At 66.8% G+C, this 55659-nt stretch carries 58 protein-coding genes and 1 tRNA gene (1 of these 59 only partly in view); 29 read left to right on the top strand and 30 right to left on the bottom strand.

Translation table 11 applies throughout. The features are described from left to right. A protein-coding gene (locus NA12_RS21210) for a CoA transferase subunit A (RefSeq protein ID WP_067454051.1) crosses the window boundary here: on the bottom strand, positions 1 to 640 show its 5' portion. 251 nt of this gene lie to the left of the window's left edge; only the first 640 of its 891 coding nucleotides appear in the window; it begins with the start codon at positions 638 to 640; the stop codon falls past the left edge of the window. Beyond that, the gene (locus NA12_RS21205) at positions 637 to 1401 is read right to left on the bottom strand and encodes an enoyl-CoA hydratase family protein (protein ID WP_067454048.1); all 765 of its coding nucleotides are present in this window, start codon (positions 1399 to 1401) and stop codon (positions 637 to 639) included. The genes NA12_RS21210 and NA12_RS21205 overlap by 4 nt, the downstream gene beginning before the upstream one ends. A gap of 70 nt (positions 1402 to 1471) precedes the next feature. Here NA12_RS21205 and NA12_RS21200 point away from each other — a divergent pair, with 70 nt between their 5' ends. The 5 genes from NA12_RS21200 to NA12_RS21180 all read left to right on the top strand — a co-directional run bounded on the left by NA12_RS21200 (position 1472) and on the right by NA12_RS21180 (position 6404). After that, positions 1472 to 2248 carry an SDR family oxidoreductase gene (locus NA12_RS21200; protein WP_067454046.1) on the top strand — a complete coding sequence of 259 codons (777 nt, stop codon included), beginning with the start codon at positions 1472 to 1474 and terminating at the stop codon, positions 2246 to 2248. A gap of 331 nt (positions 2249 to 2579) precedes the next feature. Continuing rightward, positions 2580 to 3491 (top strand): SDR family oxidoreductase, encoded by a 912-nt coding sequence (locus tag NA12_RS21195; RefSeq protein ID WP_067454043.1) that lies wholly within the window; start codon positions 2580 to 2582, stop codon positions 3489 to 3491. Between the two features lie 215 nt (positions 3492 to 3706). Continuing rightward, the gene (locus NA12_RS21190) at positions 3707 to 4846 is read left to right on the top strand and encodes a hypothetical protein (RefSeq protein WP_132369756.1); all 1140 of its coding nucleotides are present in this window, start codon (positions 3707 to 3709) and stop codon (positions 4844 to 4846) included. Positions 4847 to 4857: 11 nt separating this feature from the next. Further along, positions 4858 to 5373, top strand: a complete 516-nt coding sequence (locus tag NA12_RS21185) for an ImmA/IrrE family metallo-endopeptidase (RefSeq protein ID WP_067454037.1) — start codon at positions 4858 to 4860, stop codon at positions 5371 to 5373. Next, positions 5370 to 6404: a hypothetical protein gene (locus NA12_RS21180; RefSeq protein ID WP_067454035.1), complete on the top strand. Its 1035-nt coding sequence runs from the start codon at positions 5370 to 5372 to the stop codon at positions 6402 to 6404. The genes NA12_RS21185 and NA12_RS21180 overlap by 4 nt, the downstream gene beginning before the upstream one ends. Positions 6405 to 6534: 130 nt before the next feature. On the opposite strand, the gene NA12_RS21175 is transcribed toward NA12_RS21180, so the two are convergent. Both NA12_RS21175 and NA12_RS21170 read right to left on the bottom strand, forming a co-directional pair. Continuing rightward, positions 6535 to 6951 carry a helix-turn-helix domain-containing protein gene (locus tag NA12_RS21175; RefSeq protein ID WP_019044759.1) on the bottom strand — a complete coding sequence of 139 codons (417 nt, stop codon included), beginning with the start codon at positions 6949 to 6951 and terminating at the stop codon, positions 6535 to 6537. A gap of 365 nt (positions 6952 to 7316) precedes the next feature. After that, on the bottom strand, positions 7317 to 8480 hold the full coding sequence (locus NA12_RS21170; protein WP_067454032.1) for a steroid 3-ketoacyl-CoA thiolase: 1164 nt from the start codon (positions 8478 to 8480) through the stop codon (positions 7317 to 7319). Between the two features lie 132 nt (positions 8481 to 8612). On the opposite strand from NA12_RS21170, the gene NA12_RS21165 reads away from it, so the two are divergent. Continuing rightward, complete coding sequence (locus NA12_RS21165; protein WP_243654809.1) at positions 8613 to 9902, top strand: cytochrome P450; 1290 nt, start codon at positions 8613 to 8615, stop codon at positions 9900 to 9902. Positions 9903 to 10150: 248 nt separating this feature from the next. On the opposite strand, the gene NA12_RS21160 is transcribed toward NA12_RS21165, so the two are convergent. Genes NA12_RS21160 through NA12_RS21140 form a run of 5 tightly spaced genes read right to left on the bottom strand, consistent with a single transcriptional unit; the run spans position 10151 to position 14621 of the window. Further along, complete coding sequence (locus NA12_RS21160) at positions 10151 to 10564, bottom strand: nuclear transport factor 2 family protein (RefSeq protein WP_067454029.1); 414 nt, start codon at positions 10562 to 10564, stop codon at positions 10151 to 10153. Then, positions 10561 to 11451: a TIGR03619 family F420-dependent LLM class oxidoreductase gene (locus NA12_RS21155; protein WP_067454026.1), complete on the bottom strand. Its 891-nt coding sequence runs from the start codon at positions 11449 to 11451 to the stop codon at positions 10561 to 10563. Before NA12_RS21155 ends, NA12_RS21160 begins: the two co-directional genes overlap by 4 nt. Continuing rightward, positions 11448 to 12617 carry a thiolase family protein gene (locus NA12_RS21150; protein WP_067454023.1) on the bottom strand — a complete coding sequence of 390 codons (1170 nt, stop codon included), beginning with the start codon at positions 12615 to 12617 and terminating at the stop codon, positions 11448 to 11450. The genes NA12_RS21155 and NA12_RS21150 overlap by 4 nt, the downstream gene beginning before the upstream one ends. Then, entirely contained in the window at positions 12614 to 13609 is a 996-nt protein-coding gene (locus NA12_RS21145) for a thiolase family protein (RefSeq protein ID WP_067454624.1), read from the bottom strand. Before NA12_RS21145 ends, NA12_RS21150 begins: the two co-directional genes overlap by 4 nt. A 46-nt stretch (positions 13610 to 13655) precedes the next feature. Next, positions 13656 to 14621, bottom strand: coding sequence for a Zn-ribbon domain-containing OB-fold protein (locus tag NA12_RS21140; protein WP_067454020.1), 966 nt, complete (start codon positions 14619 to 14621; stop codon positions 13656 to 13658). Positions 14622 to 14681: 60 nt separating this feature from the next. On the opposite strand from NA12_RS21140, the gene NA12_RS21135 reads away from it, so the two are divergent. Both NA12_RS21135 and NA12_RS21130 read left to right on the top strand, forming a co-directional pair. Beyond that, entirely contained in the window at positions 14682 to 15719 is a 1038-nt protein-coding gene (locus NA12_RS21135; protein WP_067454017.1) for an LLM class F420-dependent oxidoreductase, read from the top strand. Between the two features lie 21 nt (positions 15720 to 15740). Then, a complete protein-coding gene (locus NA12_RS21130) occupies positions 15741 to 17276 on the top strand; it encodes an acyl-CoA synthetase (protein ID WP_067454013.1) in 1536 nt (511 codons plus the stop codon). Positions 17277 to 17289: 13 nt separating this feature from the next. Here NA12_RS21130 and NA12_RS21125 read toward each other — a convergent pair whose 3' ends face one another. After that, a complete protein-coding gene (locus tag NA12_RS21125) occupies positions 17290 to 18288 on the bottom strand; it encodes a sigma-70 family RNA polymerase sigma factor (RefSeq protein WP_067454010.1) in 999 nt (332 codons plus the stop codon). Between the two features lie 138 nt (positions 18289 to 18426). On the opposite strand from NA12_RS21125, the gene NA12_RS21120 reads away from it, so the two are divergent. Continuing rightward, positions 18427 to 18843 carry a VOC family protein gene (locus NA12_RS21120; protein WP_067454007.1) on the top strand — a complete coding sequence of 139 codons (417 nt, stop codon included), beginning with the start codon at positions 18427 to 18429 and terminating at the stop codon, positions 18841 to 18843. Between the two features lie 250 nt (positions 18844 to 19093). Here the strand turns inward: NA12_RS21120 and NA12_RS21115 are convergent, their stop codons facing one another. Then, a complete protein-coding gene (locus NA12_RS21115) occupies positions 19094 to 19876 on the bottom strand; it encodes a crotonase/enoyl-CoA hydratase family protein (protein WP_067454003.1) in 783 nt (260 codons plus the stop codon). Between the two features lie 61 nt (positions 19877 to 19937). On the opposite strand from NA12_RS21115, the gene NA12_RS21110 reads away from it, so the two are divergent. Continuing rightward, positions 19938 to 21581: an acyl-CoA synthetase gene (locus tag NA12_RS21110; RefSeq protein WP_067454000.1), complete on the top strand. Its 1644-nt coding sequence runs from the start codon at positions 19938 to 19940 to the stop codon at positions 21579 to 21581. A 124-nt stretch (positions 21582 to 21705) separates the two neighbouring features. Here NA12_RS21110 and NA12_RS21105 read toward each other — a convergent pair whose 3' ends face one another. The 3 genes from NA12_RS21105 to NA12_RS21100 all read right to left on the bottom strand — a co-directional run bounded on the left by NA12_RS21105 (position 21706) and on the right by NA12_RS21100 (position 23615). Then, positions 21706 to 22095: a type II toxin-antitoxin system death-on-curing family toxin gene (locus tag NA12_RS21105; RefSeq protein ID WP_207905571.1), complete on the bottom strand. Its 390-nt coding sequence runs from the start codon at positions 22093 to 22095 to the stop codon at positions 21706 to 21708. After that, positions 22092 to 22331: a type II toxin-antitoxin system Phd/YefM family antitoxin gene (locus tag NA12_RS33200; RefSeq protein ID WP_084472972.1), complete on the bottom strand. Its 240-nt coding sequence runs from the start codon at positions 22329 to 22331 to the stop codon at positions 22092 to 22094. The genes NA12_RS21105 and NA12_RS33200 overlap by 4 nt, the downstream gene beginning before the upstream one ends. A 105-nt stretch (positions 22332 to 22436) precedes the next feature. Next, positions 22437 to 23615 carry an FAD-dependent oxidoreductase gene (locus NA12_RS21100; RefSeq protein WP_067453997.1) on the bottom strand — a complete coding sequence of 393 codons (1179 nt, stop codon included), beginning with the start codon at positions 23613 to 23615 and terminating at the stop codon, positions 22437 to 22439. A gap of 99 nt (positions 23616 to 23714) precedes the next feature. Between NA12_RS21100 and NA12_RS21095 the strand changes: the two genes are divergently transcribed. Continuing rightward, complete coding sequence (locus NA12_RS21095) at positions 23715 to 24296, top strand: TetR/AcrR family transcriptional regulator (protein WP_067453994.1); 582 nt, start codon at positions 23715 to 23717, stop codon at positions 24294 to 24296. A gap of 81 nt (positions 24297 to 24377) precedes the next feature. On the opposite strand, the gene NA12_RS21090 is transcribed toward NA12_RS21095, so the two are convergent. Further along, positions 24378 to 25475, bottom strand: a complete 1098-nt coding sequence (locus NA12_RS21090; RefSeq protein ID WP_067453991.1) for an acyl-CoA dehydrogenase family protein — start codon at positions 25473 to 25475, stop codon at positions 24378 to 24380. Between the two features lie 22 nt (positions 25476 to 25497). Further along, the gene (locus NA12_RS21085; protein ID WP_067453990.1) at positions 25498 to 26691 is read right to left on the bottom strand and encodes an acyl-CoA dehydrogenase family protein; all 1194 of its coding nucleotides are present in this window, start codon (positions 26689 to 26691) and stop codon (positions 25498 to 25500) included. A 186-nt stretch (positions 26692 to 26877) separates the two neighbouring features. Between NA12_RS21085 and NA12_RS21080 the strand changes: the two genes are divergently transcribed. The 12 genes from NA12_RS21080 (at position 26878) to NA12_RS21025 (ending at position 38326) form a co-directional block, all read left to right on the top strand. Then, entirely contained in the window at positions 26878 to 27066 is a 189-nt protein-coding gene (locus NA12_RS21080) for a ferredoxin (RefSeq protein ID WP_067454618.1), read from the top strand. A 43-nt stretch (positions 27067 to 27109) separates the two neighbouring features. Next, positions 27110 to 28012 carry a 3-oxoacyl-ACP reductase gene (locus NA12_RS21075; RefSeq protein ID WP_067453987.1) on the top strand — a complete coding sequence of 301 codons (903 nt, stop codon included), beginning with the start codon at positions 27110 to 27112 and terminating at the stop codon, positions 28010 to 28012. Between the two features lie 323 nt (positions 28013 to 28335). Further along, a complete protein-coding gene (locus NA12_RS21070) occupies positions 28336 to 29100 on the top strand; it encodes an MlaE family ABC transporter permease (RefSeq protein WP_067453984.1) in 765 nt (254 codons plus the stop codon). A gap of 5 nt (positions 29101 to 29105) precedes the next feature. Then, positions 29106 to 29957: an MlaE family ABC transporter permease gene (locus NA12_RS21065; RefSeq protein ID WP_067454615.1), complete on the top strand. Its 852-nt coding sequence runs from the start codon at positions 29106 to 29108 to the stop codon at positions 29955 to 29957. A gap of 4 nt (positions 29958 to 29961) precedes the next feature. Beyond that, complete coding sequence (locus tag NA12_RS21060) at positions 29962 to 31164, top strand: MCE family protein (protein ID WP_067454613.1); 1203 nt, start codon at positions 29962 to 29964, stop codon at positions 31162 to 31164. Continuing rightward, a complete protein-coding gene (locus NA12_RS21055) occupies positions 31161 to 32189 on the top strand; it encodes an MCE family protein (RefSeq protein ID WP_084472971.1) in 1029 nt (342 codons plus the stop codon). Before NA12_RS21060 ends, NA12_RS21055 begins: the two co-directional genes overlap by 4 nt. Next, positions 32182 to 33249 carry an MCE family protein gene (locus NA12_RS21050; protein ID WP_067453981.1) on the top strand — a complete coding sequence of 356 codons (1068 nt, stop codon included), beginning with the start codon at positions 32182 to 32184 and terminating at the stop codon, positions 33247 to 33249. The genes NA12_RS21055 and NA12_RS21050 overlap by 8 nt, the downstream gene beginning before the upstream one ends. Next, a complete protein-coding gene (locus NA12_RS21045) occupies positions 33246 to 34508 on the top strand; it encodes an MCE family protein (RefSeq protein ID WP_067453979.1) in 1263 nt (420 codons plus the stop codon). Before NA12_RS21050 ends, NA12_RS21045 begins: the two co-directional genes overlap by 4 nt. Continuing rightward, positions 34505 to 35725: an MCE family protein gene (locus NA12_RS21040; protein WP_067453976.1), complete on the top strand. Its 1221-nt coding sequence runs from the start codon at positions 34505 to 34507 to the stop codon at positions 35723 to 35725. Before NA12_RS21045 ends, NA12_RS21040 begins: the two co-directional genes overlap by 4 nt. After that, positions 35722 to 37125 (top strand): MCE family protein, encoded by a 1404-nt coding sequence (locus NA12_RS21035; RefSeq protein WP_067453973.1) that lies wholly within the window; start codon positions 35722 to 35724, stop codon positions 37123 to 37125. Before NA12_RS21040 ends, NA12_RS21035 begins: the two co-directional genes overlap by 4 nt. Then, positions 37122 to 37844 (top strand): Rv1363c family protein, encoded by a 723-nt coding sequence (locus NA12_RS21030; RefSeq protein WP_132369757.1) that lies wholly within the window; start codon positions 37122 to 37124, stop codon positions 37842 to 37844. Before NA12_RS21035 ends, NA12_RS21030 begins: the two co-directional genes overlap by 4 nt. Continuing rightward, on the top strand, positions 37841 to 38326 hold the full coding sequence (locus NA12_RS21025; RefSeq protein WP_067453970.1) for a h domain protein: 486 nt from the start codon (positions 37841 to 37843) through the stop codon (positions 38324 to 38326). The genes NA12_RS21030 and NA12_RS21025 overlap by 4 nt, the downstream gene beginning before the upstream one ends. 1 nt (position 38327) lies before the next feature. Here the strand turns inward: NA12_RS21025 and NA12_RS21020 are convergent, their stop codons facing one another. From NA12_RS21020 to NA12_RS34195, 4 genes are all read right to left on the bottom strand, one after another. After that, on the bottom strand, positions 38328 to 39749 hold the full coding sequence (locus tag NA12_RS21020) for a sensor histidine kinase (protein WP_371856010.1): 1422 nt from the start codon (positions 39747 to 39749) through the stop codon (positions 38328 to 38330). Then, the gene (locus NA12_RS21015) at positions 39746 to 40459 is read right to left on the bottom strand and encodes a response regulator transcription factor (protein ID WP_067453967.1); all 714 of its coding nucleotides are present in this window, start codon (positions 40457 to 40459) and stop codon (positions 39746 to 39748) included. Before NA12_RS21015 ends, NA12_RS21020 begins: the two co-directional genes overlap by 4 nt. A 78-nt stretch (positions 40460 to 40537) precedes the next feature. Further along, positions 40538 to 42067, bottom strand: a complete 1530-nt coding sequence (locus NA12_RS21010; protein WP_084472969.1) for an alpha,alpha-trehalose-phosphate synthase (UDP-forming) — start codon at positions 42065 to 42067, stop codon at positions 40538 to 40540. 44 nt (positions 42068 to 42111) lie between these two features. Beyond that, entirely contained in the window at positions 42112 to 42270 is a 159-nt protein-coding gene (locus NA12_RS34195; RefSeq protein ID WP_165610244.1) for a hypothetical protein, read from the bottom strand. Positions 42271 to 42444: 174 nt separating this feature from the next. Here NA12_RS34195 and NA12_RS21005 point away from each other — a divergent pair, with 174 nt between their 5' ends. From NA12_RS21005 to NA12_RS20995, 3 genes are all read left to right on the top strand, one after another. Then, the gene (locus NA12_RS21005) at positions 42445 to 43278 is read left to right on the top strand and encodes an alpha/beta fold hydrolase (RefSeq protein WP_067453964.1); all 834 of its coding nucleotides are present in this window, start codon (positions 42445 to 42447) and stop codon (positions 43276 to 43278) included. Between the two features lie 131 nt (positions 43279 to 43409). Further along, positions 43410 to 43646: an MbtH family protein gene (locus NA12_RS21000; RefSeq protein ID WP_022565839.1), complete on the top strand. Its 237-nt coding sequence runs from the start codon at positions 43410 to 43412 to the stop codon at positions 43644 to 43646. A 77-nt stretch (positions 43647 to 43723) separates the two neighbouring features. Further along, positions 43724 to 43795 (top strand) — tRNA-Thr (locus NA12_RS20995). A gap of 126 nt (positions 43796 to 43921) precedes the next feature. Here the strand turns inward: NA12_RS20995 and NA12_RS20990 are convergent. After that, entirely contained in the window at positions 43922 to 44674 is a 753-nt protein-coding gene (locus tag NA12_RS20990; RefSeq protein WP_132369758.1) for a hypothetical protein, read from the bottom strand. Positions 44675 to 45225: 551 nt separating this feature from the next. Here NA12_RS20990 and NA12_RS20985 point away from each other — a divergent pair. Together NA12_RS20985 and NA12_RS20980 are read left to right on the top strand one after the other, a co-directional pair. Next, complete coding sequence (locus tag NA12_RS20985; RefSeq protein WP_067454597.1) at positions 45226 to 45573, top strand: YciI family protein; 348 nt, start codon at positions 45226 to 45228, stop codon at positions 45571 to 45573. After that, entirely contained in the window at positions 45570 to 46793 is a 1224-nt protein-coding gene (locus tag NA12_RS20980; protein ID WP_067453958.1) for an RNA polymerase sigma factor, read from the top strand. Before NA12_RS20985 ends, NA12_RS20980 begins: the two co-directional genes overlap by 4 nt. Positions 46794 to 47379: 586 nt before the next feature. Here NA12_RS20980 and NA12_RS20975 read toward each other — a convergent pair. From NA12_RS20975 to NA12_RS20940, 7 genes are all read right to left on the bottom strand, one after another. Then, positions 47380 to 48393, bottom strand: a complete 1014-nt coding sequence (locus tag NA12_RS20975; RefSeq protein WP_067453955.1) for a 1-aminocyclopropane-1-carboxylate deaminase/D-cysteine desulfhydrase — start codon at positions 48391 to 48393, stop codon at positions 47380 to 47382. A 212-nt stretch (positions 48394 to 48605) separates the two neighbouring features. After that, positions 48606 to 49361, bottom strand: a complete 756-nt coding sequence (locus tag NA12_RS20965; RefSeq protein WP_067453947.1) for an ESX secretion-associated protein EspG — start codon at positions 49359 to 49361, stop codon at positions 48606 to 48608. Then, positions 49358 to 50728: a PPE domain-containing protein gene (locus NA12_RS33740; protein WP_165914770.1), complete on the bottom strand. Its 1371-nt coding sequence runs from the start codon at positions 50726 to 50728 to the stop codon at positions 49358 to 49360. The genes NA12_RS20965 and NA12_RS33740 overlap by 4 nt, the downstream gene beginning before the upstream one ends. A gap of 31 nt (positions 50729 to 50759) precedes the next feature. Further along, entirely contained in the window at positions 50760 to 51152 is a 393-nt protein-coding gene (locus NA12_RS33735) for a hypothetical protein (protein ID WP_132369760.1), read from the bottom strand. Positions 51153 to 51188: 36 nt separating this feature from the next. Further along, complete coding sequence (locus NA12_RS20950; RefSeq protein ID WP_067453938.1) at positions 51189 to 51710, bottom strand: DUF3558 domain-containing protein; 522 nt, start codon at positions 51708 to 51710, stop codon at positions 51189 to 51191. An 81-nt stretch (positions 51711 to 51791) separates the two neighbouring features. After that, complete coding sequence (locus tag NA12_RS20945; RefSeq protein WP_067453935.1) at positions 51792 to 52217, bottom strand: HIT family protein; 426 nt, start codon at positions 52215 to 52217, stop codon at positions 51792 to 51794. Between the two features lie 14 nt (positions 52218 to 52231). After that, positions 52232 to 52609 (bottom strand): PH domain-containing protein, encoded by a 378-nt coding sequence (locus tag NA12_RS20940; protein WP_067454594.1) that lies wholly within the window; start codon positions 52607 to 52609, stop codon positions 52232 to 52234. 216 nt (positions 52610 to 52825) lie between these two features. On the opposite strand from NA12_RS20940, the gene purD reads away from it, so the two are divergent. Further along, positions 52826 to 54109 (top strand): phosphoribosylamine--glycine ligase, encoded by a 1284-nt coding sequence (gene purD, locus NA12_RS20935; RefSeq protein ID WP_067453932.1) that lies wholly within the window; start codon positions 52826 to 52828, stop codon positions 54107 to 54109. An 87-nt stretch (positions 54110 to 54196) separates the two neighbouring features. Here purD and NA12_RS20930 read toward each other — a convergent pair whose 3' ends face one another. Both NA12_RS20930 and NA12_RS20925 read right to left on the bottom strand, forming a co-directional pair. Further along, the gene (locus NA12_RS20930; protein WP_067453929.1) at positions 54197 to 54379 is read right to left on the bottom strand and encodes a YegP family protein; all 183 of its coding nucleotides are present in this window, start codon (positions 54377 to 54379) and stop codon (positions 54197 to 54199) included. A gap of 75 nt (positions 54380 to 54454) precedes the next feature. Next, on the bottom strand, positions 54455 to 55486 hold the full coding sequence (locus tag NA12_RS20925) for a M23 family metallopeptidase (protein ID WP_243654810.1): 1032 nt from the start codon (positions 55484 to 55486) through the stop codon (positions 54455 to 54457). Positions 55487 to 55659: the final 173 nt, after the last annotated feature.

The following is a 55659-nucleotide window of genomic DNA, read 5'->3' as shown; positions in this document are numbered from 1 at the left end:
GCTCGTCGGTCTCGACGAGGCGATCCACCGAGACATACCGACGCTGCGCCGCGAGGCAGTACAGATCGTCGAAATAGGGATCGACGCCCGTGTAGGCCGCGTTGCCGTGCTTGTCGGCCAGATCCAGGTGCACGAACGACGCGTCCAGGTTCAGCGCGGGCATCGCGACCAGTGTCTCGACGCGGCCGTCGGCGGCGGGATACGGCGACGCGACGGTCTTCAGCTCGCCCTCCCAGAAGTCGAGCACCGCCGACCCGAGCCCGGCCCGGATCGGCAGGAAGGGCAGTCGCGCGGCGGCCGCCTGCAGCCCGCACTTCACCATTCCCTCGTCCATCTCGCGCACGGTGATCGCGCCCTCGGTGCGCGCCTTCGCGAACCACGGGTCGTAGAACGGCGCCGAATCCAGTGAGACGAACCCGTAGTATGCCTTGCGGACCTTGCCCGCCGAACACAGCAGGCCCAGGTCGGGGCCGCCGTAGGTGACCACGGTCAGGTCGGTGACATCGGAGCGCAGGAGCGCGCGCACCAGTGCCATCGGTTTGCGCCGTGAACCCCAGCCGCCGATGCCGATGGTCATGCCGCTGCGCAGCTCGCCGACCACCTCGTCGAGGGTCATTCGCTTGTCGCGCATGGCTTTCAGCTCTCCTTCTTCTGCGCGGCGAGATCGTCGTCGAAACGCGCCCTGATCTCGTCGGCGACACCGGCGAGGTTGAGCTCCATCGTGAAGCCCTGTTCGTAGCGGTAGGAACGGTGCACGTCCTGCATGTCGATGCCGTTGAGCGCGCGTTTGGCGGCGCGGATCACCCGGCCGTCCTTGTTCGCGATGTTCTTGGCGACCTCCATCGCGGCGGCGTCGAGTTCGGCGCGCGGCACCACCTTGTACACCGAGCCGAAGTGGTGCAGCTGCTGCGCGGTGAGCTTGCCCGCGGTGTAGAACATGGTGCGCATCAGGTGCTGGGGGACCAGCCGGGCCAGGTGCGTGGCCGCGCCGAGCGCGCCGCGGTCCACTTCGGGCAGGCCGAAGGTGGCGTCATCGGAGGCGACGATCACGTCGGAGTTGCCGACCAGGCCGATGCCGCCGCCCAGGCAGAAGCCGTTCACGGCGGTGACCACAGGCACCTCGCAGTCGTAGACCGCGGCGAAGGCATCGAAGCAGCCGTGGTTGGCGCGGATCAGCGCGGTATGGCCGGTGTCGGCGTTCATCTCCTTGATGTCGACGCCCGCGTTGAACCCGCGGCCCTCGGCGCGCAGCACGACCACCCGGGTCTGCTGGTTGCGGCCCGCCGCCCGGACGGCATCGGCCAGTGCGAACCAGCCGTCCGAGGGCAGGGCGTTGACCGGCGGGTAGTCGACTGTGACGACCTCTACCCCGTCGGCTTCGGTGTGACGGTTTATCCCCATCGCGATGTCTCCTCGTGCGCGCCCCGGCGATCCCGAGACAAAGCAAGCAATTGCTTGGTAGGTTAACACGGTGGCTGTAGAAATCGACCTTTCCGAGCAGATCGTTCTGGTGACAGGTGGCGTACGAGGCGTCGGCGCCGGAATCAGCCGCGCCTTCCTCGCCGCGGGCGCGACCGTGCTCACCTGCGCGCGCAGACCGGCCGACGAACCGATCACGGTGGGGGATCGCGGCACCGAACACCTCACCTGCGATGTACGCGATGTCGACGCGGTACCCGCGATGTTCGCCGAGATCGTCGCCAGGCACGGCCGGATCGACCACGTGGTGAACAACGCGGGCGGCGCGCCGTACTCCATGGCCGACGCCACGACCCCCAAATTCCACGCCAAGATCGTGGAGCTGAATCTGCTAGCGCCCCTGCTGATCTCGCAGCAGGCGAACGCGCTGATGCAGAAGCAGGACGAGGGCGGCTCGATCGTGATGATCACCAGCGTGAGCGGGCACCGGCCCTCACCCGGCACCGCCGCCTACGGCGCCGCCAAGGCAGGCCTGGACAGCCTGGTCACCTCGCTCGCCATCGAGTGGGCCCCGAAAGTCCGCCTCAACTCCGTAGTGGTCGGCCCCGTGAAAACCGAACTGAGCCACCTGCACTACGGCGACGCCGACGGCGTAGCCGCTGTAGCCAGAACCGTCCCGCTAGGTCGCCTGGCCGCCCCCGCCGACGTCGGCAACGCCGCCCTCTTCTTAGCCTCCCCCCTGGCCGCCCACATCAGCGGAGCCGCCCTGGTCGTCCACGGCGGCGGCGAACGCCCCGCCTTCCTGGACGCAGCCAATGCCGACAACTAGCCCCACCACCCACCACGATCTCTGTCCGCCCCGCATCCCGCAGGGCGGACGGAACGCCGAAGGCGCAGTACCGCCGAAGGATGTGAGGCCCCCCGGGCCGAAATCTCGCGGCGCCAGCCGCCAACCGATAAAAGCAACCCCGCCTCGCGACTGAACTCGCTCTCCCACGCAACCAACGCCACCCACCCAACCGTCGACCACGGATTTTCGGCCGCCTCGCATCCGAAGGGCGAGACGGACCGCCGAAGGCGCAGTATCGCCCTTCGGATGTGAGGCCCCCCGGGCCGAAAATCCCGCGGCGCCAGCCGCCAGATAAACACAGGAGCACAACATGACTGACCAGGTGATCTGCGCAGGTCGCACCGTAATCGTCACCGGTGCCGGCCGGGGTATCGGCCGTGCGCACGCCCTTGCGTTCGCCGCGGCGGGCGCCCGGGTGGTGGTCAACGATGTGGGTACCGCCCTCGATGGCGCCGCGACGACGGAGACTCCCGCTCAGCAGGTTGTCGATGAGATCGTCGCGGCCGGTGGTGAGGCCGTCGCCAACTACGACGACGTCGCCGATTGGGAGGGTGCCCGTCGGCTGATCCGGCAGGCCGTCGACACGTTCGGTGGGCTCGATGTGCTGGTCAACAACGCGGGCTTCGTGCGTGACCGGATGCTGGTGAATCTCGGCGAGGACGAGTGGGATGCCGTGGTCCGCGTGCACCTCAAGGGCCATTTCGCGACCATGCGTCATGCGGCCGAGTACTGGCGGGGCGAGTCGAAGGCGGGCCGCCCGGTGGATGCCCGCGTGATCAACACCAGTTCCGGCGCCGGTCTGCAGGGCAGTGTCGGTCAGGGCAATTACGGCGCCGCGAAGGCCGGTATCGCGGGTCTCACACTGACCGCGTCCGCCGAGTTCGGCCGCTACGGCGTCACTGTGAACGCTATCGCGCCCGCTGCCCGCACCCGGATGACCGAGACGGTTTTCGCCGACACCATGGGCGCCCCCGACGCGGGTTTCGACGCGATGGCCCCGGAGAACGTCTCGCCGCTGGTCGTGTGGCTCGGCAGCACCGAATCCGCCGGGGTGACCGGCCGGATGTTCGAGGTGGAGGGTGGAAAGGTGGCGCTGGCGCAGGGCTGGCTGCACGGCACTCCGGTCGATCGCGGCGCGCGCTGGAACCCCGCTGAGCTGGGTCCGGTCGTCAAGGAACTGATCGAGAAGAGCACCCCGCCGGAGCCGGTATACGGCGCCTAGCAAACTTCGCGGCGTCAGGCCGGGGATCGTCCCCGGCCGGTGCCTATGGCATTTCACACACGTCCAGGGGGCTGGACGACTCTTGCTCTCTCCTGCGGGCCCGTAGCCGTGGGTTTACTATGGGCATCTGTTCGTCGATCCCGGAATGTGTCGCGACCGGGGGTTAATTCTGCGCTGAATAACTAAGGGGGATCTAGCGCATGGCCATTGGTCGCATGTTGCGCGTGTTTGCCGCTGCGAGTGTGTTGGCCGGCTGTGCGTTAGCGGGGCCCGCGCTCGCGTCGGCCGCCCCGGAGAAACCGTCGACGCCTGCCGCGCAGGCACCCGGCAGCGGCAGCGCGGGGCAGGGCGCCAACGGTCGGACCACCACGCCCCCCACGCCCGATGAACTGAGCCTGCCCGGTCAGGGCAGGCCGACCGACCCGCAGACGGGTGCCCCTGTCACCGATGACAACGAATGGGCTTCCCTCACCATCCCCGGCGGGTCCGGCGCGGACGTCCCCACGAGGCAGGTCGCGGATCCCCTGTCCGGCTCCGCCGCCGTCGGCTCCGCCACGGCCGGTGCGGGTTCGGCAGCCTCGGGGGTAGTCCTCGGCGCGGGTTCGGCGGGCCTGGGCGTGCTGCTCGGTACCGGTTCGGCGGGCCTGGGCCTAGTTCTCGGCACCGGCTCCGCAGGCGCGGGCGCGGTTCTCGGCACCGGATCGGCGGGAGCCGCGGCAGTACTCGGCACAGGTTCGGCCGGTGCCGCGGCGGTACTCGGGACCGGATCGGCCGCTGTCGGTTCGGCCGCCGCGGGCACCGGTTCGGCCGCACTCGGTGCGGGCGCGGCAGTGCTCGGAACAGGTTCTGCCGCAGTAGGTTCCGCAGCCGTCGGGTCCGCCGCAGCGGGTTCCGCGGGTACGGGTTCGGCCGCTGTCGGCTCCGCCGCTGTCGGTTCGGCGGCAGTCGGCTCGGCCTCGCCGCTGCTCTTGCTCCTCATCCCGATCCCGTCGTTCCCGGCCGCCCCGGCGCTTCCGTCGATCGCGATCCCGCCCACACCCGCGGTTCCCGGTATTCCGAATATCGCTGTGGCGGTGCCTATTCCGGCGGCCGCTCCGCCCGCTGTCCAGGCTCCCGTCCCGGCCGTGCCGCAGGTCGTGGCGGCACCCGCACCGGCGGCGAAGCCGAACCACGAGTTCACGCCGACCAGTGACAACAGCGGCCTGCCCGAACCCGAACTCCTGTCGGTGATCGGCGGCCTGATCGCGCTCACCCTGGCCGGAACCGCTTCGGGCGCAGTGAGTTTCCAGGGCGCCGCGGCAGCCCAGGCGCGGGTGAACGCGGCGCGCGCCGAGTTCTTCGGACCGAGGTCGTGAGGGGATCGTCGATGAGTAAGAGCAAAACCCAGAGCACCTCCCGGTCCTATCGCCGCGTCGCCGCCGCCGTCGACGCGGTGTGCGCGGTGGCCGCCGACTCCGACGCCACCAGCCTGGACGAAGTAGTCCACGCCATCTCGGTGGAGCGCAAACGCGACATCGAGATCACCAGCGCGAGCCTGGGCCCCTGCGTGTGTGGTCAGCGCCGGTTCTATCCCGAACGCGACATCATCGTGCTCGCCGACGCGCTCCCGAGTCGCGATCACACCCTCGCGCACGAACTCGGCCACATCGTCTTCGACCATGAGGGCGCGCCCGCGGTGGAGACGACGCTCGAGGTCAGCGACGACCTGATCGCCTACATGCTCAGCCAGCGCGCCCACGCGCAGATCGTCGACGACGGCGCCGACGATCTCGCCGAATGGGAAGCCGAGACCTTCGCGGCCATGCTCATGACGCGGCTGCGCGTATTCAGCAACCGGGGCGCAGGCGTCTCGGTCCTTCGATTCGATGAGGCACTCGGATGACACTCTGGTTGACGGCCCTGCTGGTCTGGGTTGCCGCGGGAGCGCGAGTGGGCCGCGTGCTGGTGAAGCCCGCGACGACCGCCCGGGTGGCCATCGTCGTCGCGGTCGCGGCCGTGGCGCTCGCGGTGACCGTCGCCATTCCCGAGATGGCTGTCGCCATCGACAATCTGATGCCGGGTGGTGTGCGCGGTGGCTGGCTGTCCACCGGCCTGGTGATCTCGGCCTGGATCCTGTTCACCACGGCCACCTCCGTGGTGGCCTCGGCCGCGTGGCCGGTGGTCTCGCGACGCAATCTGCGCCAGGTCGCGATGGTCGTGTACGGCATCGGCACGGTGGCCATCGCGATCACGCTGGCGTGGTCGTTCACCGTCGGGTGGATCATGGTCGCGCTGGGCGCGGTATTCATCGTCACCACCGGTCTGCGCAATCTGGACTGGACCATCCTCGGTCGCGGCATCGCCATCTACATCGCGGGCACCGCGCTGGTCGCGGTGCTCGCGGTCGCCAATGTGGGCCGCGCGTTCCAGGACGCCGCGCCGACGTTGCCCGACGAACCGCTGTGGGGCTGGGCCGCGTGGGAGGTCGCGGCGCTGCTGATCGCGCTCGGTGCGGTGTCGATCGTGATCGAGCTGTGGTGGCGGGCCAAGGCGCTGCTGCGCAGGATCCGGCCACTGCACCAGTTGATGGTCGGCCGGTTTCCCGAGGTGGTCGCGCCCGAGCAGAACGCCACCTCGGCACAGCTCAAGGCCTCCGACCACATGGCACAGGTCATGGACGCGCTGTATCTGCTCTCGGGCAGTGGCGCCGTGATCCCGGCGGCCGGTGAGCCGCCGAACTCGGTGTCGCAGCGAGCCGCGGTGGTCGCCGAGTGGGCGCGAAATCCGTTGGGGGACTTGTTCGTCGACGCGCGCTGGATCGCACCGCCGCCCGGCATCAGCCCGCGCGGCTGGGTGCTTACGCTCGCGAATCAGTACGAGTACGCGTTGGCGGACGCGAAGGCTGAGCCACGAAACGCCGCGGCCGCGAAATGATCCACAGCACAGAAAACGGGCCTGAGCTGGTGGTTTCCCACCGTCTCAGGCCCGTTGTCTGCGTATCCGACGAATTTACGGCCGTACCGAGGACACCATCAGGTGCGTCAGGCCGACCGCTGTGTTGGTCCTATTCCGTTCCATCCGGAGGAATTTCGGGCAAGCCTTCGCTGGCCCGCAACTTCTCCGCCATCGAGGTGAGTAGATTCTGTGATTCCTCGGACAGGTCGAATGCCCTACTCGACAGTCGACGAAGTCCGTAACCCTGTAGCTGCGCGAGCAGCTCCAGGTCGTGATCGATCTTGGCCGCGTAGATATCGTTGAAGAAGTAGTCAGGCTTGACCTTGAAGAACTTCGCCAGGGCGGCCACCGTCTCATCAGACGGGTTCGTGCGTTGTCCCGACCGCAACTGCGAGAGATACGGCTTCGAGATCGGATGCCCGGAGGCAGTCAGCGCAGCCGCAACCTCTGCGTTGGTATGCGGCTTGCGCCCCGGGGGATGCACGGTTTCGAACAGCTTGTTCAGCCGCGCCGCGAAATCAGCCATTGTGAGCCGCCCAATTCCCTTCACTGTACTAACAGTCGTTATCTCGGATACGTATCATTGATATTAGCGGCTCAGTAACTGAAAACCTACGCCTGATTCGGGATTTCTCTACGATTTCCGACGTTCACTTGCGCGCAGGGGCGGCGGTGGTCGCGTTTGCGGGCCACGCCAACGGCTCTTGTGGAGCGCGGGGGCACCCGGGTTCGTGCCCGTCGCAGGGTTCTTCCTTCATAGCTTCGTGATAGCTAAAAGATAGCTGACATCTCATGATCCCCCGGCCCCCTGTGACTTTGTGGCGTACGACACGTTCCGGGCGCCCAGGGATGAATCTTCAACCTGGACGCCCGGATTCGGTTTGGATCAGTCTACAGCCGCTCGATGATTGTGCCCGTCGCGAGCGCGCCGCCGGCGCACATGAGCACCATGGCAGTGCCCTGACCTGTGCGTTCGAGTTCGTGTAGCGCGGTCGTGATCAAACGGGAGCCGGTAGAGCCCACGGGATGCCCGATTGCGATCGCACCGCCATTGACATTTACCCGTTCCATGTCAGGTTGATGCACAGCCGCCCACGAAAGTGCGACCGACGCGAATGCTTCGTTGATCTCGAAAAGATCGATATCGCCAATCGTCATTCCGGAGCGCTCCAGCAGGCGGGTGCACGCCTGGACCGGGCCGTCCAGGTGGAACTCCGGTTCGGCGCCGACGAGTACCTGGGTGTGAATCCGGGCGCGCGGACGCAGGCCTTTTCGGCGCGCGACGGTTTCGTCCATCAGCAGCACCGCGGCGGCACCGTCGGAGATCTGTGACGAGGTGCCCGCGGTGTGGATGCCGTCGGCCATGACCGGCTTCAGCGCCGCAAGTCCTTCGCGGGTGGTCGCGCGCAGGCCCTGGTCACGGCTGACCTCCACTTTCTCTCCGGTGGCCACGCCTTCGCTGTCGAGTACCGGCGCCGAGACCGGCAGTACCTCGCGGTCGTAGCGGCCTTCGGCCCAGGCCTGGGCGGCCAATTGCTGGGAGCGCAAACCGAATTCGTCGATATCGGACCGGGTGATCCCGCGCCTGCGGGCGATGCGCTCGGCGGCGCCGAACTGGTCGGGCAGATCGATCGACCACGACGCGGGACGGCGCGAGCCCGCCTCGGTGCCGAGATTGGCGCCCAGCGGCACCCGGCTCATCGCCTCGACACCACACGCGATGCCGACATCGATCGCGCCGGTGGCGATGAGGCCCGCGACGAGGTGGTTGGCCTGCTGGGCCGAGCCGCACTGGGCGTCGATCGTGGTCGCGCCGGTCTGCCACGGCAGGCCCGCGTGCAGCCAGGCGACGCGGGTGACGTTGTTGGACTGCTCGCCCGCCTGGGTGACGCAGCCGCCGATCACCTGCTCGACCTCGGCCGGGTCGAGGCCGGCCCGATCGAGTAGTCCGCGCTGTGCCAGGCCGAGCAGTTCGGCTGCGTGCAGTCCGGAAAGGTGCCCTCGACGTTTGCCGATCGGGGTGCGCACGGCTTCGACGATCACGGGTGTGCCCATCTGAATCTCCCTCATAACTGCAACAGGTTCTGATCTTGAGTTTAGGGTAAAACCGCGAGCTTCTTCCGTCGCGGCAACCCCTGTGCTTGAATGATTGTAGAACGTGTTTCAGTTTGTCGAAGGAGACATCTGGTGGTAGATCCGAGCACCGAACACGCCGGCCCCGTGACGGGTGCCCGGCCGAACCTGCCGCCCGGGTTCGACGTTACCGACCCGGCTATCTACGCCGAGCGGATTCCCGCCGAGGAGTTCGCCGAGCTGCGTCGGACGGCCCCGATCTGGTGGAACGAGCAGTCACCCGAGGTGGGTGGGTTCCACGACGACGGCTTCTGGGTGGTGAGCAAGCACGCCGACGTCAAGGAGGTGTCGCGCCGCAGCGAAGTGTTCTCGACCTTCGAGAACACCGCGATCCCGCGCTTCAGCGACGACATCCAGCGCGAGCAGATCGAATTGCAGCGCTTCGTCCTGTTGAACAAGGACGCCCCCGAGCACACCAAACTGCGCAAACTGATCTCCAAGGGCTTCACCCCGCGCGCGATCAACGGCCTGCGCGCCGAGCTCTCGGCCCGTGCCGAAGGCATCGTGAAGCGGGCGCTCGAGTCCGGCAGCGGCGACTTCGTCACCCAGGTGGCGTGTGAGCTGCCGCTGCAGGCCATCGCCGAACTGATCGGTGTGCCGCAGGAGGACCGGATGAAGGTCTTCGACTGGTCCAACGACATGACCAGCTACGACGATCCGGACAGCACCGCCGATCCGGTCGCCGCGTCGATGGAGATCCTCGGCTACGCCTACCAGATGGCCGAGGCCAGGAAGGCCTGTCCGGCCGACGATCTGGTGACCACGCTCATCGAGGCCGACGTCGACGGTGAGCACCTCACACCGGAGGAGTTCGGCTTCTTCGTGATCGTGCTGGCCGTCGCGGGTAACGAGACGACCCGCAACGCCATCACCCACGGCATGATCGCCTTCATGGAGAACCCCGACCAGTGGGAGTTGTTCAAGAAGGAGCGCCCGGCCACCGCGGCGGACGAGATCATCCGCTGGGCGACCCCGGTGACCTCCTTCCAGCGCACCGCGCTCGAGGACACCGAGCTGGGCGGGGTGCAGATCAAGAAGGGCCAGCGACTGGTCATGCTGTACCGCTCGGCAAACTTCGACGAAGAGGTTTTCGAGAACCCGGAGAAGTTCGACATCACCCGGCCCGACAACCAGCACCTGTCCTTCGGCGGCACCGGCGCCCACTTCTGCGTCGGCGCGAACCTGGCTCGGCTCGAAGTCGATCTGATCTTCAACGCGATTGCTGATCATCTGCCCGATATCACGCAAATCGGTGATCCGAAACGTCTGCGTTCGGGTTGGCTCAATGGAGTCAAGGAGCTGCCGGTCGATTACAAGGGCACCGGTTGCCCCGTCGCGCACTGAGTCACTGACAACGAGAACAGCCCGGGACCTTTCGGTCCCGGGCTGTTTTATTGGAGCGCTGGCGCGCTCGAGGTCGCGGCCCTGAATGGCCCGCCGGTCAGGCGCCGGGGCTTGCTCCTTCGTCGCTTTGCCCCGGCGCCTGACCGGCGGGCCGGCCGCGACCGGCCACTGCGTGGCCGCCCCTCCCTAGGGGTCGGGGGTCGTTGTTCGGCTGGCCGGCCATTGCTGGTTTTTGCGGGGTGGGGTCATTATTTCGGGCGGGTTGTTGCCATTGCGCGGTCTACTTCCCAGAAGGCGCGTAACGCGGCTATCTTGCCTTCGGCATCGACCTTGTAGGTGAATACGCCCTCCGCGTCGATGACGTGGCCTGCCATGGTGGTGCGGATCAGGCCGGTGAAGGCGATTTCATTTCCGCAGGCGAACGAGTCCTCGAAGCGGAATTCGATGGAATCGGTGAGGGCGATGGCCTTGTCCCAGAAGGCGCCGATGGCCTCGTGGCCACGGTGGCCGACGCCGTCGGGATCGAAACCCGAAGGGCCGACGGGATCTTCGACGATTCCGTCCTCGGCGAACAGGGCGACCCAGGCTGCGCGGTCCTTCGCTTTGACGGCGGCCTGGGATGCCAGGCCCGCGGCACGGGCGGTGCGTTCGATGGTGGTCATGCGTGCGCCTTCGCGATGATGGGGTCGGCGATGTACTTCTCGGCGAACTTGCGCAGCGAGTCCTGCTTGGCTGCCAGCTCGCCGTCGAAACCGATACCGTCGGACAGCCACGGCACCACGATGTTGTCGGTGACGCCCGCGTCGGCGAGGTCCTGGTAGCCGTCGCGGCCGAACTTGTCGATGCAGACGGACTGGATCTCGAAGGGTTGCTCGGACCGGCCGTATTCGGCACGCAGGTCGCCCAGCGTGCCGATGGTGGTGACGAGGTCGTCGAACTTCATCATCGCCGAGGTCCAGCCGTCACCGATACGGGCGGCCCGGCGTAGCGCCGGACCGGTGTGTCCGCCGATGTAGAACGGCACCCGCTCGCTCGGCGCCGGACTGATCTGCAGCTGGTCGAAATCGAAGAACTCGCCGTGGAATTCGACCATCCCGCCGTCCAGGACCAGCTTGATGATCTCGATCATCTCGTCGACCCTGGCGCCACGGCGGGCATACGGAACACCACACCACTCGAATTCCTCTGGCGCCCAGCCGATTCCCACACCGAAGCCGAAGCGATTGCCGGACATGTTGGCGATCGAGCCGACCTGGCGGGCCAACAGCAGCGGATTGCGCGAACCGAGCTTGAGGACATTGGTGTAGAACCGCAGCTTCGTGGTGACCGCCGCCATGGACGCGGCGGCGATCAGTGGATCCACCCACGGTGTCTCCGGGCCCCAGAAGCGGCTGCCGTCGGGGGTGTACGGGTAGTCGGCGGCCTGCGACTTCATATAGAACAGCGAGTCGGGCAGGCCGATGGAGGTGAACCCGCATTCTTCGGCCGTCTTGGCCAGCTCGGTGAGCTGGTCCAAGGGGCTCAGTGCGACACCGAGGGTGAATTTCATGCCGGACGCTCGCTTCCCACGACCCACATCGAGAAGTACTGGGAACCGCCGCCGTACGCGTGGCCGAGCGCCTTGCGCGCGTTCGGCACCTGGTACGCGCCCGCGCGTCCCATCACCTGCTTGGCCGCCTCGGCGAAGCGGATCAGGCCGGAGGCGCCGATCGGGTTGGACGAGAGGACGCCGCCCGATGGGTTCACCGGAATACGTCCACCGATCTCGGTCTCGCCCTTGTCGGTGAGTTTCCAGCCGTCGCCCTCCGCCGCGAAGCCGAGATTCTCGAGCCACATCGGCTCGAACCAGGAGAACGGCACATAGATCTCGGCCACATCGATCTCGTCCAGCGGGTCGGTGATCCCCGCCGACTCCCACAGGGCGGCGGCGGCGTCGCGGCCCGCCCGCGGGTTCACCTGGTCGCGACCGGCGAAGGTGGTCGGTTCGGTCCGCATCGCGGTGCCGTGTACCCAGGCGACCTTCTTACCTTCGGCTTCGACTGCCGCGGCGGCCTCGGCATCGCCGATCACCACCGCGCACGCGCCGTCGGAGGACGGGCAGGTCTCATCGAAACGGATCGGGTCCCAAAGCATCTGGGACGCCAGCACCGACTCGAGGGTGATGTCGGGCTGATGCAGGTGCGCGAGTGGGTTCTTCGCGCCGTTGCGTCGATCCTTCACCGCCACCATCGCGCCGATGTGCAGCGGCGCGTTCGAGCGCCGGATGTAGGAGCGCACATGCGGCGCGAAGTACCCGCCCGCGCCCGCGCCGACCGGCATGGTGAACGGCACCGGAATCGACAACGCCCACATGGCATTCGACTCCGACTGCTTCTCCCAGGCGATGGCGAGGACGCGCTTGTGCACCCCACCCTGCACCAGGTTGGCGGCGACGACGCCGGTGGAACCACCGACCGAGCCCGCGGTGTGCACGCGGATCAACGGCTTGCCCGCCGCGCCGAGCGCCTCGGCCATGTACAGCTCGGGCATCATGACGCCCTCGAAGTAGTCGGGGGCCTTGCCGACGACGACAGCGTCGATATCGGCGATGGTCAGACCCGCGTCATCGAGTGCGCGATCGATGGCCTCGCGGCACATGCCCGCCATGGACACGTCCGTACGTTTTGTCACGTGATGAGTTTGGCCGGTGCCGAGCACCGCGGCGGGGAAGCTCACTGGACCTCCATGACGGCGACCAGATTCTGTTGCAGCGCAGGGCCGCTGGTCGCATGAGCGAGGGTCCGGTTCGCGGAGCCGGACATGATGGCTTTGGCTGCGTTGCCGATTCGTTCGAGACCCGCCGCGAACATCGGGTTCGCGGCGAGGGCGCCGCCGGAGGGGTTGATGCGGGTGTCCGCGGACAGCCCGATCGCCTCGGCGAGAATCAGCTGCTGGTGGCTGAACGGCGCGTGCAGTTCGGCGACGTCGAAGCTGGTGTTGCCGCCGGTCGCCGCCGCGGCCGCCTTGGTGGTGGAGGGGGAGCGGGTCAGATCGCGACCGCCCAGTGCCTGGGCGTCGATGTTGTGCGCGATTCCAGTGATCCACGCGGGCCGCTCGCAGAGCTCGCGCGCGCGATCGCCGACCGCGAGCACGATCGCGGCCGCGCCGTCGGTGATCGGCGCGATGTCGTGGGCGCGCAGCGGGTCGGCCACGTAGGGCGCGCCGAGGTCACCGCCCGCGACGGCCGCCATGTCCTGCTCGGTCCACCGGCCCGAATCCAGACCGGCACGCGCCTGCAAGCCGGCGATCGAGACCGCGTCGGGCCACAGCGGCGCGACCAGGTAGGGGTCGAGCTGCATGGTCAGCACCTGGCGCAGCGTGCCGGCCGACGACTTGCCGAAGCCGTACACGAGTGCGGTCTGCGCCTGGCCGGAACGCAGTTTCACCCACGCTTCGTAGAGCGCCCACGCGGCGTCCATCTCCACGTGCGACTCGTTGATCGGGGGAACGGCGCCGATCGCGTCGATCGCCGAGATGAACGAGAACGCGCGACCGGCGAGGAAGTCGGAGGACCCCGAGCACCAGAAGTCGATATCGGCCTTGGTGATGCCGAGCTCGGCGTAGAGCTGCTGGAAGCACGGCACGAGCATCTCGACACCGTTGGTGGTGCCGAAGGTTTCGGGGACATGTGGTGCGTGGGCGAAGCCCACCACCGCGATCTCGGGCAGGCTCGCGTCGCTGCCGGAGGATGCTGATGTGGTCAACGTCGCCTCTCTAGAGGTGGTGCTGGTAGGACTCGTAGGGAGCGTCTGGCTCCCCGGTGGGCCGGAAGTGGTCGATATTGGCCAGCGTGTGGCCCCACTCCTCGCGGGGTTTCCACACCGCCTCGACCTGCATACCCATCCGCACCTCGTCGGCCTCGCAGCCGAGGATCAGGTGCAGGACCGGGATGTCGGCGCCGTCGAGGAGCACGTAGGCGGCCACGTACGGAGGCTTGATCCGCTGGCCGAGGAACGGCACATTGACGATGCAGAACGTGGTCACCGTGCCCTTGTCGGGCAGCTCGACCAGGTCGTCGGTGGGTTTGCCGTCGGTCGGATTGGCGCCGCGCGGCGGGAAGTACACCCGCCCGCCCGCTTCGGAACGGCCGCCGATGAGCTTGCCCTCGGCCAGCCCGCGCAGGTAGACGCTCTCCTGCGGAGAGGCGGTGTGCTTGTAGTCGAGGTCGACGGGCGTGGTCAGGATGGTGATCGGCGCTTGTTCGGAATAGTCGGCGGGGCTGGTGGCCTCGCCCGGTTCGAAGTAGGCGATGTCCTGGATGCGGCCGGTGCGCTCGTCGGCCCAGCGGGCACTGACCCGCATTCCGGTGCTGAGTTGTCCGGGATCGGTCACGTCGAGGGCGTGCAGCAGGGCGGTGTCGGCGCCGTCGAGCTGGATCAGCCCCCACGCGAACGGGCGGTCGAAGGGCTGGCCGGGCAATGGCTCGGACACCCACGTCCAGGACGTGACGGTGCCGGTCGCCGCCACCTCGACCAGTTCGGCCAGCGCCGCGCTGGTGTGTGGATCGTATTCTGGCGGTGGCACGAGTATTCGCCCGTCGCTGCCGCGCGCGCCGAGTATCCGGCGTTCGCGCAGTCCGGTCAGAAAGGCGCCGATGATGGGTCCGACGGACCTGGTGTAGTCGAATCGCACCCTCAGGGGTGCACTCAATACTTCCACTGCGGTATTCCCCTGGGTCACGATATCGAGTAGAACAGGTTCTTATTCTGCTCGCAAGCATTCGCCGAAAGGGCGCCGATCATGAAATTCGGACTTCAGCTCGGATACTGGGGCGCGCAGCCGCCCGTCAACGCGGGCGAGTTGGTGATCGCGGCCGAGGAGACGGGCTTCGACGCGGTGTTCGCCGCCGAATCGTGGGGCTCGGACGCCTTCACCCCGCTGGCCTGGTGGGGGTCGTCCACCGAGCGCGTGCGCCTGGGCACCTCCGTCGCTCAGTTGTCGGCGCGTACCCCCGCGGCGGCGGCGATGCACGCGCTCACGCTGGATCACCTCAGCGGCGGCCGGGCCATTCTCGGCCTCGGCGTCTCCGGTCCGCAGGTGGTGGAGGGCTGGTACGGGCAGCCGTTCGCGCAGCCGCTGCGACGCACGCGCGAGTACGTCGACATCGTGCGCAAGGTACTGGCCCGCGAGGCTCCGGTGACCTCGGACGGTCAGCACTACGGACTTCCGTACACCGGCCCCGGCGCGACCGGGCTCGGCAAGCCACTCAAGCCGATCGTGCATCCGCTGCGCGCTGAGCTGCCGATCTGGCTGGGTGCGGAGGGTCCCAAGAACGTCGCGCAGACCGCTGAGATCGCCGACGGCTGGCTCGCGATCTACTACGCACCCCGACTGGCCGGGATGTACAACGAGTGGCTCGACGAGGGCTTCGCGCGGTCGGGCGCGCGCCGTTCGCGCGACGATTTCGAGATCGCGGCCAGCGCGCAGGTGGTGATCACCGACGATCCGGCGGCGGAGATCGAGCGGATGCGCTGGGTGAGCGCTCTCTACATCGGCGGCATGGGCGCGCCCGAGCTGAACTTCCACGCCCAGGTGTACAAGCGGATGGGCTACGGCGCCGAGGTGGACGAGATCTCCGCGCTGTTCCAGGCGGGGCGCAAGGCCGAGGCCGCGGCGGCGGTGCCCGACGAGCTGATCACCGACACCGCGATCTTCGGCGACGAGGCCCATGTGCGCTCCCGGTTGAAGGAATGGGAGGACGCGGGCGTGACGATGATGCTGATCTCGGTCTCCGATGCCGAACAAATGCGTAGGCTCCAACCCCTTGCCGCCATGTAGAACACGTTCTAGATTCGAAGGGTGAGCAGCCAGCAGACAACGGAAGTCCTCGGACTGTGGAATATCGCCGAGGCCGATCCCGAACGCATCGCCCTCGTCGACCCGGACGGTAGGGAGGTCAGCTATCGAGAATTGGCCACTCTCGCCAACCGTTACGCCAACGGACTACGCGGCATCGGATTGCGCACCGGCGACGTGGTGGTCAGCATGCTGCACAACGGGGTCGAGGCGATCGCCGCGTACTTCGCCGCCTACCAGTCCGGTTTCTACATCGTCGCGGTGAACTGGCACCTCACCGCGCCGGAGATCGCCTACATCCTCGGCGACAGCGAGGCCTCGGCGTTCCTGGCCAGTGAACGGTTCGCCGACACCGCGGCCGAGGCCGCCGACCTCGCGGAACTGTCCGCCGATGTCCGCTTCTCGGCGGGCACGATCCCCGGGTTCCGGCCGGTGTCGTGGCTCGGCGCCGCCGACACCGGTCGCCCCGACGAGCGGTCCATCGGCGCGCCGATGCTCTACACCTCGGGCACGACCGGTCGGCCCAAGGGCGTTCGCCGCCCACTGACCGGTGCCGATCCCGATGTCGTGCCCGCGGCGAATCAGGCCTACTTCAGTCTGTTCGGCCTCGGTCCCTACGACGATCACGTGCACATCTGCGGCTCGCCGCTCTATCACACGGCCGTGCTGAACAACTCGACGATCTCGATCCAGATGGGGCACAAGCTCGTGCTGATGGATCGCTGGGACGCCGAGGGCATGCTCGCGCTGATCGAGAAGTACAAGGTCACCCACAGCCACATGGTGCCGACGCAGTTCAACCGGCTGCTGGCCCTGCCCGACGAGGTGCGGGCCCGCTACGACATGTCCTCGTTGCGCAGCATGATCCACGGTGCGGCGCCGTGCCCGCCGGACACCAAGCGACGCATGCTCGAGTGGTGGGGGCCGGTCGTCACCGAGTACTACGCCGCGACCGAGGGCGGCGGCACGGTGATCAGCGGCGCCGAATGGCTGGAGAAGCCGGGCTCGGTGGGCAAGTCGTGGCCGTGGTCGGTGGTGAAGGTGCTCGACGAGCAGGACGGCACCGAACTGCCCGCGGGCAAAGAGGGCCTGATCTACATGAAGATGGGCGCGTCCAGCTTCGAATACCACAAGGCCAAGGAGAAGACCGAGGAGTCGCGCGTCGGTGAGATGTTCACCGTCGGCGACATCGGCTACTTCGACGCCGACGGCTACCTGTTCCTCTGCGATCGACGCTCGGACCTCATCCTCTCGGGCGGGGTGAACATCTACCCGGCCGAGATCGAAGGCGTGCTGATGAGCCACCCGAAGATCGCCGATGTGGCGGTTCTCGGTGTACCCGACCCGGATTGGGGTCAGCAGGTGAAGGCCTTCGTGCAGCCGGTCGAGGGCATCGAGGGCGACGACGAACTCACCGCCGACATCCTCGAATTCGCCGCCGGTCAGCTCGCCAAGTACAAGCTGCCCCGCACGGTGGAATACCGCGCGGAGCTGCCCCGCGATCCCAACGGAAAGCTGTACAAGCGCCGCCTGCTGTGAAAACCCTTGCCGCTCAGACGGGCTCGCGCCACTGCGGTTCGAGCCCGAAGAGCGGGAACAGGCGCTGGGTGTCGAGGAAGAAGTTGAGGCCGGCGATCGTGTCGCCCTCCAGTTCGAGCACCGTGATCGACCACGGCACCCAGACGCCGGGTTCCTCGCTCGGCTTGTAATGGCCGAAGGCGGGCGAACCGTTGGCGCCGACCAGCGGCACCATCCGCGAATTGCGGCACGCGCTGCCCGTGCTGAGCATGAACGCGGCCACGTTCTCCGGGCCCGAGATCCAGAGATCGAACGGCGGCATCGACAGCGCCACATCGGCTTTGAGCAGCGTGGTGAGCGCGTCCATGTCGTAGGCCTCGAACGCCGTGACGAAATCGTCGATGAGTTTACGCTGACCGGGATCGGTCTCGTCGAAACTGTCGGACACGGTCGGCTGCACTTTGGACATGGTGGCCCTGGCCCGCTGGAGCGCGCTGTTCACCGACGCGGGCGACATCATCAGCGCCTCGGCGGTCTCACCCGCGGAGAAGCGAAGCACCTCACGCATGATCAGGATCGCGCGCTGGGTGGCGGGCAGGTGCTGGCAGGCCGCGACGAAGGCCAGCCGCAGCGTATCCCGGGTGGAAGCGTGCTCGGCCGGATCGGCGCCGAAGGCCAGCCCGTTCGGGATCGGTTCGATCCACACATAATCGGGCTGTGGCATCGGCAGTGGTGAATCCGGGCGGCCCGGCCCGTTGAGATCCATCGGTCTGGCGCGACTCTGTGGACGGTCGAGCATGTCCAGACAGATATTGGTGGCGATCTTGTAGAGCCACGAGCGCAGACTCGCGCGGCCCTCGAAGGAATCGTAGGAGCGCCAGGCGCGGGTGAATGTTTCCTGCACGGCGTCTTCGGCCTCGAACGAGGAACCGAGCATGCGGTAGGCATACGCGCACAACTCGCGCCGATGCGTCTCGAATTCGGCCAGGACAGCGGGATCGGGGCCGGTGGTGGCGGTTGTGGCGTCGGTCATAGTTTCACGATGCCACAGGGGTCCGACAGTCGACAGGGGCGAAAACGGACTATCGCGATTTCACGGGATGCGATGAATCCGCGTCGACCGCCACGTCTACATGTTCGAGACCGCAACGACGCCCGAAAGGCCGATCCCATGAGCAACAAGATGATCTTCGTCAACCTGCCAGTCGCCGACCTCGACCGCTCCAAAGCCTTCTACGAGGCGCTCGGCTGGAAGGTGAACGAGGACTTCACCGATCAGAACGCGTCGTGCATCGTCATCGACGACAACATCTGCCTGATGCTGCTGACCAAGCCGTTCTTCTCGACCTTCAGTACGCGGCCGATCGCCGACACCATCAACACCGCGGCTGCGGGGTATGCGCTGTCGTTGGGCAGTGCTGAGGAGGTGGATGTGTTGACCGATGCTGCTGTTGCGGCGGGTGCTACCGAGGAGACCAATGACGATAAGCGTGCGCAGGAGGCTCAGGTGGGGATGCACGGTCGGACGTTCATCGATCCGGATGGGCATCAGTGGGAGCCGTTCTACATGGATTACCCGGGGGCATGAGGTTCGGGTGTGTGTAGGGACCGGGGTGTAGTAGTCCCAGGTGGTTTGACGCTGTGTTTTTGGAGCGCTGGCGCGCTCGAGCGCGGCCCCTGGGGGGCCGCGAGTCAGCCACCGTTGCTGGCGGCTTCGCCGCGGACGCAACGGCGGCTGACTCGCGGCCGGGCCGCTACGCCGCTGCGCGGCGGACCCTCCTCGAGGTCGGGTCGTGGGGGGTTGGGAGTGCGGTCACGGCGGGTTCGGGTTCACGGGGTTAGGAGCCGGTGAAGTTCGGCTTGCGCTTTTCTGCGAAGGCTTTTGGGCCTTCTTTGGCGTCGGCTGATCTGAAGACCTCGATGCCGATTTTCGCCTCGATGGGGAAGGCCTCGTTTTCCGGCATGGCCTCGGTTTCGCGCAGGGTGCGCAGCATTGCTTGGACGGCGAGTGGGCCGTTGTCGGCGATCTGGGCGGCGAGCGCCAAGGCCTTGTCGAGGGCGGTTCCGTCGGGGACTACGTGTCCGATCAGGCCGATCTCCTTGGCCTCGGCGGCGGTGATGTGGCGACCGGTGAGCAGCAGGTCGGCGGCCACCGTGTACGGGATCTGGCGGGCCAGCCGCACTGCGGAACCGCCGAGCGGGAACAGGCCCCAGCGGGCCTCGGAGACACCGAACTTGGCGCTTTCCCCGGCCACGCGCAGGTCGGTGCCCTGCAGGATCTCGGTGCCACCCGCGATAGCCGCGCCCTCGACGGCCGCGATCAGGGGCTTGGCCAGTCGCCGGCCCTTCAGCAGCGCGGGGAGGTAGGCGGGGTCCCAGCTGCCGGAGGCAGCGGTGTCGCCGGGATGCTGCGAGCTCATCGCCTTCAAATCCATTCCGGCGCAGAAGGCCCCGCCGGCACCGGTGAGGATCGCGACGCGGATATCGGGATCGCTGTCCACCTGGTCCCAGGCGTCGCGCATGATCGCCATCATCTCGCCGGACAGGGCGTTGCGCGCCTCCGGGCGATTCATGGTGACGATGAGGACATGGTCGCGCTTCTCGACCAGGCAGTGGGCCATTTTCGTACTCCTGACAAGTTGAGTCTTGTCAGAAACAGTAACACGTTCTATTTTTGTCCTTGTGAGCTACAACATAGCCGATCTCGTCGAACATGCCGTCGACTTGATGCCCGACCGGATCGTGCTGGTCGGCGAACATCGAGAGTCGACCTACGCCGAACTGGAGGAGCGGGCCAACAAGTTGGCCCACTACCTGCTGGAACAGGGTGTGCGTCCCGGCGACAAAGTCGGAATCTATTCCAGGAACACCGTCGAGGCCGTCGAGGCGATGGTGGCCGTTTTCAAGGCGCGGGCGGTGATGATCAACGTCAACTTCCGCTACATCGAGAACGAGTTACTGCACATCTTCGACAACTCCGACATGGTCGCGCTGATCCACGAGCGCCGCTACACCGACAAGGTGGCGGCGGTGCGCGACAAGGTGCCCGGCCTGAAAACGGTGATCGTCGTCGACGACGGCACCGACGGCCCCACCGGAGTCGACACCGTGGAGTACGAGGCGGCGTTGGCAGGCGCGTCGGGTGAACGTGACTTCGGGGAGCGCTCGCCCGACGACATCTACATGCTCTACACCGGCGGCACCACGGGTCTGCCCAAGGGCGTGATGTGGCGGCACGAGGATGTCTGGCGGGTGCTCGGCGCCGGCATCAACTTCGTCACCGGCGAGTACACCAAGGACGAATGGGAGCTGGCCAAAATCGGCGCGGCCAACCCGCAGATGGTGCGCTTCCCGATCCCGCCGATGATCCACGGCGGCTCGCAGTGGGCCACCTTCCACAGCCTGTTCGGCGGTGGCAAGGCCGTGATGATTCCCGAGTTCAGCGGGCACGGGGTCTGGCAGGCCGTCGACAAGCACGGCATCAACCTGATCTTCATCACCGGTGACGCGATGGCGCGCCCGATGCTCGACGCGCTCGCCGAAGGCAACCCGGAAACCGGTGAGCCCTATGATCTTTCGACCCTGTATGTGCTGGCCAGCAGCGCGGCGCTGTTCTCGCCCTCGCTCAAGGACAAGTTCCTCGAGGTGCTGCCCAACCGGATGATCTCCGACTCCATCGGCTCCTCGGAAACCGGCTTCGGTGGGCTTTCGCTGGTCGCCAAGGGTGCCACCCACACCGGTGGTCCCCGGGTGAAGATCGACGCGGCCACCCAGGTGCTCGACGAGGAGGGCAATCCGGTCGAACCGGGTTCCGGCGTCGTCGGTCTGCTGGCGCGCAGCGGGCACATCCCGCTCGGCTACTACAAGGACGAGGTCAAGTCGGCCGCGACGTTCAAGGAGTTCAACGGGGTGCGTTTCGCGATCCCCGGTGACTACGCCCGCGTCGAGGAGGACGGCTCGGTCACGATGCTCGGCCGTGGTTCGGTGAGCATCAACAGCGGTGGCGAGAAGATCTACCCCGAAGAGGTGGAGGGCGCCCTCAAGGCGCACCCCGAGATCTTCGACGCGCTGGTTGTCGGTGTCGATGACGCTCGCTGGGGCCAGCGAGTGGTCGCCGTGGTCCAGTGTCGCGGCGCGAACCGCCCCACCCTGGCCGACCTGAAACCGGTACTGGCACAGGAGATCGCGTCGTACAAGCAGCCGCGCAGCCTGTGGTTCGTCGACGAGATCAAGCGCTCGCCCGCGGGCAAGCCGGACTACCGCTGGGCCAAGTCGCAGACCGATGAGCGGCCCGCCGACGAGCACGCGGAAGCGGGCTCGGCGTAGGACCCGCCGACACGAAGGTCCGCCCGGCAACGTCGCCGGGCGGGCCTTCGTCGTGTTCGGAATCGCCGGTGAGAACCCCTCGATCAGTCGCCCGTCGTGGTCAGGCGAATCGGTCAGCGCCGGCTCAGTGCTTCAATGCGGTAGCGAGACGGGATGCGATCTCGGGAACATCGACCACCGCGCCACTGGCGACGTCGATCATGAGGTCATATGTGAGGTCTTCGTCGAGGGAGCTCGTGTCGATGCCGTTGTAGGCGAGAAACACGATCGCGCCCGCGATGGCAAGGCGCTTGTTGCCGTCGACGAGTGGGTAGTTGGCCGCGATCGAATGCAGCAGCGCTGCGGACTTCTCCCAGAGACCCGGGTAGGCGTCGGTGCCGAACACCGTGGTCGCCGGGCGTGCGGCCGCCGACGCGAGCAGTCCCGCGTCGCGTACGACGTACTGCCCTGCCACATCCTCGGCGATCGCTCGCAGGTCGGCGACCGTGAGGTAGTAGATCTCCGCCTCGTTCACTCGGCGAGCCTGTCGAGCAGGCTCCTATGACGCTCGGCGAATTGTCGCGATAGTGCGCGGACTTGACTGTTCGCTGTCTCGGCCATCGAGTCCGGCACCACGGCCGCCACGCGGCGGCCATGGCGGGTCAAGTGCACGACGGTGCCGCCTTCGGCGGCCGCGATCACTTCGGCGAGACGCTCCCTGGCTTCACTTACCGGGAGCTCCCAGTTCTCAGGAGAGGGGGCTGCAGCCATGCCGTGAATTGTACATCTTTGCCGTTTTTTCGTACGAATTGTCGGTACGGGCTGGCGTGCCCAGAGCGAAACGGTGATCGAGCGCGCGGGCTGTGGTGGGTGTCGTCAGTGATTGCCGAGTTCGGACAGTTGGTAGGCGAGTTTGTCGCGGACGGCGGGGACGCGACCGAGTAGGCGAGCGGCGGTGTTGCGCGCGGCGCGGACCACGCCGGACTGCACGGTCGCCATCCTGGTCATGCGGTCGGTGAACGCCACGACATCGAGGGCGATCGGCCTCCGCACGGTCTCGTAGGAATCGAGCACTGAATCTGGTTCGCCCGCAGTGACTTTCGTCAGCAGCGTGGCGAGTAGGGCGGCATCCTGGATGCCGGTGTTCATGCCCTGGCCGCCTGCGGGGCTGTGGACGTGGGCGGCGTCGCCCGCCAAGAGGACGCGGCCCGCGCGGTAGTGGTCGGCTACCCGGTGGTGGACGCGGAAGCGGGAGCTCCACAAGACCTTGTCGACGCGGATATCGCCGCCGGGGCCGCGCGTGTTCAGCAGGGCCGCTACATCGTCGACAGTGGGGTGTGCGGGGGCGTCGTCGACGGTGGCGACCACGCGGTAGCGGACGCCGGCGTCGTCGGGCAGTGGAGCGACGACCGTGATGCCCTCGGGGGACAGGTGCAGGGAGACTTCGGTGCGCGGGGTCGGCCAACTCATGCCGACATCGGCGAGAACGAACGAGGTGGGGTAGGTATCACCGGTGAAGCCGATGCCCGCTTGCTCGCGCACGACACTGTGCATGCCGTCGGCGCCGATGACGTAGTCGGCGCTGATCGTGCCTCGCCGATCGTGTTCATCGGTGTATTCGACTGTCACGGTGTTGTTTTCCTCGGCGACCCGGGTGACAGTGAGCGGCCGGTGTACCGCGCCGCCCAGCGCGTGCAGTCGATCGAGCAGCACCTGCTCGGTGACCTCCTGCGGCACCATCAGCGCGTAGGGGAACGCGGTGGGGAGATCGCCGAACTCGATGGTGGCCAACGTCTTCGCGCCGTCGCGCAGCTTGAAGGTGGGCACCTCGATGCCGCGTTCGACGAGCGTGCTCGCGATACCGAGCCCGTCGAGTACCTCGAGCGTCCTGGCGTGCACCACCGCGGCCCGGGAAGTGTTGGCGCCCTCGTGGAGTCGATCGATGAGCACATGGTCGACCCCGGCTTCGGCGAGCACGATCGCGGCGGTGAGCCCCGTGGGCCCCGCGCCGACGATGACAACGGAGGTGGCTTCGGGCAGCGGGATGACGGCCATTTCGACTCCTGGTCAACGTTTGTTTGCCAACGCTTGTAGGCATAACGGTAAACCCGGCCGCCCGTGAAAGTCAACAACCGTTGGCCTACAATCGTTGACATGCCGGACCAGCAGACTCCCGCCCGTCGCTCGGATGCGACGAAGGCTGCCATCCTCACCGCGGCCCGTGCCCGCTTCGCCACCGACGGCTATGCCAAGGCCACCATCCGCGCGATCGCCGCCGACGCCGATATCGACCCCTCGATGGTGATGCGCTATTTCGGCAGCAAGGACGGACTGTTCGCCGCCGCCGCCCAGATCGACCTCGACCTCCCCGATCTGAGTGCGGCCGACCCGAACACCATGGGCGAGTTGATGATCCGCCGCTTTCTCGAGATCTGGGAGGGCAACGACCACACGGTCCTGCTGATCCTGCTGCGCTCCTCGATCACCGACGAGGCGGTCGCTGCCCGCTTCCGCGAGATCTTCGCCGACCAGGTCCTGCCCGCGGTCCTGCGCTTCGGCACCCCCGCCGACGCCCCCCGGCGGGCCGCCCTGATCGTCACCCAGCTTCTCGGCTTGGCTCTGTGCCGCTATGTCCTGCGATTGCCGCCGGTAGTCGCGCTGACTTCGCGACAGATCGTTGCCGACCTCGCCCCCACCTTGCAGCGGTACCTGACCTCGAATGCCGGCAACGAGTGATCATTCTTCGCTGAGGCACCACCGCACCAACGCAGACAGGCCCGCACGGATGAAACCGTGCGGGCCTGTCTGATGTGGGAGCTAGCTCGCCAGCTCCGCGCCGAGGGCGAGCAGATGGGGAGTCGCGCCGCCGAGGGCGAATTCGTTGTGCTTGGCGGCGGTGAAGTAGTTGTGGGTGATGTGGTCGCGGTCGATACCGAGACCGCCGTGGATGTGGACGACGGTGTGGGCGACCTTGTGCCCGGCCTCGGCCGCCCAGAACTTGGCGATGTGGATGGCCTCGGCGGCGGGGAGGTCCTCGGACAGGCGCCAGGCGCCCTGGGTGACCGTGAGGCGAAGGCCGCCGATGTCGATGTAGGCGTCGGACAGTCGCTGGGCCACCGACTGGAACGAACCGATCGGCTTGCCGAACTGTTCGCGGGTGCGGGTGTGCTCGGCGGTCAGCTCGAGTGCGCGCTCCAGGGTGCCCAGTTGCAGGGCAGACAGGCCGAGCCAGGCGTATTCGCGCAGCCAGGTGAGGATATCGGCGCCCGCCTCGATGCTGCCGAGCAGTTCGGCCGGAGTGGCGGCGAGGTCGACGACGAACTCGGGGCTCAGGTCGACGATCCGCTGGGCGGTACGGGTCACCGAGGCGTGCTCCGGATCGATCACGAAGACGCCGACGCCGGTGGAGGTGATGGCGGGCACCAGGATTCGCGCGGCGCGGTCGGCGTAGGCGACGGTGGTCGCGGTGCCGGTGAGCGTCCACGCGGCACCGGCGGCCTCGGCGACGATTCCCGGTGCGTCGGTGGTGGCGCGCAGTTCCTCGGCGAGCGCGGCGGTCAGCACGATCTCGCCGGTGCCCGCCCGCGCGGCCAGCTGTCGCTGGTCGGCGTCGCCGAACTTCGCCAGCGCGCCCGCTCCGAGGACGATCGACCACAGGTAGGGCACCGCGGCGACGTAGCGGCCGAGCTCACGCAGGATCGCGGTCTGCTCGAGCATGCCGAAATCGCTGCCGCCCAGCGCTTCCGGCAACGCGGCGGCCAGCACGCCGGTCTCGGCGAGGGAGTTCCAGAGCTGTTCGTCGTAGCGGCCCGCGGTGTCGAGTTCGCGCAGTCGATCGGCGGTGACGAGCTTGGCGCAGATCTCGCCGGTCAGCCGGGCGAGGTCGGTCTGGGCTTCGGTAGGCGTGAAATCCATGGGGGTATACCGGCTTTCGGGATCAGCGGGCGGACGCGGGCTGGCGCAGGGCGGTCATGGCGATGATGTCGCGCTGGACCTCGTTGGTGCCGCCGCCGAAAGTGAGAATCAGCGCGGCGCGATGCATCCGCTCGAGCCGGCCGAGCAGGGCGGCGCCGGGGGAATCCTGGCGCAGGTACGCGTGGGGGCCGACGACTTCCATCAGCAGGCGGTAGGCCTCGGTGGACAGTTCGGTGCCGTAGACCTTGCAGGCGGACGCGTCCCACGGCTTCGGCGCTGCCTCACCGCCCTGATCGGCCCGGCTGGCGATCTCCCAGTTCAGCAGCTTGAGGTATTCGACCTTGGCGTGTACCCGGGCCAGATTGAGGCGGGCCCATTCCTGGTCGATCACGCGCTTGCCGTCGGGCAGGGTGGTCTGTCGTGCCCATTCGACGGTCTGCGCGACCGCGAGGCCGAGCGGACCCGCCGAGGTGAGGGCGACGCGCTCGTGATTGAGCTGATTGGTGATCAGCGACCAGCCGCCGTTCTCCGGGCCGACCACCGACGAAACGGGCACTCGCACGTCCTGGTAGTAGGTGGCGCTGGTGTCGGGCCCCGCCATCGTGTGCACCGGCGTCCATGAGAACCCTTCGACGTCGGTCGGCACGATGAGCATCGTGATGCCCTTGTGCTTCTTGGCCGTCGGATCGGTGCGCACGGCCAACCAGATGTAGTCGGCGTAGGCGATCAGGCTGGTCCACATCTTCTGGCCGTTGATGACGAAGTCGTCGCCGTCGCGCACCGCGGTGGTCCGCAGCGAGGCCAGGTCGGTCCCGGCGCCCGGCTCGGAGTAGCCGATGGCGAAGTGCAGCTCACCGGAGGCGATCTTGGGCAGGAAGAACTTCTTCTGTTCCTCGGTGCCGTACTGCATGATCGTCGGCGCCACGGAATTGAGCGTGAGGAAGGGGACGGGCGCGCCCGCGATGGCCGCTTCCTCGACGAAGATCAGCTGATCCATCGTGGTGCGGTCCTGGCCGCCGTACTCCTTTGGCCAGCTCAGGGTGAGCCAGCCGTCGCGGCCCATCTGACGGACGACTTCGCGGTAGACGTCGCCTTCGCCGTACTCGCCGGTCTGCGACATCAGCGCCGTGCGGCGTTCCGGAGTCATCAGCTTCGCGAAATATTCGCGCAGCTCGGCGCGCAATTCTTCCTGCTGCGGCGTATACGCGACGCGCATGCTTCCTACCTCGGTGTCGAGCTGAAAGGGCGGGTGGCGGGGCGCAGGGGATGAGCCCCGCCGAAACCGATCATTGCATATCAACTGGAACATGTTCCAGTATTGATGGTGATCCGGCGCCTGTTCCGCTCCGCGGACCCGGCCGCTCGGGATAGTGTCGCAAGGACCGCGTGGAAGGAAGTTCTCATGAAGATCATCGTCGATTTCGATCGGTGCGAAGCGAACGGCGTCTGTGTCGGAATCGCCCCTGACATGTTCGAACTTGACGACGACGACATGTTGACCGTCGCCGAGGGTGATGTCGCGACCGATCGTCTCGCCGACGCGGAGGAGGCGGTGGCACAGTGCCCCAAGGCCGCGCTGAGGTTGGCGTGATCCCCTCTTGTCGGATGGTGGAACACGTTCTAGAGTCGGCCGAATGAGTGTGACGCAGATTTCATTGGAGGGCCGGGTCGCCATCGTGACCGGGGCGGGCGCGGGACTCGGCAGGGCCGAAGCTCTCGCGCTGGCGTCGGCCGGTGCGGCGGTGGTCGTCAATGACCTGACCGAGGACGCGGCGGCCGAGACCATCGCCGCCATCCGTGAGCTCGGCGGCAAGGCGGAATTCGTCGGCGGCTCCATCGCCGAGCGCTCGACCGCCGACGCGCTCGTCACCACCGCGCGGGACTCGCTCGGCGGGCTCGACATCGTCGTCAACAACGCGGGCATCACCCGCGACCGGATGCTGTTCAACATGTCCGACGAGGACTGGGACGCGGTGCTCGCGGTCCACCTGCGCGGACATTTCCTGCTCACCCGCAACGCGGCCGCCTATTGGCGCGCGGCATCGAAGGCGGCGGGCGAACCGGTCTACGGTCGGCTGGTCAACACCTCCTCGGAGGCGGGTCTGCTCGGCCCGGAAGGTCAGGCGAACTACGCCGCCGCCAAGGCCGGCATCACCGCACTCACCCTCACGGCATCGCGCGTGCTGGCCAGGTACGGCGTGCGAGCCAACGCGATCTGCCCGAGGGCAAGGACCGCGATGACCGAGTCGGTCTTCGCGGACGCGCCCGACGGCGCGGTCGACCCGCTCGCGCCCGAGCATGTGGCGAAGCTGGTCGCCTACCTCGCCTCGCCCGCCGCCGACGCGGTGAACGGTCAGGTCTTCGTCGTCTACGGGCCGATGGTGGCGCTGATGGCGGCGCCGACCGTCGAGCAGCGCTTCGACGCCGCGGGCGCCGAATGGTCCGAGGCCGACCTCGCCGCCACCCTCGGTGACTACTTCGCGCAGCGACCCGCGGATCACACTTTCTCGGCGCGCGACCTCCGCGACCTGGGCTGATCAGTCCAGTCCACGGTGGCCCGATGGTGGCCCTCGCATATCCCGCCGGATTTGTCTCGCCTGTCGTGTTGATCACCGGTCCAGGTATTGGTAGACATGACCGTCGGGGTGTGTGACGCCTCACAGGAAGGCTGCCGATCTTAATTAGTACTCGTTTCAGTTTTAACAGCGATGTATGTGAAAAGGTCCTGCTCCGAGTCTGGGAATTCGGCAGACATTAGTAGGAACATGTTCTAGTCTTTGGGCAGTCTCCAGATCGGGGTGACGGTGAAGTACGGGTACGCGGACACATCGGTCCGCCCGTCGAAAGAGGAGGATTCGGAATGAACAACCTCCTCGTTGTCCCGTTGCGGGCGGTTGGCGGATTCTTCGAACTCGGCGCGGAAGTGGCACGTGCCACCGTCCGTAAGCCATTTCAATGGCGTGAATTCGTCGACCAGGCCTGGTTCGTGGCTCGCGTCTCGATTGTGCCGACGCTGCTGGTCGCCATCCCGTTCACGGTGCTGGTGGTCTTCACGCTCAACATCCTGCTGCGCGAGATCGGCGCCGCCGATCTCAGTGGCGCGGCCGCCGCGTTCGGTGCCGTCACACAGGTCGGCCCGATTGTCACGGTGCTGATCGTGGCGGGTGCGGGCGCCACCGCGATCTGCGCCGACCTCGGTGCGCGCACGATTCGCGAGGAGATCGACGCGATGAAGGTGCTCGGCATCGACCCGGTCAGCCGGCTGGTCGTACCGCGCGTGTTCGCCTCGATGTTCGTGGCACTGATGCTCAACAGCCTGGTGTGCACCATCGGTATCGCCGGCGGCTTCGTGTTCTCGGTGTTTCTCCAAGGTGTGAATCCCGGCGCGTTCGTCAACGGGATTCCGTTGCTGACGAATCTGTCCGAGCTGATCATCTCCGAAATCAAGGCGGGCCTGTTCGGCCTGATCGCCGGAATGGTCGCCTGTTATCTCGGGCTCCAGGTCAAAGGCGGTCCGAAGAGTGTCGGTGACGCGGTGAACCAAACCGTGGTATTCGCGTTCATGGCGTTGTTCGTGGTGAATGTCGTTGTCACCGCGATCGGCCTGAAATTCACGGTGCGGTGACCACGATGGCATTCATTGTTCGCAGCAAATTCCCGCGCACGGTCCGCCGATTCGATCGAATGTCGAAATCAGTGGATTCCCTGGGCGATCAGGCGATCTTCTACGTCAAGGCGCTCGGCTCGGTGCCACGCGCGCTGGTGCACTATCGCACCGAGACCATCCGCCTCATCGCCGAGATCAGCATGGGCAGCGGCGCATTGGCCGTGATCGGCGGCACCGTGGTGATCGTGGGTTTTCTGACCCTTATGGCGGGCGGCACCATCGCGGTGCAGGGCTACAGCTCGCTCGGCAATATCGGTGTCGAGGCACTGACCGGCTTCTTCGCCGCGCTCATCAATGTGCGCATCGCGGCGCCGGTGATCTCCGGCATCGGCCTGGCCGCGACGATCGGCGCCGGCGCGACAGCGCAATTGGGCGCGATGCGGGTGGCCGAGGAGATCGACGCGCTGGAATCCATGGCGATTCGGCCGATTCCGTTCCTGGTCGGTACGAGGGTGCTGGCAGGCATGATCGCGATCGTGCCGCTCTACGCCCTCGCGGTGATCGCCTCGTTCGTCGCCAGCCGGTTCGCGACCGTCGTGATCTACGGGCAGTCGGCGGGCGTCTACGACCACTACTTCTCGACGTTCCTCATCCCGAGCGACATCCTGTGGTCGTTCGCGCAGGCGATCGTGATGGCGCTGGCCGTGATGCTCATCCACACCTACTACGGCTTCCACGCCGCGGGTGGTCCGGTCGGCGTCGGCGTCGCGGTCGGTAACGCGGTTCGGTCATCACTGATCGCCGTCGTCACAGTGACGCTGCTGATCTCGCTGGCCATCTACGGTACCTCCGGCAACTTCCACCTCTCGGGATAGCGTGATGGACACTTCACGGATCGTTGCCGCATTGCAGGGCGGTCTCGGGCGCAAGCTCGCGGCGCTCACAATGGTCGGCTTGCTCGTCGGGCTCGCGGCCTTCGCGTTCGCCCTCTTCCAGGGCGCCTTCACCACCACCGCGAAGGTGCTGGTCGACGCGCCCCGCTCGGGCCTCGTGCTCGACCCCGACGCCAAGGTGAAGGTGCGCGGCGTCGAGATCGGCCGGGTCGCCGAGATCAACCTGCGCGACGACGGCGCGCAGATCCTGCTCGAAGTCGACCCCGAGCAGCTGAAACTGGTGCCGTCGAACGCGGGCGTCGACATTCGCTCGACCACGGTCTTCGGCGCCAAGTACGTGAATTTCGTTGTCCCCGAACAGCCGTCGTCGAGCTCGCTGAAGCCCGGCAGTACGGTCGCGGCGACGGCGGTGACGGTGGAGTTCAACACGCTGTTCCAGCACCTGTCCGATGTGCTCGCCCAGGTGGAACCGGAGAAGCTCAATGCCACGCTGACCGCGCTCGGCACCGCGTTGCAGGGCCGTGGCGACAAGTTCGGCGACCTGCTCGTCCGATCGGATCAGTACCTGCGCGAGCTCAACCCCTATCTGCCCACGCTGCAACAGGATCTGGACAAGACGGCCGAGGTGACCAATATCTACGCCGATGCCGCCGGTGCGCTGCTGCGCACGGTGGACAACGCCACGGTCACCGCGAAGACGCTGGCGGAGTCGCAGGCAGAACTCGACAACGTGCTGGTGAACGTGATCGGGCTCTCGGATACCACCGGTTCGGTGCTGCGGGAGAACGAAACCCAACTCGTCACCGCCCTGGACCTGCTGCGGCCGACGACCAGCCTGCTGTTCCAGTACGCGCCGGCGCTCAGCTGCGTCATCAATGGTCTCGGCCCGCTGATGCCGGTGGCCGAGGAGATGTTCGGCGGCATGATGCCGGGCGTCGGCATGTACACCAACTTCATGTACGGCGACAAGCCCTACACCTATCCGGAGGACCTGCCGAGGGTGAACGCCACCGGCGGCCCGCACTGTGACGGTGTGGTCAACCGGGTGCCGGAGAGCCACGCGAACTATGTGGTGACCGATACCAACCAGGGCGCGCCGTACACGCCGCGCACCGGCTCACCCGAATACAACAGCGCGCCAAAGGTTTTCCAGCTCTTGCTCGAGGGACTGCCGGGAGTGACACGGTGAGAAACACGGCGACGACGGTCAAGCTCGCGATCTTCACCGTGGTGATGACGCTGGTGTTCGCCGGCCTGGCGATCGTGCTCAGTCAGACACGGTTCTCCAGCGAGAACGGCTACAAGGCGGTGTTCACCAGCTCCTCGGGCATGCTGCCCGGTTCGAAGGTGCGCATCGCCGGTGTGCCGGTCGGTTCGGTGAGCTCGGTGAAGGTCGGCTCCGACGATCTCGCCCACGTCGAGTTCGACGTGGACACCAAGTACTCGGTGCTGTCCAGCACCCGGCTGGCGATCAAGTACGAGAACCTGGTCGGTGACCGGTATCTGGAGCTGATGGAGGGGCCGGGCTCGGCGCGCCGACTGCCCGACGGCGCCACCATCGGCAAGGAACAGACCACGCCCGCGCTGGATCTGGATCTGCTGCTCGGCGGGTTCAAGCCGCTGCTGCGTGGCCTGGACCCCGGCCAGGTCAACGACCTGACCTCGGCGCTGTTGCAGATCTTCCAGGGCCAGGGCGGCACGCTGGTCTCGCTGCTCAACAGCGGTGGCAGCTTCGCGAAGACGCTGGCCGATCGCGATGCCCTGATCGGCAGCGTGATCGACAACCTGAACACCGTGCTGGCCACCATCGACGACCGCGACGAGCAGTTCGCCACCACGATCGACGAATTGCAGCGCCTGGTCAGCGGATTGGCCGCCGAACGCGACCCGATCGGCGCCGCGCTGCCGCGGATCGCCGGGGCCACCAAGGAGCTCAACGACCTGTTGACCACCGCACGCCCCGACCTGCGCAACACCATCGCGCAGACCGGCAGGCTGGCGACCAATCTCGACAACGGTTCCGACGACATCGAGTGGGTGCTCCAGAAGCTCCCCGAGACCTACAAACAGCTCATTCGCATCGGCGCCTACGGGTCGTTCCTGCAGCTGTACGTGTGTGGCACCAACCTCATCGTCGACGGCCCGAACGGCCAGCCGATGGAGGTCAAGTTGCCGGGTCTGCAGGCGACCGGAAGGTGTACGCCCAATGAGTGAGAAGAATTCGTCGGCGGTCACCATCGGCATCGTCGGCATCGTGCTGGTGGTGACGATCTCGCTCGCCACGCTGCAATACACCAAGCTGCCGTTCATTCGCTCCGGCGCGACGTTCACCGCCTACTTCGTCGACGCGGGCGGGCTGGTGCCGGGCGATCCGGTGCACGTAGCCGGCGTTCGTTCCGGCGAAGTGGAGCAGGTGTCCCTCGACGGTCCCAAGGTGCTGGTGAAGTTCACCCTCGACGAGTCGATCGTGCTGGGCCAGAAGACATCCGCCGCGATCAAGACCAATACGGTGCTCGGTCGCAAGTCCCTCGATGTGGTGCCGACCGGACAGGGCGCGCTGCGCACGGCCGACACCATTCCGCTCGACCGCACCACCTCGCCGTACTCGCTCAACGAAGCGATCAGCGACCTCGGTGCCACCGTGCGCGACCTCGACCTGGACCAGATCGACAAGACCCTCGACACCCTCTCGGTGGCCTTCGCCGATACGCCGGGCCCGCTGCGCACTGCCCTCGACGGCGTCACCGCGCTCTCGCGCAGCATCAATACGCGCGACCAGGCGCTGACCGAGCTGCTCGGCCGGGCGCAGAACGTCACCAAGATCCTGGCCGACCGTAGTTCGCAGCTCAACGCGCTACTGCTCGACGGCAACAATCTGCTCGGCGAGCTCGACAACCGGCGCGCCGCGATCAACCAGCTCATCGTCTACGTCAACTCGGTCGCCAAGCAGCTGTCGGGGCTGGTCGCCGACAACGAGGCGCAGATGAAACCGACACTGGACCGGCTCAATTCGGTGCTCGCCATGTTGCAGCGCAACAAGCAGAACCTGTCGGACGCGATCGACAACCTCGGTCCCTACGCGTCGGCGCTGGGCGAGCAGGTCGGCAACGGACCGTGGTTCAACGCCTACGTGGTGAACGCGACGAGTACCGAGCTGCGCCCGCTGGTGGACGCGCTGGTCTGGCCGGAGCATCTGCCGCAGGACCTGATCGATATCTTCACGCATCCGGCGCCGCCGAGCATCGTGCCTGCCGAGGAGGATCCGCCGCGATGAGCATCGCATCGAAAGTCCGCGGCGTGCCGCGTTGGACGCTCGCGGTCGCCGTGGTGGTGATCGTCGCGCTGGTCGCGGTCGGGGTCTACACCAGCCTCGGCATCGGCAAGACCAAGATCACCGCCGCCTTCACCTCGACCACCGGCCTGTACGCCGGCGACGAGGTGCGAATGCTCGGTGTGCGGATCGGCAAGATCGACGCGATCGAGCCGGGCGAGGGCCGGGTGCAGGTCCGGATGACCGTCGATCGCGGCATCGACCTGCCCGCCGACGCGCGCGCCGTACTCATCGCGCCCTCGCTGGTCTCGGCACGGTTCATCCAGCTCGCGCCCGCCTACGACGGCGGTCCGAAGCTGGCCAACGGTGCGCAGATCCCGATCGAGCGCACCGCGGTGCCGGTCGAGTGGGACGACATCAAGGCCGAATTGGCCAATCTCGCAACAGCTCTCGGCCCGGTCGGCGACGATCCGCAGGGCTCCTTCGGTCGCTTCGTCGACACCGCCGCGAACAACCTCGACGGCAACGGTCAGCGGTTCCGCGACACCCTGCGCGAACTGTCGGCGACGCTGAATACGTTGTCCGACGGTCGAACCGATCTGTTCGGCACCATCCGCAACCTGCAGAAGTTCGTCGAGGTGCTCTCGGCGAGCAACGAGCAGATCGTGCAGTTCGGCGGGCGCTTGGCCTCGGTGGCCTCGGTGCTGGCCGGCGCGTCGGCGGAACTCGGTGCGGGACTGGACAGTCTGGACGTGGCGCTCGCGGATGTGAAGCGATTCCTCGACGGCAGCGGAGCCGAGCTCACCGAGGGCGTCGAGCGGCTCGCCGACGTCACCCAGACCCTGGTCGACAAGCGGCCCGAGATCGAACGGGTGCTGCATTCCGCGCCGACCGCGCTGGTGAACTTCTACCAGATCTACAAGCCCGCCCAGGGCTCGCTCACCGGCGCTGTGGCGCTGAACAATACGGCCAATCCGCTGAGCTTCCTCTGTGGTTCCATCCGAGCGCTCGAGCACAACGACTCGGACCGGTCGGCCGATCTGTGCGCGGAATTCCTCGCCCCGGTGATCAGTTCGCTGGCGATGAACTACGCGCCGATCATGATCAACCCGGCCAGCAGTGTGACGGCCTTCCCCAACCAGTTGGTGTACAGCCCGCCGAGCTTGGCCGGTCAGGCGGAACCGGACGCGCCGCCGGTGGTGGCTCCGGTCACCGTGCCGAACGGTCTGGCCGGACTCGCGGTTCCAGGAGGACATCGGTGAAGCGGATAATCTCCGGACTCGCGGTGAGCGTCGCGGTGACGCTCGGGGCGACCGGCTGTCAGTGGGACGGGCTCAACTCGCTACCCATGCCGGGCTCGGAGGGCAGAGGCCCCGGTTCCTACACCGTGCGGATCCAGATGCCCAATGTCACCACGCTGACCCGTAATTCGCCGGTGCGGGTCGACGATGTCGAGGTCGGCAACGTCACCGGGATCGAGGTCGAGGGCTGGCACGCGCTGGTCACCGTCTCGCTCAACCCAGAGGTGCGGCTGCCCGCCAACGCGATCGCCAAGATCGGCCAGACCAGTCTGCTCGGCAGCAACCACGTAGAGCTGTCCGCGCCGACCAACACCCCGGCCGAGGGACAGTTGCGCGACAACGACCTGATTCCGCTGGAGCGCGCCGGTGCCTACCCGACCACCGAACAGGTGCTGTCCTCGCTGTCGGTGGTGCTCAACGGCGGCGGCATCGCCCAGTTGGAGACCATCACCAGGGAGCTGAACGCGGCGCTCAACGGCCGCGAGGCCGAGATCGCCGATCTGCTGCCACAGCTCAACCAGCTCACCACCGGCCTGGACAAGCAGACCGGCGACATCATCGCCGCGATGGAAGGTCTCGACCGGCTCACGGGCAAACTCGCCGACCAGAAGAGCGTGCTGGCCCGTGCGATCGATGAGATCCACCCCGCGCTGACCGCGCTGGCCGACCGCACGGCCAACATCACCAGGGCGATCACCTCGCTGGGTGACCTCAGTGAGGTGACCGAGCGGATCATCCAGGCCAGCGGCGACGATCTGAAGGCCAACCTGGCCAGCCTCGGTCCGGTGCTGGAAACCCTGGCCAACACCGGCACCAATCTCATCGACTCGATGCGGATCCTGCCGACCTTCCCGTTCCCGATCAAGAACATCGGCAACGCGATCAAGGGCGACTACCTCAACCTCTACATCACCGTCGACTTGACCGCCAAGCGCCTGGACAGCAACTGGCTCACCGGTACTCCGCTGGGCGGGCGCTTCGGTGGCGTCGAGGGTGTGATCGGCAGCTTCGCGCCCCCGACGGCGACCGACGCGAGCGACCCGACCAAACTTCCGCAGGCACCGGCGCCCGCCGCGGCACCGGCGCCGACGCTGCCCGGACTCCCGTCGATCCCCGGCCTGCCCGCCATCCCCGGAATCACCGTGCCGCTGCCCGGCCAGGAAGGGGCGGGGCGATGAAGCTCACCAAGTTCGTCCACGTCCAGCTCGCGATCTTCGCGGTCCTCACCGTGATCGGTCTGGTCGTGATGGGCGGGACCTACATTCAGCTACCCGCGATGTTCGGCATCGGCCGCTACGGCGTCACGGTACAGCTGGCCGCCACCGGCGGGCTGTACCCGACCGCCAATGTCTCCTACCGCGGCACCAATATCGGCAAGGTCGAGGCCGTGCGCCTCACCTCGGCCGGGGTCGAGGCCGATCTGTCGATCAACAGCGACTACAAGGTGCCGTCGGACTCGACCGCCTGGGTGCGCAGCGTGTCGGCGATCGGTGAGCAGTATGTCGACCTGGTGCCCGAGGTCGGCGCGAGCTCGGGCAACCTGCGTGACGGTTCGGTGATTCCGGTAGAGCGCACCAGGCTGCCCCAGGATGTCGGAGCGCTGCTCGACCAGTCCGACAAGCTGCTCGCCTCCGTCGCCGATACCCGGCTGCGTCAGGTGATCGACGAGGCGTTCAAGGCGTTCAACGGCGCGGGTCCCGATCTACAGCGGTTCATCGACTCGGCGGCCCTGCTGGTGCAGCAGGCCCAGACCGATGTGGAGCCGACGAAGAAACTGCTCGATCAGATCGGTCCGCTGCTGGACACCCAGATCCAGTCCGATGCCAATATCCGTTCCTGGACAGCGGATCTCGCGATCGTCACCGACCAGCTCCGCGAGCACGACCCGTCGTTGCGAAGCCTGTTGCGCAACAGTCCTTCCGCGATGCAGAAGGTGAACGAGCAGTTCCAGAGCCTGCGCCCGACGTTGCCGCTGCTGATGAACAATCTGGTCGGCCTCGGCCAGGTGGGCGTGACGTATCACCCTGGTATCGAACAGCTTCTGGTCGTCTTCCCGCCGCTGATCGCGGCCTTGCAGACCGTTATCCGCGGGCCGTCCAGATACGGCGTCATGGTCGACTTCATGACCGTCATCAACGACCCACCCGCCTGCACCACCGGCTTCCTGCCCGCCGACCAGTGGCGTTCGCCGAGTGATCTCAGCCCGATGGACACCCCCGAAGGGCTGTACTGCAAGGTGGCACAGGATTCTCCGATCGAAGTGCGCGGTATCCGCAACACGCCGTGCATGGAGTATCCAGGCGTCCGGGCGCCCACTCCCGAACTGTGCCGGACGGGGTACGTGCCGCAGGGCACCAACCCGCCGTTCGGCGCGCCGCAGCCGGTAGCCCCGGCCTCGGCACCCACCGGCGCGTCCACCGGCACAGTCACCCCCGCCGCCGCGCGCCCCTACGATCCGTCCACCGGCAGCTATCTTGGCCCGGACGGACGCATGTACCGCCAAGGTGATATCGCCTCCGACGGCTCGGGCATCGTCCCGGCCAGCTGGCAGGCGATGTTGGAGGAGCAGCAGAGATGAGTGAGAGCAACAACGGCCGTCCGCGTCGGCGGGCAGCCCGGTCGGCGGGTCCGCCGGTGGAGGATGTGCGGGTCGTCGACGTGACCGTCGACGCGGGTGTGCCCGCCGCCGAGAAGACTTCGACCGAGGATGCCGCGGTGGTCGCGGCTCCCGTGACGTTGACCAAACCCGATGTGGTGCCCGACGAGGTCGACGAGGAGTCGGCCGAACTCGACGAGGAAGACGTGAAGCTCGCCCGGCTCGGGCAGCTCATCGGCTTGGCCGCCGCCGCGGTGCTGGTGTTGGCGCTGGTCGTCGGCGCCACCTTCACCGCGCTCGCCGCTCGGTCGGGCAGCCAGGACGACGATCTGCGCGCGCAGTACACCCAGACCGCCCGGCAGGCGGTCATCAACCTCACCACCATTCGCGCCGACTCCGCCAAGGAGGACATCGACCGGATTCTGGCGGTGGCCTCCGGCGAGTTCAAGAACGAGTTCGACGGTCGCGTCAACCCGTTCATGGATGTGGTGAAGCAGGCGAAGGTGGTCTCCACCGGCGAGGTCGTCGAGTCGGGGATCGAGTCCGTCGACGAGAACTCGGCGAAGGTGCTGGTGGCCGCGAAGCAGATGGTGAGCAATACCGGGTCGGCCGAACCGCAGGCGCGCCAGTACCGATTCCGGATCACGGTGTCGAAGGGCGATTCCGGGATGACCGTGTCGAAAGTGGAGTTCGTGGGATGAGCAAGCAGATCAAGATCATTTTCGGTGTGCTCGCCGCGGCCGGTGTGCTCGCGGCCGTCGTCCTCGGCGTGAGCGGTTATCAGCTGTGGCAGCAAGACCGGACCGAGCAGGCGCGCACCGATGCCATGAGCACCGCGAGCCGGACGGTGAGCGCGATGTTCACCTATGAGCCCGCCACCGTCGACACCGAATTGCCCAGGGCCGCCGACAACCTCACCGAGAAGTTCCGGGGCGAATACCTGACGCTGATCCAGCAGGCCATCGCCCCGGGGGCCAAGGAGAAGCAGCTCACCGTCAAGGCCACCACCCAGGCCGAGGGCGTGGTCTCCGCCGACCCGGACAAAGCCGTCGTCCTGCTCTACCTGAACCAGCTGACCACCAGCAAGGACTCACCACAGGGCACCACCTCGGGCAGCCGCGTCCGAGTGTCGCTCGACAAGTCCGACAACCGCTGGCTGGTCTCCCAGGTCACCCCGGTCTGACCTACTCACCGCGCGGCAGGCGCACGAGGAAAGTCGCGCCGCCGCCCGGTGTGGGTTCGACCCGCACCGTCCCGCTGTGCGCGGCCACGAGCGCGGCCACGATGGAGAGGCCGAGCCCGCTGCCGCTGCGGTTGTCGCCGCGGCGAGTGCGCGAGACATCGGCGCGGTAGAAACGTTCGAAGACGTGGGCTGTCTCCTCGGCGGTGAGCCCGGGGCCGGTGTCGATCACCTCGAGTCCCACATCGTCGGTGGCGGGGGTCAGGCGGACGGTGATCGAGGTGCCGTCGGGGGTGTGGTTGCGGGCGTTGTCGAGCAGGTTGGTGAGGACCTGGCGCAGGCGGGGTTCGTCGCCGAGGATTTCCAGGGTGCCCGCACCCTCGGCGATGTCGAGGGTGATCGAGCGGTGTTGTCCCGCGGCCGCTTCGACCGCCCGGGCGCTGTGGACGGCGTCGCCCGCCATCGCCAGCAGGTCCACCGGGCCCAGTTGCACGGGGCGCTGGGCGTCGAGGCGGGCCAGCATGAGCAGGTCCTCGACCAGCAGGCCCATGCGCTGGGCCTCGTGTTCGATGCGGTTCATGAACATCGCGGGATCGGTGTTCGCGCCCTGGCGGTACAGCTCGGCGAAGCCGCGGATCGTGGTGAGCGGGGTGCGTAGTTCGTGGCTGGCGTCGGCGACGAAACGGCGCATCTTCGCCTCGGACGCGCGCGCGGCGGTCTCGGAGGCTTCGGTGGCGGCGAACGCCTGCTGGATCTGGGTCAGCATGCTGTTGAGCGAGTGCGACAGCCGATCCACCTCGGTGACATTGCCGTGCACCGGGATTCGATGATGCAGCTCGCCGCCCGCGATCGCCGCCGCCGTCGCTTCGACCCGGTGCAGCGGTCGCAGACTGCCACGCACCACGAAGTAGGCCGCGATGGCCAGCGCGAGCAGCACGATCGCGCCGACGATCAGTTGCAGCACCACGAGCTTGCGCACCGTTTCGATGTTCTCGGTCAGCGGCCACGCGACCGTCGCGGTGGCGCGATGACCGTTGACCGTGAGCACCCGCCACTGATCGCCCGAACCGTCCGACGAGCCGACCGTGACCGGCGTCAGCGCGGGCGGATTCGGCAGGTCGGGTTGGGAGTCGGTACCGAAGACATTGTCGAGGAGCACTTTTCGGGTGCCGTCGGCGCTCTCGGCCGACACGAAGTAGCGCCCGGGTGGCTGCCCGGCCGCCGAGGAGGGCGGCGGCAGATTCGGCGCGGCTGTTCCCACCCGCCGCTCCCATTCCATCGCCGCGTCCTGCAACTGCTGATCGGTGCGGTTCTGCAGCGAGTTCTCCAACGCCTTGGTCACCACGAAACTCGAAGCGACCAAACCGAATCCGGCCAGCACGACCAGCATCAGCACCAGCGTCACCCGCAGGGGGAGTCTGCTCACCGCGTGGGCTCGCGCATCACATAGCCCACCCCGCGCAGCGTGTGGATCAACCGCTGCTCGCCGGTGTCGACCTTCTTGCGCAGATACGACACGTAGGTCTCCACCACGCCCACCTCACCGCCGAAGTCGTAGCGCCACACGTGATCGAGGATGCGCGGCTTACTCAGCACGCTGCCCGCGTTCACCATGAAGTAGCGCAACAGCGTGAACTCGGTGGGGGACAACGGCACCGGTTCGCCCGCTTTCCACACCTCGTGCGTGTCGTCGTCGAGCTCGATATCGGCGAAGCGCAACCGAGTGCCTGCCTTCTCGGGTTCGGCGTGGCCCGCGCGACGCAGGATCACCCGCAGCCGTGCCACCACCTCCTCCAGGCTGAACGGCTTGGTGACGTAGTCGTCGGCGCCGAGAGTGAGCCCGGTGATCTTGTCCTCCACCTCGTCGCGCGCGGTCAGGAACAGCACCGGCGCGTCGATCCCGTCGGCGCGCAACCGGCGCAGCAGGCCGAAGCCGTCCATGCCGGGCATCATCACGTCCACGATCAGCGCCTGCGGGCGGAACGTGCGCGCCCGATCCAGCGCCTCGGCGCCGTCGGCCGCCGACGCCACCTCGAACCCCTGGTAGCGCAGGCTCACCGTCAGCAGTTCGACGATCATCGGTTCGTCGTCGACGACGAGGACCCGCGCCTCGGGCACATCAGGCACACCGCTCATACCCTCTATGCTCCACCACCCCGCTGGGAAGTGGCTGGACCGACGCTGTGAGGTCGCTGTGTGCGTCCGGGGGTGCTCTCAGTGGGTGTCGGCCGGGTAGGTCTGCTCCTCGCTCATCAACGCCGAACCCGCCACATTGCCCTGCGACAGGGCATCGAGGAACGCGCGCGCCCAGCGTTCGACATCGTGGGTGAGCACCTGACGACGCAACGACCGCATCCGGCGACGTTTGGTGTCGCGCTCGTCGTCGAGTGCGCCGATGATCGCGTCCTTCACGCTGTCCAGGTCGTGCGGGTTGCACAGGTAGGACTGGCGCAGCTCGGCCGCCGCGCCGGTGAACTCACTCAGCACCAGGGCGCCGTTGAGGTCGCTGTGGCAGGCCACGTACTCCTTCGCGACCAGGTTCATGCCGTCGCGCAGGGGCGTTACCAGCATGGCGTCGGCGGCGAGGAAGAAGGCGATCAACTCGTCGCGGGGGATCGGGCGGTGCAGGTAGTGCACGACCGGGTAACCGACGCGGGCGAATTCACCGTTGATCCGGCCCACCTGACGTTCGATGTCGCCACGCATCTTGATGTAGCTCTGCACGCGTTCACGGCTGGGGGTGGCCAGCTGCACCATCACCGTCTCGGTCGGGTCGACGCGGCCCTCCTCGAGCAGTTCCTGCAGCGCGTTGAGCCGGATGTCGATGCCCTTGGTGTAGTCGAGGCGGTCGACGCCGAGCATGATGTTCTTGGGATTGCCCAGCTCGGCGCGGATCTTCGCCGCTCGTTCGCGCACCGAACGTCGCCGCGACGACTCGTCGAGTTCGGCCGAATCGATCGAGATCGGGAACGCGCCCACGCGCACCGTGCGGAAACCGACCTGCACCACGCCCAGTTTCGAGCGAACCCCGATCGTGCCGCGCGAGGTGGGCTGACCGGCCAGTCTGCGGGCCAGATAGAGGAAGTTCTGCGCGCCGCCGGGTAGATGGAAGCCGATCAGGTCGGCGCCGAGCAGGCCCTCGACGATCTCGGTGCGCCACGGCATCTGCATGAACAGTTCGACCGGCGGGAACGGGATGTGCAGGAAGAAGCCGATGGTCAGATCGGGGCGGAGCATGCGCAGCATCTTGGGCACCAGCTGCAGCTGGTAGTCCTGCACCCACACGGTGGCGCCCTCGGCGGCCACCTTCGCGGTCTCCTCGGCGAAGCGCCGGTTGACCTCGACGTAGGCCGCCCACCACGCCCTGTCGTAGACCGGGCGCACGATCACATCGTGGTAGAGCGGCCACAGCGTGCCGTTGGAGAACCCTTCATAGTAGTCCTCCACCTCCTGCGCCGTCAGCGGCACCGGATACAGCTCGAGCCCGTCCTCGATGATCGGTTCGACTTCGACATCGGGCACGCCCGCCCAGCCGACCCAGGCGCCCTTGTTGCTGCGCAGCACCGGTTCCAGCGCGGTCACCAGGCCGCCGGGGCTGCGCTTCCACCTGGTGGTGCCGTCGGGCAGGCGCTCGAGGTCGACGGGCAGCCGGTTGGCGACGACGACGAATCCCGAACCGGCTCCGTTCGGCGCGACGGATTCGTTGTTCTCGGACGGACGGTCGTTGGACGGTTGGTCGATCATGTGGTCCACTCACGCATCCTTATGCGTCGCAGGGGTGCGCTGTGTCAGGCGGGGGCGATGCCGAGCATCGACAGCAGCATGCGGCATTCGTCGGCGTCTTCGGCGTGCGCCGCGACGACCTTCTGTGCCTGGCGGGCGGTCTCGTCGGCAAGCGGCTCTAGTTCGTCGTCGGCGATGTCGTTGGCAGTGCTCTTCGCGGCCATAATGGGTTCGTCCTCCCGGTTTCCCTGCGCTCTACCTGCGAGTGATCAATACTATCGGGCGCCGGCGCACGGCCGATGAAGTAGCGACGCGTAACACCCCGCCCCGGTGTCGTGTCGTGGCGGTCCCGTTACCGTGGGGTGGTACCCGATCGACCCCGCAGAGAGGTTTATTTCATGCCACTGGCCACGGTGAACGGCATCGCACTGAACTATCAGGTCAAGGGCGACCGTACCAAGGGCACCGACGTCAAGGGCGGTGGTCCGCTGGTGGTGTTGATCATGGGGACGGGCTCGCCCGGCCGCGTCTGGGAACTGCACCAGGTTCCGGCGCTGGTCGCGGCCGGTTATCGCGTCTGTGTGTTCGACAATCGCGGGATCGCGCCGTCCTTCGAGGCCCCGGGCGGAATGCGGATCGAGGAACTGGTCGCCGACACCGCCGCGCTGATCGAGTTCCTCGACGAAGGTCCCGCGCTGATCGCGGGTACCTCGATGGGTGCGCGGGTGGCGCAGGAGTTGGCGCTGGCCCGCCCCGATCTGGTGCGCAAGGCCGTGTTCATGGCCGGGCACGGCAGGCTCGATCAGTTCCAGAAGACGCTGTCGGCCGGTGAGCAGGACCTCGATGCCACGGGCGTGAAGCTGCCCGCGAAATTCGAGGCGGCGTTGAGCGCGGTGATGAATCTGTCGCCCGCGACGATGGCCGACACGCACGCGGCGCGCGACTGGCTCGACCTGTTCGAGTTCTCGGTGGGAACGCCGTCACCCGGCGTCCGTGCCCAGCGGGCGATGGACCACGATTTCGATCGGGTCGCCGCGTATCGTTCGATTACCGTGCCCTGCTTGGCAATTGGGTTCGCCGATGATCGGATGATTCCGCCCTACCTGTCGCGGGAGGTCGCCGAGGCCATTCCCGGCGCCCGCTACCAGGAGGTCCCGGATACCGGACATTACGGCTACCTGGAACGTCCCGAGGCGATCAACAAGATCCTGCTCGATTTCTTCGCCGCCTGAGGACCCCGACCGGCGCAGCATCGGGTAACTCCCAACCAGTAACGTATGCCTTGCTAGGGTCGACCCCAACGCTCGTGGCTTCGCGGCCGCGCAGTGATCCTGTACACAGCGCCAGTATCCAGTGAGGTGAAATGAGCACCAACCCCTTCGACGACGAGGACGGCCGCTTCTTCGTTCTGGTCAACGACGAAGAGCAGCACTCCTTGTGGCCTGCGTTCGCGGAGGTCCCGGCGGGCTGGCGCGTCGTGTTCGGCGAGGAAAGCCGGGCAGCGTGCGTCGAGTACGTCGAGAAGAACTGGACCGACATGCGGCCCAAGAGCCTTCGCGATGCGATGGCCGCCGACGACGCAGCTCGCGCCCAGTCCTGATCCCCTCAGTCCACCGCGTGACATCTATCCGGTGTCGCGCGGTGGACTGTGCGGCTATGATGATCGCCGCAGTACCCGCCTCCTTAGCTCAGTGGTAGAGCACCGCTCTTGTAAAGCGAAGGTCGTCAGTTCAATCCTGACAGGGGGCTCATCCAGCAAAGGCTCTGACCGAGGTCAGGGCCTTTTGCGTGTCAGTTGTGGCCTCACTGTGGACGCACCTTCACGCCGCTGGGGTGTTCCACCCACCGACGCTCACCGTGAGGCCTGATATCAGATCAAAATCGGGGTCGGCGTGCCAGTACCCGAGGTACCGAACTGAGCTGTGTGATCGCTGCGGCTGCGTAAGGGTCGATCGCTCGGGCCAGCAGGATGGCGTCTTCATGGCGTGCCGCGTGGTTGGCGGCGAGGGTCTGCTCGTGGTGTCCGACGCGGTTACGGAGAACTCGCAGTCGCTCCACGGTGTTGCCGATGTGGTATCCGAGGCAGACCTGGCGTCCCGGGGTGTCCTTCCTGGCCCCGGCAGGCCACACGTCATGGCGGTTCGGGAAGGCATTGATCGCCGCATGCAACCAGAGGTTTTCGCGGCCGGAGAACCCCGTGGCACGTGCTGATCGGTTCGTCGGCGCTGTTTTCGTCAGGAGCAGATGGGTGAGGTTGCCGAACGTCAGCTGTGCGACGAAGTCGTCATGGGTGGGTGCGGCACCGAACCGGGGGTGAGTGGGTGCTCGACGGGCGGCAGCCTTCTTTGCCGCGGTTCGCACGTCCGACGACATACTCCGGCTCAGGGAATTCAGGGGTCTGGCCGAGGAGAGCAACCAGTCCGGTGTGCCTCCTCCCGGCAGGGAGCTCGAGGTGTTCCAGCCGGCCAGGGCGTTGTCCAGGGAGTGGCGGAGCAGCATCTCGACCAAGCCGAGAACCTCGTACCAGGCCGCGTGTAGTTCCAGTTGCCATGTGTAGAGCGCTCCGGCGCGGTAGTCACTCGGGTCTTTGCACTCTGCCCGGTACAGAGCCAGTCGAGCGGGGCTCAAGTGGGGCACGATCCGGTGGGGCATAGGTTGAACTTACAAGCATCATCGGCCTCGCATCTGGCCCGATGCGGGTCGAGTAAGGTATCGTGAACGACGTACAGCGTCAGACAGGATCTGTCGCTAATAGACCCCGGAAACCCCCCGCCCACCAGAGCGGGGGGTTTTCCGTATCCAGCACCCGGCATCCCACTCCACTACCCCACTGGACCCGACATCAGGTTGTCGAGGTGCGCCGTGAACGATTCGGCGTCGTCGAAGGTGTGGTGACGTCCGGCCTCGACATCGGCTCCGGCCTCTCGTTCAGCTGCCTGGTGGCCTTCGCTCCAGAACCAGATCTCATTAACGGGAACCAGCGATGGGGGCTGGAGTCCATCGGCCGACTATCCCATCAAGAGCCGTCGAGCAGCAACGAAGACGTGAGTCTCGTTGGAACGACGCGGCTATTTCGGAGAAGATCGAGGAATCTCGTCGAGAGTTGTCGTATCCGGGTCGGCCCGTTCGTGGTGTGGGTAGAGGCGGCCGACCGGCAGCCACCGAGGAAGGGATTCACCATGACTCAGTACCTGCTCTCCGTTGTTGTCGACCCGAGTGTTTATGACATTCCGCAGGAGGAGGCGCAGCCGTCGTACGAGGCGACGGGGAGGTTCAATGATGAGCTCAGGGCCGAGGGGGCGTGGGTTTTCGCGGGTGGGCTCGGGCGGGTCGATGAGGCGACCACGGTCGACAACACCGGCGCCGACGTGGTGGTCACCGACGGTCCGTATGTCGAGACCAAGGAATGCCTCGGCGGGTTCTGGATCGTGGAGGCGCCCGACCTCGACGCCGCGCTGAAGATCGCCGCGAGGGCGTCGGCGGTCTGCGAGCAGAAGATCGAGATCAGGACGTTCGACGGCGCATGAGCGACGACACTCGCGCACGGATCGACCGGATCTATCGCGAGGAGTACGGCCGGGTGGTCGCCTCGCTCGCGCGCCGTTTCGGCGATCTCGACATCGCCGAGGACGCCGCGGGCGAGGCGCTGCTCACAGCCATCGAACGGTGGCCGGTCGACGGCATACCGCCCAACCCGGGCGGCTGGCTGACCAAGACCGCGGGCAACCGCGCGATCGATCGGATCCGCCGTGAATCACTGCGCGACGCGAAACACCAGGCAGCCATGATCATCGACGATCAGACACCGCACGAACCGACCGGACCGATCAACGATGACCGGCTCCGGCTCGTATTCACCTGTTGCCATCCGGCATTGGCGCCGGAGGCGCGAGTCGCGCTGACGCTTCGCCTGCTCGGCGGGCTCACCGTCGGCGAGATCGCCAGTGCGTTCCTGGTCGCCGAAACCACCATGGCGCAACGCATCACCCGCGCCAAGGCCAAGATCAAAGCCGCGCGTATCCCGTTCCGCGTGCCCGATCGCGATGACGTCACCGATCGGCTCGGCGGTGTGCTGGCTGTCATCTACCTCATCTTCAACGAGGGGTATCTCGCAGGCGCGCAATCCATTCGGGCCGACTTGATGGCCGAAGCTGTTCGGCTCGGCCGCATCATGCGCGATCTGCTGCCCGATGACGGTGAAGTTGCCGGGTTGCTCGCGTTGATGTTGCTCATCGACGCGCGCAGTGCGGCGCGTTTCGCGGGCGGTGAACTGGTGACCCTCGACGAGCAGGATCGCGGCGGCTGGGACCGTGCCCTCATCGCCGAGGGACACGCGCTGGTGCGCGAATGCCTGGGCCGGGTCGCGGCAGGCGGGGCCCGGCCCGGTCGCTACCAGCTCATGGCGGCGATCAACGCGGTCCACACCGACGCGACCGACGCTCGCGACACCGACTGGACCCAGATCGTCGCCCTCTACGACCAGCTCTACGCCGTGACCCCGACCGCGATAGTCACCCTCAACCGAGCTGTCGCCATCGCCGAACTCGACGGTCCCAATGTCGCTCTGGCGCAGATAGATTCACTGCCCCTCGACGGCTACCACGCCTGGCACGCCGCCCGCGCCGATCTGCTGCGAAGGTTGGGACGCGGCGCGGAGGCGAGGTCCGCCTACGACGCCGCGATCGCCGCCACGCAGAACCCGGCCGAGCGCGCGTATCTCACCAGGAGGCGAGAGCATCTGGTGTAGAAGCCGCCGCGTCTCCACGGGCGGCGGAGTGCTCTGGATCTGTGAAGTCACACGGGCCGAGTTCTTGTTCTCGGCGACGGGTCCAGCTGACCGCGATGATCTCGCCGCCGATATCGAGGCGGTTTTCAAACCCGCAGGCGTCCCCAAGAATGTGTGGAGATAGGTCGAGACCGCTCAGTACAAGCTGACTCAGCGGGGGCAGCATCGCTCGGCAGGCGTGGTCGACCTGGTTGTGTGCGCTACTGCGGTTCACCACGATCTGACCGTCCTACATACTGACGACGACTTCGCGACTGTCGCCCGCGTGCTACCCGAGTTTCGTCAGCGCGATATTCGTACTGGGTGACAGCCCGAATACACAGGCTGCCCTCGCAAAATTCAGGCGGTCGCGACTGGCACGCCGCCCGCGCGATCTGCTTCGCGGGCTGGGGCGCAGCGCTGAGGCGAGGTCCGCCTCATCGAATTCCCCTTGTTGTACGCGATAATTGTGCCGTACCAGTTTTCGTACAGCTGAGGTACTCCCTGCTGCTCCGATCGGACGAAGTCGTCCTCTCGCCGATGTACGGCGTTGTCCCGGGGCGCGCAGCTACTCGCTCGGTTGTCGCGGCCCGTTCGTGTTGAGGTAGAGGACGGGGCCGTCGCCGAAGACGCCCTGTTCGTTCATCGCCAGCAGTGCCGCCATGGCTTTGGCGGTATAGACGGGTTCGAGGTGCAGGTGCTCTCGGTCGGCTGACAAGGTTTGGGCGCGTTCGCCTTCCGGCGTGGGGTGGCCGTAGCCGCTGCCGAGCCAGTCGGTGACGATGTCGATGTCCTCGCGTCGCGGTTCGAGATCGGACAGGTCCGCGCCTCGCTGACGCAGCAGTCGCGCGGTGCGGCGGGCGAGCCGGGTGATAGTCGCCGGGTCCAACCGCAGCGTGTCGTTGACGACGATACCGACGGCTCTGGTCGTCAGGCCCGCCATCCGCAAACCGAGTTGCAGCCCCGCGATCGTGCCGCCGGATCCGACGGCGGTCACGAGGTGAGTGGGCTCGGGTAGCTCGCCGCGGTGTACTTGTCCGGCCAATTCGAGCGCGGCTTCGACGTATCCGAGGACGCCGATCGGTGAGGATCCGCCGGGCGGCAGGTAGTAGGGCGGATGCCCACCGCTGGTGTGCCGGGCGAGCAGTATCGGCGCGGTGAGGACGGTCCGCGTCTTCGAATGGGTGAAATGCAGCGCGGCGCCACTGTTCTCAAGTCGGCTCAGCTGTGCGCGGACGTGCTCGTCCACGGGCTGGTCGACGAGGGCGAGCGCGGTGCCGAGTCCGTGGTCACGTGCGTACAGGGCAACGGCAAGTCCCCAATTCGTACCCAATCCGCCGACGGTCAGGATCGTCCGTGAGCCGCGCCGGTGTGCTTCGGGAAGAATCCATTCCAGCTTGCGGACTTTGTTGCCACCCCACCCGCCGTCACCGAACGCGGAGTCGTCTTTGAGCCAGACCGGCGCGTGACCGGCAGGCAGCGCATCGAGCGGGCGAACCGGTGTCGGGCCGGAGCTCAGTCCGATATGCGGCAGGGTTTCGCGCAGGCGCGGAAAGCGTTGGTGCAGCAGCGGAGTGTTCATCGGCCGGTGTGCTGGAACCAGCCGCCGGTCTGTGAGCGCGGCAAATTCCCTCCTCGGATCAGCTGCTGTCCACCATAGCCAATCTGCTGCGTGCGGCCATCGCGATCGCCGTCGAACAAGGTGAGTCCGATACTCCCCACAGTGGAAATCGTGTGCAGACACCCCGGGCTGTACACGATTTCCACTGTGGATATTTCGATCAGTGCTGTTGCCTACCAGGCTGATTGGCGGGTGGTGGCGGTGGCTTTCTCGATCAGGTGGTGGAGGTGGGCTTCTATTCGGTCGGGGGTGGTGGGGGTTACCTCTACTCGTTCGCCTTCGTGGATGAGGTAGCGGCCGTCGTCGGTGTAGTCGACGAGTTGGAGGGTGGTGCCGCCTTCTTGCCAGCCGTCCAGGGCTGGGCCGGTGGCCACGCGGAATTCCGCGTAGGTGGAGAAGGGGCGTTTGAGGAATTTGAGGGCTTGTTCGGCGGGGGTGCGGTGGCGGGCGTAGGGGTCGGGGGTGGTGGTGAAGTCGTCGCGGTGGACGTTGAAGCCGCCGGTGGTGCCCGCGGGGGTTTTCGGGAGGATGGCCAGCAGGCGGGTGACGATGGCGTGGGCCGGGCGTAGCGAGATCAGGATGTTGCCGCCCTGGCCGTATTCGGGGCCGGGGAGTTGGGCGGCGACCACGCCGTTGCTCGCCTCGGTGGTCGCGCAGGCGCGGACCATTCGGGTGCGGCCGTCGAAGCGGTGGCCGAACAGTTCCACGCGGATCTCGGGGTGCGCCAGGGCGTGTAAGGCGTGGTAGAGGGACTCGTCGGTGCCCATTTTGGCGATCAGTGAATCCGCGGCGCGACGGCACTCCAGGTCGAACTCGACCTGGGTTTCGACACCCGCGGTGAAGGTGAGGGGCCAGGGCATGCGGTCGCGGCCGAGCGTTTCCCAGGCGACCCAGAATTCGAAGGGGGTCAACTCCCAGGAGTCGGTCATGCGTCGCCGCCGATCACCGGCGGGACGTGCAGGCGTTCGGGGCCGAGCAGTTCTTCGTGGACGCCGCGCAGGTAGTCGGGGGCCTGGTGCTCGTTCTCGTCGTCCTTGCCGCCGCCGCGCGCGCCCGGGGCACCCATGCCGCCCATCCCGGACATGCCGGAACGGCCCGACGACGCACCGGAACCCGCGCCAGCTCCCGCGCCGACGGCCTGCTTCTGACCGGCGGTACCGGGGACAGCCGCGCCGGGCGTGCCCGCGCCGGCTCCGCCACCAGCACCCGCGCCCGCTCCGCCGCCCGAGCCGAGTCCGCCGGGGGACGTGCCCGCCGGGGTCGTACCAGGGGTGGTGCCCGATGGGGTCGTGGTGGTGGGGGTTTCCGGGGTTGTCGAGGCGGCGGTGGTGTCGTCGTCCGTGGTGTCGTCGGTCGTCTGGTCGTCGGTGGTGTCGTCGTCACCGGGGTCGGTGGTAGTGGGGGATTCCGGCTCCTCCGTGGTGGAGGGGGTGGTGTCGTCGGTGCTCGGCTTGGTGGTGGTGCCGTTGGGTTTGTCGGTGGTCGTACCCGTCGGCTTGTCTTTGGAGGTATCGCCAGTCGGCTTGTCGGACTGGGGTTTCGATGGCTCGGGCACCTTCGGGACCTGCGTGTCGGACTGTTGCGCGACAGGTTTGTAGACGGTCTCCATCACCTGGCGAGCCGCTGCCTGGGCGGCGTCGGAGCGGCCGGCGCTGGTGCTGTCCATGATGAGGGAAGTGACGGTACCGGCGCCGGGCGCAATCGCTGACGCGAGGGCGGAAAAGACCGCTCCGCCCACGGTGCTGCTCTGCTTGTCGGACTCATGCGGTACCGAGTACTTCACCTGATTGAAGCCGGAATACGCCTCTTCCATCTTGTTGCCGATGAGGGAGGCGGCTTGGTCGACCTTGTGCACTTCGGCAAGGTAGCTTTTGGTGCTCGCCAGCGCTTGGCTCGCTGCACTTCCCGACCAACCTCGTTCCATTTCCTTCTGGATGTTGTCGTGGAAGGCCGTGGCTTTCGTTGTGGTGTCGGTTGCCAATTGTCGCCAGGCTTGGACACTGGTGCTCATTGTCTCGGGCTTGATCGACTCGACAAATTTCATGATGTCCGAATGACTCATGGTAGTGAATGGTTCCATGACGGGCGGCACGACCTGCGGGGTGTACTCGCCAGTGAATCCGCTGGCGAGGCTCGAATTCTCGGCGTAGATGCGGGTCCGTGCGCTGTCACCGGCGGCCTGGGCGTCCAGCTCCGACTGTGTGGCGGACACGTCGGAATCGAACAGCGAGCCGATTCGGTCGCTAATTCTGGACGGGCTCGACGCTGTCAATGCGACGCTGCCCAGTTTGCTCATGAAATCTGAGAATGTCATTTTCCCCCCGGATTCAGTCTATTTTGTTGATTTGTTGCTTGATGGCGAGCTGGGTAGCTTCGTCGCAGTTCTTGTACGCGGTACCGGCTTTGCGGTACATGTCGGCCATCTGCGTCAGTATCTCGATGTGCTGCCGGGCTGCGTCGAGATAGGAGCCGGTGCCTTCGCCTCCATCGGCCAGGTCTGCAAACTTCTTTGCGAGGGTCTTGGCGGAGTTGAGGCTGCCGAAGGAGTCGGCGTCGACCATCCTCCTTGTGCGCGCAGAAAGGCTTCGTAGATCGTTTATATAGTCATCGCACCATTTCGCGCAACGCTCCGCCGCGTCATATTCAATTATTAGTTGTCCCGAAGCTGCTTCGCCCGCCAAAGTCTGAAAGTCTTTTGCTAGCGCATTCATTTCTGCCATTGCTGTACTTGTCTCCCCGGTTGATATGGACCACGATCAGCGTGGAATAGAACCCACGAAATGCGGGGCCGCGTTCGCAGCTAGGGCGCATGGGTCGGTCGTCGATTTACTATCTACGAATTTGCTCGCATTAACGAGTGCTCGGCCCTGTGTGGTATCAAATGCGATTTCGCACTCTACTGGGGGTGTCTCGTTGCCGATGTAGAACTGGAGGCCGTTTCGATCCATGACCGTCACATCTTTGAAGCCGTGATATCGCTCATTCGAGCGGATTTCCTCAGTGGTGTAAACCGTCGACATGAACGATACGAAGTAACCATCCGCACGCCAGCCACACCCCTTCCACTCGGCACGGGGGACCGAGAACAAGTTGCTGTCCTTCGATGCGAGATCAAGACCCGCCGCCCGCAGCACACTGTCCGACACCGTGCAGGGATCGAACAGTTGCTCCTTGGTCAGCGGCGCCCCGCTGGCCTCGGGCTGCCCGTCGACCGCTTTGGAACATCCGGCGAGCGCCAGTACAGCGCACACCCCGGCGGCAAAGCCAACCAGTCGCATCGTCTCTCCTCTTTCGCGCACAACGACCACTCGATGTCTTAGACGCGAGTCGGGTCGTTTCGGTTCCATCGGGGGCGGAACTCAGGCTGGGACGTTCGCTCCGTAGCCGAGGTCGCGCAGGGCGGTCTTGATCTTGGTCTGGGCTTCGTCGAGGGATTCGGCGGTGGGGTCGGTGTTCGCGCCCGAGATGTCGAAGTCGCCCATGGAGTAGGCGGGGAAGACGTGGGTGTGCAGGTGGGGGACCTCGAGGCCAGCGATGAGCAGGCCGGCGCGGGGGGCGTCGAAGGCGACGCGGACGGCTCGGCCGATCTTCTGGGCCACGCCCATCATCGCGGCCGCCACAGCGGGTTCCACGTCCTGCCAGTGGTCGATCTCCGCGCGCGGGACGATGAGGGTGTGGCCCTGGGTGACGGGGGCGATGGTGAGGAAGCCGACGAACTCATCGTCCTCCCAGACGAAGCGACCGGGGATCTGACCTGCGATGATCGCGCTGAAGACGGATGCCATACCGGTGAGCGTAGCTAGATCGACACGAAATGCGACAGGATGCCCTGCACCTCGTAGATGTCCACCTGACGGTTGAAACGCTGCTTGACCGGGTCGCCGCCGCTGCCGATCCAGATGTAGAGCTCGGCGTCGAGGTCGAAGGTGCCTGCGGTCTCGACGGTGAAGTGGCTGATCGACCGGTAGGGGATGGAGTGGTAGCTGACCTTGCGGCCGGTGACGCCCTGTTTGTCGACCATGATCAGGCGGCGGTTGGTGAACAGCATCGCGTCGCGGACCAGGATGAACGCGGCGTACACCTGCTCGCCCTGCCCGAACAGCTTCGCGTATTCCTGCTGGGCGGCCGCCGGATCTACCCGGCCGGCGTTGCCCATCATCCCGTCGAGCAGGCCCATGGTGTTCTCCCCGTTTCGGTGGCGGCTGCCGCGCCGCACCTGGTTCCATTGTGGCGCAATCGAACCCGGGCCGCGAGGGTTGACCTGGATCGCCACGGCCCGATCATCGGGTCGGCGGGGACTCGTGGTGGGTGAGGTTCGAGCTACCCGAGAGCGCTACCTCGTCTCGGTCGGGGCGTGCGAAGTACGCGCGCGGTGCGCGACTAATCTGAGGCCGTGCGCGTACTCGTCATCGGTTCCGGAGCCCGTGAACATGCCCTCGTCCTGGCGCTACGCCGGGACCCGTCCGTGACGGCGGTGATCGCCGCCCCGGGCAACCCGGGCATCGGTCAGCACGCCGAGCTGCGCCCGGTCGATCCCTGCGCCGCCGACGACGTCGCCGCGTTGGCCGGTGAAGTAGCCGCCGACCTGGTGGTGATCGGCCCCGAGGTGCCGCTGGTACTCGGCGTGGCCGACGTGGTGCGCGCGGCCGGCTTCCCGGTGTTCGGTCCGTCGGCCGACGCGGCGCGGATCGAAGGATCGAAGGCGTTCGCGAAAGATGTGATGGCGGTGGCCGGGGTGCGGACCGCGCACAGCGAGATCGTCGACAACCCGGCCGAGCTGGACGCGGCGCTGGACCGCTTCGGCCCGACCTGGGTGGTCAAGGACGACGGGCTCGCCGCGGGCAAGGGCGTGGTGGTGACCGCCGACCGGCGCGCGGCCCGCGATCACGGCGCCGAGCTGCTCGAACAGGGGCATCCGGTGCTGCTGGAGTCGTTCCTCGACGGGCCCGAAGTGTCGCTGTTCTGCCTGGTCGACGGCGAGACCGTGATTCCGCTGTTGCCCGCGCAGGACCACAAGCGGGTCGGTGACGGCGATTCCGGCCCGAACACCGGCGGCATGGGCGCCTACACGCCGCTGCCGTGGCTCCCGGCGGAGACTCTGACCGAGATCGTCGAAGATGTGGTGAAGCCTGTCGCCGCGGAGCTCGTGGCGCGGGGCAGCTCGTTCTCCGGCCTGCTGTACGCGGGCCTGGCGGTCGGCACGAACGGCCCGGCTGTCGTCGAATTCAATTGTCGCTTCGGCGATCCCGAGACCCAGGCCGTGCTCGCGCTGCTGGACAGCCCGTTCGCCGAACTCCTGCACGCCACCGCGACCGGTCGCCTGGCCGAGGTGGACGCGCCGCGCTGGAAGGACGGGTCCGCGATCACCGTCGTGCTCGCCGCCGAGAACTATCCGGCGCGCCCGCGCACCGGCGATGTGATCACCGGTGCCGAGGACGGCGCGCTGGAGGGCGAGACCCTGGTGCTGCACGCCGGGACGGACCAGCGCGCGGACAAGGCGCTGGTATCGGCGGGCGGGCGGGTGCTGAACGTGGTCGGCGTCGGTGCCGATCTCGCGCAGGCGCGGGAGCGGGCATACGCGCGACTCGCGGGAATCAAGTTGCCCGGCAGCCATTTCCGGACCGATATCGGCGCGACCGAGGTTGTCGTTCCGGAACGCAACAGCGTCGCGGGCTGATTCGTTCGATCGTGATCAGCGGTGTGCGATCGCTGATCACGATCGACCGGGAGAATAGGCGTCCGCGAATTGTCGCGCTCGCGCCGATCAGGCGGTGAGGTCGAGGACCTGGGCGTCGGGAGCATTCGTCTGAATGGAGGCGATGCCCTTCTTGGCGCCGTCCTTGCTTTCGTAACCCTGACTTTCGAGGACGATTTCGCCGTTACCGGCCTTCAGGTGGAAACGGAACTTTCCGCCCTTGTCCTTGAACAACTCGAACTTGCCTGCCATGGTTGCCTCGCTTCGATTCGGAGGAAATCACTCGACAGGTTTCACAGTAACGTTCGAGGTGGTCTCGGCGTGATGTCAATCCAGCCGCAAACCGTGCAGCGCGAGCCAGGCCTGCGGGTCCACGTGTTGACCGTTTTGCACGATTTCGAAATGCAGGTGCGGGCCGGTGGAATCGCCGCGATTGCCGATGCGCGCGATCTGCATTCCGGCGGGGACGCGCTCGCCCTGGGAGACGAAGAAGTCGTACATGTGGCCGTAGATGCTGATGGTGCCGTCGTCGTGGCGGATGCGGACCCAGAGGCCGAAGCCCTGCGCCGGGCCCGCTTCCACCACCGTGCCGTCGGCGACGGCGTAGATGGGGCTGCCGATGGGGCCCGCGATGTCGATGCCGCGGTGCATGGTGCCCCAGCGGGAACCGAAACCGGAGGTGAACACGCCCTTCGCGGGCAGGCTGAAGCCGCCGAGGGATGGGGTCGAGCCGGGCACCATCGCGCCGGGGACCACCGGGGCGCGCTGGCCCATCCAGTCCTGCCATTCACCCGACGCCGCGGCCGCCGCCTCCGCCTTCGCGCGTTCTAGAGTGGCGCGGGCCGCCGCGGCGACCACCTGCGCTTCGCGGCGCTGCTCGCCCGCGGCGATGGCATCGAGCATGGGCCGCACCGACTGGGGGTTGGGCAGCAGTTGCGGGGGATAGGCGATGGCCACGTGGAGCGCTTCGCCCGGAGCCAGCGGTCGCTCGTCGACCTCGCCGCCGAACGGTCCGTCGGCCGCCACGAACACCGCGACCGCGAGCATCCCGGCGATGAGTACACGCCGTTCGATCAGGACCTGCCGCACCCGCTCGCGGCTGGGCCTACGCGTCCACAGATCTTCGGCCTGCGCCCGGGGCCGTCGCCAGAAGACCTTGCGCATTTCACCGCTGCGGAGCTCACCCGCGACCTCGGTGACCAGCGGATAACGTGCCGCCCACTCGGCTATGCGATCACGCGTGCCGACCTTCGAAGGCAACTCCGTACGCCAATTCGCGGGCAGAATACGACCATTGACGCTGACCGGCCGACGTTTGGTTGCGGACCCTGTCTCCGCGGCGCCCTTGCCGGTATCCACAACCACCCCTTTCTGGCCGCACCCCGCCGATGCGTTGTCGCGCCCGCTGTCGCAGCGATTACGCGGAGCCTATCGCTTGTGCGGAGGACTGATGGCGACCTCTGGGTAGTGGGGCGATCCACAAGGACCGGGCTTCGCCCGCGCTGTGTTGAACCATGAGGAGCACCCAGGGG

The organism is Nocardia alba NBRC 108234 (genome assembly GCF_001612665.1).
GTDB lineage: Bacteria > Actinomycetota > Actinomycetes > Mycobacteriales > Mycobacteriaceae > Nocardia > Nocardia alba.
Note: the sequence above shows the minus strand (reverse complement) of the source record. Positions and strands in the feature narration are given on the sequence as shown.

Coding starts and splice junctions, on each gene's coding strand:
- NA12_RS21205 (WP_067454048.1), bottom strand. CDS start 1,401: ATGGGGATAAACCGTCACACCGAAGCCGACGGGGTAGAGGTCGTCACA.
- NA12_RS21195 (WP_067454043.1), top strand. CDS start 2,580: ATGACTGACCAGGTGATCTGCGCAGGTCGCACCGTAATCGTCACCGGT.
- NA12_RS21190 (WP_132369756.1), top strand. CDS start 3,707: ATGTTGCGCGTGTTTGCCGCTGCGAGTGTGTTGGCCGGCTGTGCGTTA.
- NA12_RS21185 (WP_067454037.1), top strand. CDS start 4,858: ATGAGTAAGAGCAAAACCCAGAGCACCTCCCGGTCCTATCGCCGCGTC.
- NA12_RS21180 (WP_067454035.1), top strand. CDS start 5,370: ATGACACTCTGGTTGACGGCCCTGCTGGTCTGGGTTGCCGCGGGAGCG.
- NA12_RS21175 (WP_019044759.1), bottom strand. CDS start 6,951: ATGGCTGATTTCGCGGCGCGGCTGAACAAGCTGTTCGAAACCGTGCAT.
- NA12_RS21170 (WP_067454032.1), bottom strand. CDS start 8,480: ATGGGCACACCCGTGATCGTCGAAGCCGTGCGCACCCCGATCGGCAAA.
- NA12_RS21160 (WP_067454029.1), bottom strand. CDS start 10,564: ATGACCACCATCGAACGCACCGCCCGTGCCGCGGGCCTGGCATCCCAG.
- NA12_RS21155 (WP_067454026.1), bottom strand. CDS start 11,451: ATGAAATTCACCCTCGGTGTCGCACTGAGCCCCTTGGACCAGCTCACC.
- NA12_RS21135 (WP_067454017.1), top strand. CDS start 14,682: ATGAAATTCGGACTTCAGCTCGGATACTGGGGCGCGCAGCCGCCCGTC.
- NA12_RS21125 (WP_067454010.1), bottom strand. CDS start 18,288: ATGACCGACGCCACAACCGCCACCACCGGCCCCGATCCCGCTGTCCTG.
- NA12_RS21120 (WP_067454007.1), top strand. CDS start 18,427: ATGAGCAACAAGATGATCTTCGTCAACCTGCCAGTCGCCGACCTCGAC.
- NA12_RS21115 (WP_067454003.1), bottom strand. CDS start 19,876: ATGGCCCACTGCCTGGTCGAGAAGCGCGACCATGTCCTCATCGTCACC.
- NA12_RS33200 (WP_084472972.1), bottom strand. CDS start 22,331: ATGGCTGCAGCCCCCTCTCCTGAGAACTGGGAGCTCCCGGTAAGTGAA.
- NA12_RS21100 (WP_067453997.1), bottom strand. CDS start 23,615: ATGGCCGTCATCCCGCTGCCCGAAGCCACCTCCGTTGTCATCGTCGGC.
- NA12_RS21095 (WP_067453994.1), top strand. CDS start 23,715: ATGCCGGACCAGCAGACTCCCGCCCGTCGCTCGGATGCGACGAAGGCT.
- NA12_RS21090 (WP_067453991.1), bottom strand. CDS start 25,475: ATGGATTTCACGCCTACCGAAGCCCAGACCGACCTCGCCCGGCTGACC.
- NA12_RS21085 (WP_067453990.1), bottom strand. CDS start 26,691: ATGCGCGTCGCGTATACGCCGCAGCAGGAAGAATTGCGCGCCGAGCTG.
- NA12_RS21080 (WP_067454618.1), top strand. CDS start 26,878: ATGAAGATCATCGTCGATTTCGATCGGTGCGAAGCGAACGGCGTCTGT.
- NA12_RS21075 (WP_067453987.1), top strand. CDS start 27,110: ATGAGTGTGACGCAGATTTCATTGGAGGGCCGGGTCGCCATCGTGACC.
- NA12_RS21070 (WP_067453984.1), top strand. CDS start 28,336: ATGAACAACCTCCTCGTTGTCCCGTTGCGGGCGGTTGGCGGATTCTTC.
- NA12_RS21065 (WP_067454615.1), top strand. CDS start 29,106: ATGGCATTCATTGTTCGCAGCAAATTCCCGCGCACGGTCCGCCGATTC.
- NA12_RS21060 (WP_067454613.1), top strand. CDS start 29,962: ATGGACACTTCACGGATCGTTGCCGCATTGCAGGGCGGTCTCGGGCGC.
- NA12_RS21050 (WP_067453981.1), top strand. CDS start 32,182: ATGAGTGAGAAGAATTCGTCGGCGGTCACCATCGGCATCGTCGGCATC.
- NA12_RS21045 (WP_067453979.1), top strand. CDS start 33,246: ATGAGCATCGCATCGAAAGTCCGCGGCGTGCCGCGTTGGACGCTCGCG.
- NA12_RS21035 (WP_067453973.1), top strand. CDS start 35,722: ATGAAGCTCACCAAGTTCGTCCACGTCCAGCTCGCGATCTTCGCGGTC.
- NA12_RS21030 (WP_132369757.1), top strand. CDS start 37,122: ATGAGTGAGAGCAACAACGGCCGTCCGCGTCGGCGGGCAGCCCGGTCG.
- NA12_RS21025 (WP_067453970.1), top strand. CDS start 37,841: ATGAGCAAGCAGATCAAGATCATTTTCGGTGTGCTCGCCGCGGCCGGT.
- NA12_RS21015 (WP_067453967.1), bottom strand. CDS start 40,459: ATGAGCGGTGTGCCTGATGTGCCCGAGGCGCGGGTCCTCGTCGTCGAC.
- NA12_RS21010 (WP_084472969.1), bottom strand. CDS start 42,067: ATGATCGACCAACCGTCCAACGACCGTCCGTCCGAGAACAACGAATCC.
- NA12_RS34195 (WP_165610244.1), bottom strand. CDS start 42,270: ATGGCCGCGAAGAGCACTGCCAACGACATCGCCGACGACGAACTAGAG.
- NA12_RS21005 (WP_067453964.1), top strand. CDS start 42,445: ATGCCACTGGCCACGGTGAACGGCATCGCACTGAACTATCAGGTCAAG.
- NA12_RS21000 (WP_022565839.1), top strand. CDS start 43,410: ATGAGCACCAACCCCTTCGACGACGAGGACGGCCGCTTCTTCGTTCTG.
- NA12_RS20985 (WP_067454597.1), top strand. CDS start 45,226: ATGACTCAGTACCTGCTCTCCGTTGTTGTCGACCCGAGTGTTTATGAC.
- NA12_RS20980 (WP_067453958.1), top strand. CDS start 45,570: ATGAGCGACGACACTCGCGCACGGATCGACCGGATCTATCGCGAGGAG.
- NA12_RS20975 (WP_067453955.1), bottom strand. CDS start 48,393: ATGAACACTCCGCTGCTGCACCAACGCTTTCCGCGCCTGCGCGAAACC.
- NA12_RS20965 (WP_067453947.1), bottom strand. CDS start 49,361: ATGACCGACTCCTGGGAGTTGACCCCCTTCGAATTCTGGGTCGCCTGG.
- NA12_RS33740 (WP_165914770.1), bottom strand. CDS start 50,728: ATGAGCAAACTGGGCAGCGTCGCATTGACAGCGTCGAGCCCGTCCAGA.
- NA12_RS33735 (WP_132369760.1), bottom strand. CDS start 51,152: ATGGCAGAAATGAATGCGCTAGCAAAAGACTTTCAGACTTTGGCGGGC.
- NA12_RS20950 (WP_067453938.1), bottom strand. CDS start 51,710: ATGCGACTGGTTGGCTTTGCCGCCGGGGTGTGCGCTGTACTGGCGCTC.
- NA12_RS20945 (WP_067453935.1), bottom strand. CDS start 52,217: ATGGCATCCGTCTTCAGCGCGATCATCGCAGGTCAGATCCCCGGTCGC.
- NA12_RS20940 (WP_067454594.1), bottom strand. CDS start 52,609: ATGGGCCTGCTCGACGGGATGATGGGCAACGCCGGCCGGGTAGATCCG.
- NA12_RS20930 (WP_067453929.1), bottom strand. CDS start 54,379: ATGGCAGGCAAGTTCGAGTTGTTCAAGGACAAGGGCGGAAAGTTCCGT.